At 37.5% G+C, this 57,671-nt stretch carries 56 protein-coding genes, 1 pseudogene and 1 riboswitch; of the genes and pseudogenes, 7 read left to right on the top strand and 50 right to left on the bottom strand.

What is annotated here, in order from left to right; translation table 11 throughout:
- Positions 1-887: 887 nt before the first annotated feature.
- Positions 888-1,232 (top strand): annotated as a pseudogene (locus ACEN36_RS03845) (transposase); the annotation flags it as partial.
- Positions 1,233-1,431: 199 nt separating this feature from the next.
- On the opposite strand, the gene ACEN36_RS03840 reads toward ACEN36_RS03845, so the two are convergent.
- From ACEN36_RS03840 to ACEN36_RS03785, 12 genes are all read right to left on the bottom strand, one after another.
- The gene (locus ACEN36_RS03840; RefSeq protein ID WP_407097685.1) at positions 1,432-2,166 is read right to left on the bottom strand and encodes a hypothetical protein; all 735 of its coding nucleotides are present in this window, start codon (positions 2,164-2,166) and stop codon (positions 1,432-1,434) included.
- A gap of 712 nt (positions 2,167-2,878) precedes the next feature.
- Complete coding sequence (locus ACEN36_RS03835; protein WP_407097686.1) at positions 2,879-3,463, bottom strand: hypothetical protein; 585 nt, start codon at positions 3,461-3,463, stop codon at positions 2,879-2,881.
- A gap of 455 nt (positions 3,464-3,918) precedes the next feature.
- Positions 3,919-4,059: a hypothetical protein gene (locus ACEN36_RS03830; RefSeq protein ID WP_407097687.1), complete on the bottom strand. Its 141-nt coding sequence runs from the start codon at positions 4,057-4,059 to the stop codon at positions 3,919-3,921.
- A gap of 429 nt (positions 4,060-4,488) precedes the next feature.
- Positions 4,489-5,898: an ISLre2 family transposase gene (locus ACEN36_RS03825; RefSeq protein ID WP_407125986.1), complete on the bottom strand. Its 1,410-nt coding sequence runs from the start codon at positions 5,896-5,898 to the stop codon at positions 4,489-4,491.
- Positions 5,899-6,139: 241 nt separating this feature from the next.
- On the bottom strand, positions 6,140-6,436 hold the full coding sequence (locus ACEN36_RS03820; protein WP_407097100.1) for a rhodanese-like domain-containing protein: 297 nt from the start codon (positions 6,434-6,436) through the stop codon (positions 6,140-6,142).
- Between the two features lie 70 nt (positions 6,437-6,506).
- On the bottom strand, positions 6,507-9,401 hold the full coding sequence (locus ACEN36_RS03815; protein WP_407125985.1) for an insulinase family protein: 2,895 nt from the start codon (positions 9,399-9,401) through the stop codon (positions 6,507-6,509).
- Between the two features lie 149 nt (positions 9,402-9,550).
- A complete protein-coding gene (locus ACEN36_RS03810; protein WP_407097098.1) occupies positions 9,551-10,297 on the bottom strand; it encodes a DUF3307 domain-containing protein in 747 nt (248 codons plus the stop codon).
- Complete coding sequence (locus tag ACEN36_RS03805) at positions 10,298-10,984, bottom strand: SatD family protein (protein WP_407097097.1); 687 nt, start codon at positions 10,982-10,984, stop codon at positions 10,298-10,300.
- A 141-nt stretch (positions 10,985-11,125) separates the two neighbouring features.
- Positions 11,126-11,599 (bottom strand): hypothetical protein, encoded by a 474-nt coding sequence (locus tag ACEN36_RS03800; protein WP_407097096.1) that lies wholly within the window; start codon positions 11,597-11,599, stop codon positions 11,126-11,128.
- A 237-nt stretch (positions 11,600-11,836) separates the two neighbouring features.
- A complete protein-coding gene (locus ACEN36_RS03795; RefSeq protein WP_407097095.1) occupies positions 11,837-13,318 on the bottom strand; it encodes a carbon starvation protein A in 1,482 nt (493 codons plus the stop codon).
- 136 nt (positions 13,319-13,454) lie between these two features.
- Positions 13,455-14,189, bottom strand: a complete 735-nt coding sequence (locus ACEN36_RS03790; RefSeq protein ID WP_407125984.1) for a LytTR family transcriptional regulator DNA-binding domain-containing protein — start codon at positions 14,187-14,189, stop codon at positions 13,455-13,457.
- A complete protein-coding gene (locus ACEN36_RS03785) occupies positions 14,170-15,942 on the bottom strand; it encodes a LytS/YhcK type 5TM receptor domain-containing protein (protein ID WP_407097093.1) in 1,773 nt (590 codons plus the stop codon). The genes ACEN36_RS03790 and ACEN36_RS03785 overlap by 20 nt, the downstream gene beginning before the upstream one ends.
- Before the next feature lie 186 nt (positions 15,943-16,128).
- Positions 16,129-16,275, top strand: a riboswitch (Lysine riboswitch).
- 153 nt (positions 16,276-16,428) lie between these two features.
- Between ACEN36_RS03785 and ACEN36_RS03780 the strand changes: the two genes are divergently transcribed.
- Entirely contained in the window at positions 16,429-17,829 is a 1,401-nt protein-coding gene (locus tag ACEN36_RS03780) for a YfcC family protein (protein ID WP_407125983.1), read from the top strand.
- A 57-nt stretch (positions 17,830-17,886) separates the two neighbouring features.
- Here ACEN36_RS03780 and ACEN36_RS03775 read toward each other — a convergent pair whose 3' ends face one another.
- The 11 genes from ACEN36_RS03775 to ACEN36_RS03725 form a co-directional block, all read right to left on the bottom strand.
- Positions 17,887-18,507: an NUDIX hydrolase gene (locus ACEN36_RS03775; RefSeq protein ID WP_407125982.1), complete on the bottom strand. Its 621-nt coding sequence runs from the start codon at positions 18,505-18,507 to the stop codon at positions 17,887-17,889.
- 38 nt (positions 18,508-18,545) lie between these two features.
- Complete coding sequence (gene thpR, locus ACEN36_RS03770) at positions 18,546-19,085, bottom strand: RNA 2',3'-cyclic phosphodiesterase (RefSeq protein WP_407097090.1); 540 nt, start codon at positions 19,083-19,085, stop codon at positions 18,546-18,548.
- A gap of 19 nt (positions 19,086-19,104) precedes the next feature.
- Positions 19,105-20,307, bottom strand: coding sequence for a YcjF family protein (locus ACEN36_RS03765; RefSeq protein ID WP_407125981.1), 1,203 nt, complete (start codon positions 20,305-20,307; stop codon positions 19,105-19,107).
- 213 nt (positions 20,308-20,520) lie between these two features.
- Positions 20,521-21,162 (bottom strand): YrrS family protein, encoded by a 642-nt coding sequence (locus ACEN36_RS03760; protein WP_407097088.1) that lies wholly within the window; start codon positions 21,160-21,162, stop codon positions 20,521-20,523.
- A 116-nt stretch (positions 21,163-21,278) separates the two neighbouring features.
- Positions 21,279-21,887, bottom strand: coding sequence for an ECF transporter S component (locus ACEN36_RS03755; protein ID WP_407097087.1), 609 nt, complete (start codon positions 21,885-21,887; stop codon positions 21,279-21,281).
- A gap of 99 nt (positions 21,888-21,986) precedes the next feature.
- Positions 21,987-22,301 carry a hypothetical protein gene (locus ACEN36_RS03750; RefSeq protein ID WP_407097086.1) on the bottom strand — a complete coding sequence of 105 codons (315 nt, stop codon included), beginning with the start codon at positions 22,299-22,301 and terminating at the stop codon, positions 21,987-21,989.
- 3 nt (positions 22,302-22,304) lie between these two features.
- Positions 22,305-22,766, bottom strand: coding sequence for a MarR family winged helix-turn-helix transcriptional regulator (locus ACEN36_RS03745; protein ID WP_407097085.1), 462 nt, complete (start codon positions 22,764-22,766; stop codon positions 22,305-22,307).
- A gap of 232 nt (positions 22,767-22,998) precedes the next feature.
- Complete coding sequence (locus tag ACEN36_RS03740; protein ID WP_407125980.1) at positions 22,999-23,808, bottom strand: ABC transporter ATP-binding protein; 810 nt, start codon at positions 23,806-23,808, stop codon at positions 22,999-23,001.
- The gene (locus ACEN36_RS03735; protein WP_407097083.1) at positions 23,808-24,701 is read right to left on the bottom strand and encodes an ABC transporter permease; all 894 of its coding nucleotides are present in this window, start codon (positions 24,699-24,701) and stop codon (positions 23,808-23,810) included. The genes ACEN36_RS03740 and ACEN36_RS03735 overlap by 1 nt, the downstream gene beginning before the upstream one ends.
- A 24-nt stretch (positions 24,702-24,725) precedes the next feature.
- Positions 24,726-25,715, bottom strand: coding sequence for a tryptophan ABC transporter substrate-binding protein (gene trpX, locus ACEN36_RS03730; RefSeq protein ID WP_407125979.1), 990 nt, complete (start codon positions 25,713-25,715; stop codon positions 24,726-24,728).
- A gap of 496 nt (positions 25,716-26,211) precedes the next feature.
- Positions 26,212-26,916: a carbonic anhydrase family protein gene (locus ACEN36_RS03725; protein ID WP_407125978.1), complete on the bottom strand. Its 705-nt coding sequence runs from the start codon at positions 26,914-26,916 to the stop codon at positions 26,212-26,214.
- A gap of 203 nt (positions 26,917-27,119) precedes the next feature.
- Here ACEN36_RS03725 and ACEN36_RS03720 point away from each other — a divergent pair, with 203 nt between their 5' ends.
- A complete protein-coding gene (locus ACEN36_RS03720) occupies positions 27,120-28,820 on the top strand; it encodes an NFACT RNA binding domain-containing protein (protein ID WP_407125977.1) in 1,701 nt (566 codons plus the stop codon).
- A 144-nt stretch (positions 28,821-28,964) separates the two neighbouring features.
- On the opposite strand, the gene pyrR is transcribed toward ACEN36_RS03720, so the two are convergent.
- The 3 genes from pyrR to lspA are packed head-to-tail and all read right to left on the bottom strand — an operon-like array spanning position 28,965 to position 30,970.
- A complete protein-coding gene (gene pyrR, locus ACEN36_RS03715; RefSeq protein WP_407125975.1) occupies positions 28,965-29,516 on the bottom strand; it encodes a bifunctional pyr operon transcriptional regulator/uracil phosphoribosyltransferase PyrR in 552 nt (183 codons plus the stop codon).
- A 52-nt stretch (positions 29,517-29,568) separates the two neighbouring features.
- Positions 29,569-30,480 carry an RluA family pseudouridine synthase gene (locus ACEN36_RS03710; RefSeq protein ID WP_407125974.1) on the bottom strand — a complete coding sequence of 304 codons (912 nt, stop codon included), beginning with the start codon at positions 30,478-30,480 and terminating at the stop codon, positions 29,569-29,571.
- A gap of 16 nt (positions 30,481-30,496) precedes the next feature.
- Entirely contained in the window at positions 30,497-30,970 is a 474-nt protein-coding gene (gene lspA, locus ACEN36_RS03705; protein WP_407097077.1) for a signal peptidase II, read from the bottom strand.
- 235 nt (positions 30,971-31,205) lie between these two features.
- Between lspA and ACEN36_RS03700 the strand changes: the two genes are divergently transcribed.
- From ACEN36_RS03700 to ACEN36_RS03690, 3 genes are read left to right on the top strand one after another with little or no spacing between them, the layout of a single operon-like run.
- Positions 31,206-31,841, top strand: a complete 636-nt coding sequence (locus ACEN36_RS03700; RefSeq protein ID WP_407097076.1) for a YkyA family protein — start codon at positions 31,206-31,208, stop codon at positions 31,839-31,841.
- A gap of 12 nt (positions 31,842-31,853) precedes the next feature.
- A complete protein-coding gene (locus tag ACEN36_RS03695) occupies positions 31,854-32,705 on the top strand; it encodes a polysaccharide deacetylase family protein (protein ID WP_407102749.1) in 852 nt (283 codons plus the stop codon).
- Position 32,706: 1 nt separating this feature from the next.
- Positions 32,707-33,918: a putative glycoside hydrolase gene (locus tag ACEN36_RS03690; RefSeq protein ID WP_407102750.1), complete on the top strand. Its 1,212-nt coding sequence runs from the start codon at positions 32,707-32,709 to the stop codon at positions 33,916-33,918.
- Between the two features lie 168 nt (positions 33,919-34,086).
- On the opposite strand, the gene addA is transcribed toward ACEN36_RS03690, so the two are convergent.
- The 12 genes from addA to ACEN36_RS03630 all read right to left on the bottom strand — a co-directional run bounded on the left by addA (position 34,087) and on the right by ACEN36_RS03630 (position 49,632).
- Positions 34,087-37,869, bottom strand: coding sequence for a helicase-exonuclease AddAB subunit AddA (addA, locus tag ACEN36_RS03685; RefSeq protein ID WP_407125973.1), 3,783 nt, complete (start codon positions 37,867-37,869; stop codon positions 34,087-34,089).
- A complete protein-coding gene (locus ACEN36_RS03680) occupies positions 37,866-41,486 on the bottom strand; it encodes a PD-(D/E)XK nuclease family protein (protein ID WP_407125972.1) in 3,621 nt (1,206 codons plus the stop codon). The genes addA and ACEN36_RS03680 overlap by 4 nt, the downstream gene beginning before the upstream one ends.
- A gap of 107 nt (positions 41,487-41,593) precedes the next feature.
- Positions 41,594-41,854, bottom strand: a complete 261-nt coding sequence (locus tag ACEN36_RS03675; RefSeq protein WP_407097071.1) for a DUF1294 domain-containing protein — start codon at positions 41,852-41,854, stop codon at positions 41,594-41,596.
- A 3-nt stretch (positions 41,855-41,857) separates the two neighbouring features.
- Entirely contained in the window at positions 41,858-43,093 is a 1,236-nt protein-coding gene (gene pepT, locus ACEN36_RS03670; RefSeq protein ID WP_407097070.1) for a peptidase T, read from the bottom strand.
- 90 nt (positions 43,094-43,183) lie between these two features.
- Positions 43,184-44,305: a Nif3-like dinuclear metal center hexameric protein gene (locus ACEN36_RS03665; RefSeq protein ID WP_407097069.1), complete on the bottom strand. Its 1,122-nt coding sequence runs from the start codon at positions 44,303-44,305 to the stop codon at positions 43,184-43,186.
- Positions 44,302-45,006 (bottom strand): tRNA (adenine(22)-N(1))-methyltransferase, encoded by a 705-nt coding sequence (locus ACEN36_RS03660; RefSeq protein WP_407097068.1) that lies wholly within the window; start codon positions 45,004-45,006, stop codon positions 44,302-44,304. Before ACEN36_RS03660 ends, ACEN36_RS03665 begins: the two co-directional genes overlap by 4 nt.
- A gap of 33 nt (positions 45,007-45,039) precedes the next feature.
- Entirely contained in the window at positions 45,040-45,501 is a 462-nt protein-coding gene (locus tag ACEN36_RS03655; protein ID WP_407102756.1) for a hypothetical protein, read from the bottom strand.
- 290 nt (positions 45,502-45,791) lie between these two features.
- Positions 45,792-46,106 (bottom strand): type II toxin-antitoxin system RelE family toxin, encoded by a 315-nt coding sequence (locus tag ACEN36_RS03650; protein WP_407097066.1) that lies wholly within the window; start codon positions 46,104-46,106, stop codon positions 45,792-45,794.
- Positions 46,106-46,429: a type II toxin-antitoxin system Phd/YefM family antitoxin gene (locus ACEN36_RS03645; RefSeq protein WP_407097065.1), complete on the bottom strand. Its 324-nt coding sequence runs from the start codon at positions 46,427-46,429 to the stop codon at positions 46,106-46,108. The genes ACEN36_RS03650 and ACEN36_RS03645 overlap by 1 nt, the downstream gene beginning before the upstream one ends.
- A 202-nt stretch (positions 46,430-46,631) precedes the next feature.
- Positions 46,632-47,756 (bottom strand): NADH-dependent flavin oxidoreductase, encoded by a 1,125-nt coding sequence (locus ACEN36_RS03640; protein ID WP_407097064.1) that lies wholly within the window; start codon positions 47,754-47,756, stop codon positions 46,632-46,634.
- A gap of 88 nt (positions 47,757-47,844) precedes the next feature.
- Positions 47,845-48,111 carry a hypothetical protein gene (locus ACEN36_RS03635; protein ID WP_407102757.1) on the bottom strand — a complete coding sequence of 89 codons (267 nt, stop codon included), beginning with the start codon at positions 48,109-48,111 and terminating at the stop codon, positions 47,845-47,847.
- 627 nt (positions 48,112-48,738) lie between these two features.
- Positions 48,739-49,632 (bottom strand): SDR family oxidoreductase, encoded by an 894-nt coding sequence (locus tag ACEN36_RS03630; protein WP_407125971.1) that lies wholly within the window; start codon positions 49,630-49,632, stop codon positions 48,739-48,741.
- 208 nt (positions 49,633-49,840) lie between these two features.
- Here ACEN36_RS03630 and ACEN36_RS03625 point away from each other — a divergent pair, with 208 nt between their 5' ends.
- Positions 49,841-50,020 carry a hypothetical protein gene (locus tag ACEN36_RS03625; RefSeq protein ID WP_407097061.1) on the top strand — a complete coding sequence of 60 codons (180 nt, stop codon included), beginning with the start codon at positions 49,841-49,843 and terminating at the stop codon, positions 50,018-50,020.
- Positions 50,021-50,640: 620 nt separating this feature from the next.
- On the opposite strand, the gene ACEN36_RS03620 is transcribed toward ACEN36_RS03625, so the two are convergent.
- The 12 genes from ACEN36_RS03620 to ACEN36_RS03565 all read right to left on the bottom strand — a co-directional run bounded on the left by ACEN36_RS03620 (position 50,641) and on the right by ACEN36_RS03565 (position 57,516).
- Positions 50,641-51,252, bottom strand: a complete 612-nt coding sequence (locus ACEN36_RS03620; protein ID WP_407097060.1) for a class I SAM-dependent methyltransferase — start codon at positions 51,250-51,252, stop codon at positions 50,641-50,643.
- 22 nt (positions 51,253-51,274) lie between these two features.
- Complete coding sequence (locus tag ACEN36_RS03615) at positions 51,275-52,177, bottom strand: NAD(P)/FAD-dependent oxidoreductase (protein WP_407097059.1); 903 nt, start codon at positions 52,175-52,177, stop codon at positions 51,275-51,277.
- Positions 52,178-52,257: 80 nt separating this feature from the next.
- On the bottom strand, positions 52,258-52,659 hold the full coding sequence (locus ACEN36_RS03610) for an RrF2 family transcriptional regulator (RefSeq protein ID WP_407097058.1): 402 nt from the start codon (positions 52,657-52,659) through the stop codon (positions 52,258-52,260).
- A 356-nt stretch (positions 52,660-53,015) separates the two neighbouring features.
- On the bottom strand, positions 53,016-53,351 hold the full coding sequence (locus tag ACEN36_RS03605) for a hypothetical protein (RefSeq protein ID WP_407097057.1): 336 nt from the start codon (positions 53,349-53,351) through the stop codon (positions 53,016-53,018).
- Between the two features lie 60 nt (positions 53,352-53,411).
- On the bottom strand, positions 53,412-53,807 hold the full coding sequence (locus ACEN36_RS03600; RefSeq protein ID WP_407097056.1) for a hypothetical protein: 396 nt from the start codon (positions 53,805-53,807) through the stop codon (positions 53,412-53,414).
- A 177-nt stretch (positions 53,808-53,984) separates the two neighbouring features.
- A complete protein-coding gene (locus ACEN36_RS03595; RefSeq protein ID WP_407097055.1) occupies positions 53,985-54,329 on the bottom strand; it encodes a hypothetical protein in 345 nt (114 codons plus the stop codon).
- A gap of 34 nt (positions 54,330-54,363) precedes the next feature.
- A complete protein-coding gene (locus ACEN36_RS03590) occupies positions 54,364-54,558 on the bottom strand; it encodes a hypothetical protein (protein WP_407097054.1) in 195 nt (64 codons plus the stop codon).
- A gap of 67 nt (positions 54,559-54,625) precedes the next feature.
- Positions 54,626-55,138, bottom strand: coding sequence for an NUDIX hydrolase (locus ACEN36_RS03585; protein WP_407097053.1), 513 nt, complete (start codon positions 55,136-55,138; stop codon positions 54,626-54,628).
- A gap of 105 nt (positions 55,139-55,243) precedes the next feature.
- A complete protein-coding gene (locus tag ACEN36_RS03580; protein WP_407097052.1) occupies positions 55,244-55,447 on the bottom strand; it encodes a hypothetical protein in 204 nt (67 codons plus the stop codon).
- A 56-nt stretch (positions 55,448-55,503) separates the two neighbouring features.
- Complete coding sequence (locus ACEN36_RS03575) at positions 55,504-55,839, bottom strand: hypothetical protein (RefSeq protein WP_407097051.1); 336 nt, start codon at positions 55,837-55,839, stop codon at positions 55,504-55,506.
- A 39-nt stretch (positions 55,840-55,878) separates the two neighbouring features.
- Positions 55,879-56,559 carry a hypothetical protein gene (locus ACEN36_RS03570; protein WP_407102763.1) on the bottom strand — a complete coding sequence of 227 codons (681 nt, stop codon included), beginning with the start codon at positions 56,557-56,559 and terminating at the stop codon, positions 55,879-55,881.
- A gap of 414 nt (positions 56,560-56,973) precedes the next feature.
- Positions 56,974-57,516 (bottom strand): hypothetical protein, encoded by a 543-nt coding sequence (locus tag ACEN36_RS03565; RefSeq protein WP_407097713.1) that lies wholly within the window; start codon positions 57,514-57,516, stop codon positions 56,974-56,976.
- Positions 57,517-57,671: the final 155 nt, after the last annotated feature.

Raw genomic sequence — 57,671 nt, 5'->3', positions numbered from 1 at the left:
ACTGAAATGAGCTTAGAAACGTGCTGAGAAACTAATATATGGATTAAAAGAGTTTTTAGTACAGCAAAATGAAATCATAACTATTTGAAGTAAATAGTTACAACATGTAATGAGTTGAAAGATAAATTTCTAAGAACTCAAACAAAAACAATCAGTGAGATAAAGTTCAGTCAACAAGTGAATCGAACTATAATAAAGAAAGAAAAAAAATTTTCTTAAGTTGGAATCAAAAAACAGCTCAAGAGAAAGAAAACAGGATAAAAGAGGATAATTTTTAAGTTTTAACCAGTTATTATCTCTGTCAACTACTTTGTATAATATATATTATGTAAACTAAAAAAATAAGAAACAAATCAATCCCATTCAATATAAAAGCTCTCTTCATCCGCTCTTCTAATTAATTTATTCTTAATTAAAAATCATGGCGTCTCACACTCGCGCTCCGTTATCAATTTTTTTTTGATAATGTCATTGCATGAGCATAGCTGATCTTATCAAGTTGCAACTTGACGATATACTTATCACAGCGTAGCAGCTAATTTCTATTAGCAATAGTCCGTAGGCTGATCTATGCATTTTGCAATGGGAAGCCGACCGACTAAGTTTTTTTAACAAGAACTATAAACTTGTAAACTATTTAATTCTCAAAGGACAAACAAAATATAATTTAATATAACTATAGTTTCGATTCCAAGTCAACGTACATTTAGGTTTCGCGTTATGGAAACTTATGAATTTGCTTAGAAAACCGCGTTTGATCTGATACATTTTTCTCATTAGAAATTTTAATGAGATTTTGAATTGATTTAAACTCCAATTTATTTATTTGGTTGTTCATTTCTCCTTTTATGGAATTGATATATTTTGTAGAATAATTAAAGTGTTTTTTTATCTTTGATGTCGAAAAATGTAAACAATGCCCATTAAAAGATACTTGCTATAACAACACTAAAACAAAAACATACTCTGTCACTATAAAAAATAGAGAACATACACAACAATTAGCCTTTGAAGAAAGCGACTATTTTAAAGAACGTTCAAAAAACAGATATAAAATAGAGGCAAAAAATAATGAATTAAAAAATAGACACGGTTATAAAAAAGCGCATTTAACCGGTTTATTTGGCATGAAATTACAAGGGGCCACCACGCTCTTTGTAGTGAATATGAAGCGAATTATAAAGCTGAAAGAAGAAAAAACAAGAAAAAATGAAGAAAATAGACAAAAATAATCAGTGATAACTGTTTACGTTTACGTAAAAATTCAGAAATCACTGATTATTTTTTTGTGTTTGTACATGATAATTTTAGACTGCTAGTTTTTCAGCAGCCTCTGTGCCAGCATTTGACTTTTTTTTAATATTAAACGAAAACGTCTTGTGATTTAATTAACAATACTGAAATTCGGTAAGGATATAGTTTTATGCAACACTAGTGAAATAGAATAATAAATAAATTGAAAAAAGCAATACCTAAGATGATTAACATTGGCTGTAAGAAGCTATCGTTTATAAGATTGAAAAATAAACTAGATTGTTTATCTAGTTCAGCATTTATTGCAATTTCATTCCCTTGCGCCACAAATTCACTAAATAGTGGACCAATACTTTCTTGATCCACTCCATATACTTCGTATTCACCAGCTGACAGATTTAATGGAGTAAACGTGTGAATGAGATTGACTTCTGAATCAACTTGCTGCGAAGAATCTTCTATAGTCGTTTCAAAAAGGCCAACAACATTAAATACTTCATTATTAATAGTTAGTGTACTGTTTTCATTATTAATACGGTAAACCCAATCAGAGTTTTTCTCTACCAATACGCTTGGTACGCCCTCTTCAAATCCTCGATTAAATTGTTGCAGAGCCTCATCTGATATTTTTTCATCAACAAGATAATCAGCTTCTAATTTACCATACACTCCTATACGGTCATCAAAATATGGAAAGAAAAGCATGGAGAATTCCTCTTCGTTATACCAATTATCCAACTCGGAAATAATTCTATTTCCACTTGTTGCTGCGTTCCACGACTGAAAGACAATTTCTTCATGTTCTGCTTTTTCTGCTTCGAATAGCACTTGATATCTAAGAATAAAAATTGAAGTGAAATGTTGAAGTAATAGAAAGAATAATAAAATAAAAGCAATATGTGGCTTTCTCATAAACCAACCAACTCTCTTTTTATTGATGAAACTTATTAGTTATTATTTTGAAATTACCCGAGCCATAGGCCATGGGTTACTTGTTGCAACGTAAGTATGTCCATAATTAAATACTACTTGTGGTGCAACAGGATTAAGTGTATCAAAGTATGAGTGTTGACGTTTTCGATAGGATTTGAGGCAGCCTTTACTTCTCCTTCAGATAGACCCAATAACCCAAAAGATAAAGCGGTTACATAAGAAAACCTCGAGCGTGAGCTCGAGGTTTTCTTATGCCATGGAAACAATAAAATTTTAATGCAACACTAGTGAAATTAAGTACAAAATTCCGTTCCCTTGGTAGCCAGAGTTGTTAAGTAGAGCACTGAATGAAACGCTTGTTCGAATCACTAATCACTTCTTAATGGTATAGGCTAAAAAGAAGTTATATACTTATTATTCTTCAAAGAGATTAGGGATAAAGACGCAAAAGTATTTACCAAAATTTCTTTCTAGATAATACGATAGATTTTTATGACAATTCATCAATTTACAAGTGATGAACATATAGCTTACTATGTTTGTTTCATTAAAGTGATTGCGATTATTTAATACATAAAAAAGTCTCTCCTTAAGAGATGATGAACCTTCTATAGAATGAAATTCATATATTACTTTGTAATTTTCTAAATTGATTATGACAACTAACGAATATGAGGCTTTATTGGATTAATTACCAAATCCCTCGCATGAATGCTCTAGCATGTCCATCTCCTCTTAATTGAAGATACAAGCACATATCATGTTGGCCAAACCCCGCAATATTATATTTTTCACGGTATCTTGCTTCAGCGTACCGACTATTTCCGGTTACATGTGGAGTAAGTACTTCATAATACTTTTCTCCAGTTGGACTAATTACCGATGCATTAAATTCTCCATTTGATACCCCAAGAATATTAGCATTATAGGGACTAAGGTTTACTCTAAATGTTGCAGTCATTGTTCCAAACCAGCTTGCTCCTTGCGTACCCGTAAAGTTAGCACTGACTTTTTTGCTATACGATCCATTTGGCCACGTAGCAAAAGGGGCTATTAATTGATCTTCTGTATCTTCAACTGTAATGGTTAATGTTCCTTTTTCTGTTTCGATAACTTCTGAATAAAAGTCGTCTCTAATATCGAATTCTTCTGTCCCCACTAATTCTTGAGACAGTTCTGGAGAATCAATCTCTGCGCCCATGACTGGTATTGGCGTGAGACTCATCGTGACTATAGAAAAAAATGAAATAATAATTAACTTTAACTTTGTTTTCATTACTGATATCTCCTTTTTCATTAGTTTTTTTTAACGACCACTAGCATTTTTGTATGACTCTCATAATAATGAGGTTCATCTCTTTAGGAGAAAGCTTTTATGAAGTAATCACACTATTAAAATCTAATAAATTCTTATAAAAGTCTGGGAGGCATAATTAGCGAGTAGGAATAATTAATATTGAACTAAGGGCTCTTCCTTTTTTGAACACGCTTTCATTTCCGAGTGCAATGATTTTGAAAAGCATAATTTATTTATAAAGAAGAGCATGATTCTTTACTAAAGTTTATTAGTTATGAATTCTTAATAGATGTCATTGGTATAATTTGAGTTAATCGTGGAAACTTGTTTACTATTGGTACATTTATCTTGGTTTATTAAGTAGAAAGAAAGTACGTAGTAATTCTCTCTTCTCAACATAAAAAAAGCACCCCAAAATAAAAGTTATCACTTTTTTAAAGATGATTTTCATTTCCTTCATTTTTCTCATACATTTTAATTAATATATCTCGAATCTCAGATAATCTTTTTAAAACAAAATAAGCAAAGAAAGGAAAAACAATCCAAGAAAGCAATTTAAAAATTGGCAAAATCATTTTCATTCTCCTTTTATTATAGATAATTACTGTTCGTTCTAATTTTACTTCTCTATAATTATTCTTATGACAAATTGTTCGTGATTACGCAAAGAGTTAGTAACTTATTAACCATTAAGGAACATTCAAAATACTCAGGCCTCCTTCCTAATGGGATAAAAACAAAAGCTTATTTTCCTTATGTCCATATGTGTTAATCAACTAAATTATAGAATAAAGAAGGTTCTTTGTCAAATAGTGTTGGTAAGAAGTATGTGTCATCGTTGGTAAGAAGTATGTGTCAAGTTTTTCTCGGGCGTCCCATTACTGTGCTAGTTTAGGCACTCTACTTTTGTACACTTGTCAGCTACCGCACGGCTCCGCCGCTTGCTGGCCCATCTTTTGAAAGAACGTTCCTAAAACCAGGAACCTTCTCCCAAAAGACAGGAATTAACGAAAACTTTTGATTAATTGTCCTATTGCCGATGAATGAGAGGCATATAATGGAATCGTCCCATTCTTTGCACCAACTGATTGCCGTATTTTCTCATGCAATAACGACGATAAACGAACCGTTTGTTTCAACTTGCGTTGTTGCCGGGTACTTCTATTTTGCTGATGAAGATAGGCTTCGCGTAAGGTGTGATTGAACATGCCTTGTTTTACTTTTACCATAGCTTCACAGCCTTCTGCGCTCCAATGCATCCCACGTTTTTTCATTCGAAAAGAAATATGCCGTTGATTCGACTCCATTGCGCCTAAACCTCTTGCGTCCTTCGGCACTTGTTCTGCTTTTTCACGCCAGTCGAAAATCCGATCCCAATTCCGTAATACGTATGTTCTAAACGTATTCAATTTTTCCACTGCCGGTGTCTCGTCTAATGTACTTTCATACGTATCCAACCAAATAGTTAATTCATCTAAATCATGCGTTTTTAATGCTTGACGGATAGGCTGTTTAAAAACGTTATTTTGCGATCCAAACGCGCGGTTTAAGCCTTGAAAGACATGATAAGAGTCTAGTTGATTTAAAACAGGGTAGTTCGATTGAGAAAAAGCTTCTTGGAATTTGTCTGCGGTATACCCTTGTCCACCGTCACTATTGGTAATGATTTGAGCTTGCTGTAAGGCATAATGATTCGCTGTAAAAGCTTGGACTTCTGCCCAAAAACCAGCGGTTTTTTTAGTCGTCATGATGGCTTTGGGTTCTTTTAAAGAGACGCGCTTTCCGTTTTTCTCCCAGCCTTCGTAAAGGATGGCATGACGAACTTCTAAGCTTTTTTTCTTTTCTGTCCCACGTACAAAAACCCCATCCGCTTCGGCGTAAAAATAGTCCACCTTTTTTCCTTCGGGCAACTCCGTGGCTTCTTCTAGTTCCAATACATTTTCTTCATCCTCGCGTGATTGTGCTGCTCCAACGCGTTTAAGAAGGCTGCCGACTGTTTGATGATTCAGCGTAACGGCCGTCCATTCGTTTAGAATAGCTGCGGTATCTCGATAAGTAGCTTTACTTGCTAACTCTGCCACTTTTACTTCTACTAGTGGGCTATGGCGTTGATATTTTCGAATGCCAAACCATTCATCTAGTGGATAATGGTTCTGATCATTAGTGTCTACCATTAGGGTACGACGGTACCGAACGGGACCGAAAATAAATTGAACCGTTTTCCAATCTGCTCGTTTTACTTTCCAACCTTCACGTTGTTTTTCCTCTTTGATCACTTCGTTGAAGTTCGACAAAATCTGACCCATTAACTGAGCGAACACATCATACATATAGCCTTGAATCGCTTCTTCTGTTTCTATTAAGTTGCTTGAATCCTTTATTATTTGATAAACCTTTGATATAATCTTATCCATAAGAAGGCCTCTTTCATTTATGTATTTGCCCTGCAAAGCATACATTTATGATAAAGTGCCTTCTTTCTTTTTTCCAGTAAAATTATTGGCTCTCGAGAACTATTTTACACATACATTTTATTCTTTTTAATATTGCTGCATTTTTAAGCGAGATTTATTGTACATGCACGCTTTTAAATAGAAAAAGCGTACTGAATAGTTGATTCAGCACTCTGCTTCACGGACCTTTTAAAACCCTCTTCTATTCTACTCTTCCGCCCCACTCGTTCATTCCGCCAGTCATATTTTTAACCGTGTACCCTTCAGCTGCTAATTGATTACAAGCTGCGGCACTACGTTTTCCAGACCGGCAAACAAGAATGTGTTCTTTTGTTTTATCGAGTTCTTCTTTGCGTTCGTCTAATTCTCCTAAAGGAATGTGTTTGATTCCTGGGATAGCTCCTGAAGCTACTTCATCAGCTTCACGTACATCTATGATAGATACTTCTTTTTCGTCTTCCATTAACGAGGCTACTTCTTTTGGTGTGATAACGTTCATTCTATGTCCTCCTTTCACCCATACATCTTAGCTTTTCTCATTATGAGTGATTGTGTATGTTTTCAGCAGTTTAATACAGCTCATACATTTTATCAAATAAGTCATTTTCAGTTTCAATTTGCGCTTTATTACCGATTACGACCATCGTGCTATCGTCCAGTACGCTCGCTACATCTTTGTGAAGACTTGCGAGTGCTTTTGAGTCAACCTCTAAGATCGCTTCTTTCAAATGCATCAATTCTTCGCGAGTAACCCCCGATTTTAAGCGATTAAAGGCAGTTAATCCTTTAGTGAAAGCAGATTTCGGTTGTTCCATTGGGCTGATCGTTCCGATAATGTATTTCAACAACTCGCTGTCAGACAAGTCTATTCGCGCTACATAATCTGGCAGGCCTTTATAAGCCTCTATCGTTTTACGAATATTCGGATCACGGTAAGAACTCAAGGCAAATTGACCATTTCTTTGGTGGTTGTACAGCGATCCATATGCCCCGCCTTTCACCCGTATCTCATTCCACAAATAACTGTAACGAATCGTCGTAGCCAAAACTTTTGCAGCACCGCTGTAATTCAATACATCACCAGCATTTGATGCTATAGCCACATAGTTCACATCTTGAGCTGTGACATAGGCTTCATTTTGTTTGGCCCCTGGTGTAATGACTGCCGGTTCACCTAATTCAGCACTTGGCAGCCCAGAGAAAGCTGTTTGCATTTTTTCTTTAACTAGGTTTTCGCGGTCTTGTTCCCCGACATATAGAATATTCAACCGATTTTTATTCAGCAGGCGACTAAAGGTTTGAGTGATGCGTTCTTTTACATCTTTCGCTTTATCCGATTGCAAATCAGCACGAATCTCTTTTAAGAACTGAAATTGGTCTATTCCACTGGTCAATTCATTTAATTTAGCTGATGGTTTTAGTTGACTCAACGCACGGTTTGCTGCCAATACGTGAGAACTGGAATTGATCCGGCGTTCAAATTGAGAAATCAATTGCTGTGTAGTTTTTAATATTTCGCCGTTATCTTCAGTCTGCGTATGGCACATGATCTCTTGCATCAATAAGACCAGCTCTTCCAGGGATGACTCTAACGCTTTTCCACGCAAAATAAAGTAAGGCTTTAATTCTCCTGTTTGATCTTCAAATACCGCGATAGTTCCGTAAATACCACCTGTATGCAAGTCTATTTGACGTTGCAATGTTGCTGCATTGTATGTTTTAGTCGCTAGTTTACCTACCAAATGGCTCACTAAACTCAACCATCGATATTCATCAGCAGAAACATCCTTCAAATCGATATACAAACTCACATAATCGATCCCTGAGGTAAATTGTTCCGCATGATAAAAACGGGTTTCTTTGTCAAAGGACGTTTCCGTCAGTGGATATTTTTCTACATGTGTACTGAGATCTTCCTTCATCAACGTTGGAATTTTAGCCAACTCTTCCGGTTTATCTGGTGTTTCTTGACGTTCAATCAACGCTTGAGTCTGTTCAATGAGAGCAGCAACTTCTTCATCCGACAACTCTTCTTTATACGCTTGCAACTGTGCATGAGCTTCTACTTCTAATCGATCACTCTTCCCAGGCTCAGCTTCTAACATTACCGCTGTCTTTAACGGATTGTTCAACAATTTATCTTTGATCAATTGTTCAAAATACCCTTTGCCGGCTAATTCTCCCAATTCTTTCAAATAGTCTGAAAATTGTAAGTTCACATAAGGGCTCTTATCATATAACCACGAACGATAGGCGTTGATAGCGTAAATAACACCGCGCGGGCTGTCTTCTGAAATAGCCGCTTCTTTAGTCTGAAAGGCAATTTTGTTTAATGCCGCATCAATCAGCTCTACATCAATTCCTTCAGTTGTCAGTGACTCTAATGTTTCTTGTACTACTTGTTTGAACTGATTCATTTTAGCAGTATCTGAATACTTAGCCGTGATCATAAATGCTGTCGGATAACCAAAATCGGCTAATCCGCCTACAATGTCTCCACCAATATCCGCATCTAATAACGCTTTTTTTAATGGCGATTGATTACTGCCCAATAAAATCTCTTCTACTACCTCTAATCCATACATATCCAATACATCACTCGGTTCAGCCACATGCCACCCTAAAGCCAGATAATCTTTTCCTTCAGGATCATCTCCTGCCGTTATAGAATAAGTAGCTTTAAATACAGCTTCATCAGGAACAGTCACTTCAAAAGACAAATCAACGGCTTTTGTTTGTTTCTCTAACCCACTGAAATACTCTTCCAGTGCACCAAAGACCTCTATTTCATCAATGTCTCCGTATAACACGGTAAGAGAATTGCTGGGATGATAATACTGTTGATGGAAAGCGGTAAATTCCTCTTGTGTCAAACTAGGTATCGCTTTGGGGTCTCCACCAGATTCATGACGGTATACACTGTTTGGATACAATTGTCGCGTTAAATGATGCTGTACTTGTCTTTCCGGAGAAGCAGTCGCTCCTTTCATTTCATTGTACACCACACCTTTATAGATCAACTCATCATCAGCAGCTTCTAAATGGTAATGCCAACCTTCTTGCGCTAATATTTGTGCATTTTCGTAAAAGTTTGGTTTAAAGACCGCATCTAAGTAAACGCTTATTAAATGCATGTAATCTTTTTGGTTGGTCGATGCCACTGGATAGATTGTCTTATCTGAAAAAGTCATGGCATTGACAAATGTATTTAGTGACCCCTTTATCAACTCAACAAACGGTTCTTTTGAAGGGTATTTTTTAGATCCATTCAATACGGAATGTTCGATAATGTGCGCAATTCCGTTATCGTTGTATGGAGGTGTTTTGAATCCGATTGTAAAAGCCTTGTTGGGATCGTCATTGGCTAAATAAAGAACTTTTGCTCCTGTTTCTGCATGTTCATAAATTGTTCCTACAGACTGAATATCCGGTAACTCTTGTGTATCGATTTTTTTGAATGCCATAAAATTCTCCTTTTCCCACAATAGGTGTTTTTGTTCTGTATGAATAGTATACCATTTAAATTTTTCTTGCTCAGTATTTTATCCTATCTAACTAAAAAAGATTCGCTAAAAAGCGAATCTTAGATAATGATTCATTAATATGCACATCTTTAGAAAATGAAAAAATAGCTGATGATGATCAATAAGGTACTCAATAACGTTCCCAATAAATAATACTCGGCAAATTGAGGATTCTCTGAAATTTTATTGTATCGTGCAATCGACTTCGCGGTCAAAACAAATCCTATAGCAGTAAACTGGTTGGCATACAACATCAATAGGATAAAGACCCGTTCAAAAACCCCTATCAGTGCACCAGCATTAGGGATACCTTCATCCACATGCTCTTCACTCGTCGGCCGGTAGTAATTCAATACTTTCTTAATGGTGGTAATGCATGGCTGCATCAAGACTAATAGAATCAACACCCAAGACAACAGACTTTCCAAGGTCCACCCTAGCTCTGCTATTACAGACTCTACTACTGAAAAAGGAAGGATCGTTATGGAAGAAAGGCTAAGATAGACACCGACCGTCAACAAGACCAGAATATGTAAGCCTTGGTCTATCAGATAAACGAATGTATCTTTACCTTTTTCAATTGGATATTTGCGATGAGCCAAAAATTTCGATCCATCAATCAAAAAATGCAGCGTGGAGACCCATAAGGCGATTTTAACTAAAGACCATCCAAAAAACGGAAGCGTTACGCCTACCATAGTGATCAAATATCCTAAACAATGTAGCCATAATTTTTTACCTGAATATTCTTTGTCTCTGGCCAACGTAGATGATTGAAAGTAAAAGTCGCCCAGAACATGTCCAATAAATAAAGTTAACAAAACTTCCTGATTCAACTAATCATCCTCCCGAGTATTTTGGCTTAGAAACAGACTGGTATCCGTCAATGCTGTTTTATAAGTATAATATTTTGCTGTATTCAGCGCTTTGTTGACGCTGGATTGACCAATACCTAATGCTTCAGCTGTTTTATATTGATTCTCACTATGTGTGAAATAAGTATACATCACTTCTTTTTGACGATCTGACCACTTTGATTTTAAAGCTGTGGCCAGAGATAGAATAGTATTCAACAATTGATCTGTTTGTAAAGAATCAGTACCAGAACAAATCATCATGTTGGTTTCACTTCGGGTATATTTATTTTCATTGGCTTCGATCGTTTCAATCATTTGCCGTGCCCGATGATAAGCTGGACCGTCCATCTCCATTGAATTTTCTCGTTGGATCGTGGTGCTGATGTCTCCAAGACCGATGCCGAAGCGCAATTCAATAGGAGACATGGCCAATTCAATTTCAAAAACAATACTCATAATCGTCTGTTTGTTTTTTAGCAGGCCTTGAAAGCTGTCTCCTAAAGTAATCATAAACTGAGAAGCAATGTCATCCGCATATTTCTGATTGATATGTTGCAAAGTAGACCGAAACTTTTCTTGAACTTCTTTTCGGTCGGCAATATTGCGGGAGTCTTTGATGTCGCCTATGATGGCTGCATACGGATTTTTTTCCAATTGTTTTGTCATCTGTTCACCTCTTTAATTGATTATATCATAAGATTCAACTTAAAAGGCATCATTTGCTAAGATGCCCTTTAAGTTGAATCTTATGACAGAGAGCAAAAAAACTCAAGAACAGTTTTTGTTCTTGAGCAAAGTTTTTTAGTTTTAAGGGAGTTGGGAGAAAACTTCTGTGACTGTTTTTTCGGGATCGATTAAGACATACAAGTGACCGTCTGCACCCATTTGCGTTGACTGATGTTTGTTGTCTAAGCCATCTGGATCTTGTGCTTCGTAAGGGAAATAAATGCGTTCTGACTGAATGACCTCTGAAGACGTATCGGTTGGATCTATATACAAAATATCCATTGTTTCAATGTCTGAGTATTTTTTAATGCGTTCAAACATTCCTGATTCCAAGCCGCCATAGTTGATATTTTCAGCATCTACACGGTCAGCTTCCGGCAACAATTCAATTTTAAACGACTGACAAGGATGAATTTCTTGAAAATCACTGCCGTTGATTCTGCCATAAGAAGTCGTTACCTGTTTGATCCATAAATCCCCAATCACTTCACGATTGACAACTAAAATATCTCCGTTACGGAAAAACAATTGTAAAGCAGTCATTTCTTTTTGCATGTTCAACACTCCTCTAAATTTTCATTTTTATATAGTTCATCGTTTCACAATTTTATTTTACCATTTTTAGAATATTTTAGCAACATTTTATCACATACACCCGAAAGTTAGTGAATAAATTAATTAATCGATTTATCAATTGATGATACTACAATGATGGTAACAGTAAAGGCAGAAAAAAAGAAGTTAAAGGTCTTAGTCCTCTAACTTCTTTTACAGTCCTTCTCTTTTTACTCGTTAAACACTTTCTGAAGAAAACGTTCCAATGGGCAATTGATCATTGATCAGTTCTCCATCTGGATCAACAGTAACTTTTTGTTTTTTACCTGAGGTCCAGAATAACACTAAAATTCCTATAGAGACCACTAAAGCAACAATGAAAGTCATAGTAGTCAGCCCCATTCGGAATCCAATCGGTTCGCTTAAGATATAAACGACTACTGCATATAACATAAAAGTTCCTGGCACCAAGGTGACAAAATAATTTTTTCCTTTTAAATATAAATAACGTGTAGAAACCAATAAGGAAATAACAGCTGTCACTTGGTTTGCCCAGTTAAAGTATCTCCACAACATATTAAAATCGACATTTGTCAAGATAAAAGAAATGAGATACAACGGGATAGTGACCATCAATATTTTTTTAATGGTATCTTGTTTAATATTGAGGTAATCAGCTAATATCGTACGCAAACTTCTAAATGCTGACAGACCGGATGATATCGGTAATACGATAACACCAATGATCGCAATGGTCCCAAAGAGATTTCCAAGCAGCATAATAGACACTTCATTAACGACTAGTGAAGCTGTACCGGCATCAATCATTTGGCTCAAAGTCTGACCGTCAAATAAACTCATAGAGGCTGCTGCCCAGATCATAGCAATGACTCCTTCAGCAATCATCATTCCGTAAAACGTAAAGCGCCCTTCTCTTTCATTTGTGCTGGTTCTAGAAACCATAGGAGCTTGTGTAGCATGGAAACCAGATAATGCTCCGCATGAGATCGTAAAGAAAATAGCTGGAAAAATAGCTAAACCGCCTGGATGGAAGTTTTGTAAGGTACTTGGAGTCAGATTTGGAATGGAATAACCGCTAAACAATAAGCTGATTCCAATCGCGATTGTACTGATGATCAAAATAGCTCCAAACCAAGGATAAACTTTCCCTAAGGCTTTATCGATCGGTAAGACAGTTGAAATAATGTAATAGACGAAGATCAGTATAACAATCACACTTAGACCTAGCCAGCTTGGTGTGATGCTATCAATCAAGTTGGCTGGCGAAGTGACAAAAACGGTCCCTACCAGCATCAATAACAACATAGTAAAAATATTGACCACATGTTTAACGGGTTTACCTAAGTATTTGCTGGCCAATTCCGGCAAATGAGCCCCGTTATTTCTTAGAGAGATCATCCCTAACATATAATCATGTACAGCTCCTGCAAAAATACACCCCACAATGATCCAGATATAAGCTACGGGTCCGTATAATGCTCCCATGATCGGTCCAAATATCGGTCCGGTTCCTGCGATGTTCAATAATTCAATAATAGCGTTTTTCCCTTTTGACATCGGTACAAAGTCATACCCGTCTTTTAGCACCTCTGCGGGTGTTTTACGATCCGGATCGATCGAGAAATTTTTCTCAATGTATTTCCCATACGTAAAATACCCTAAAACTAATAAGATGATCCCGCCAATTAACGTAACCATTTGTTCTCCTCCTTTTATGAATACCCTTTCAATTTACAAGATTATTTTACTTGTATTTTACGGAAATTGGTCTGTTTTTTACTGAAATGACAGAACTGCAGGCTGAGATGCACGCCTGCAGTTCTGAATTTCATATTTATAATCCGATTTTTTCCTTAAAGGGTTTCATATACGAACGACTTACGGGAACATTTAACTGATTCTCCATTGTCAATTGATACGTATGGTTAAACCAAGGTTGGATCTCTTTTATTTTCGATTGATTTACAATAAACGAACGATGTACTCGGATAAAAGATGAATCAGAAGATAACTTTTCTTCCCAGGCATTCAATGTTCCATGTAGAGTATAGGTTCCTTCTTCTGTATGAAGATTTAATTCCCTGTTGTTGATACTGATCGCGATGATCAATTGAACTTTCACTAAGATGATCCGTTCTTCTATCTGGACAGGTATCGTATCTTCTCTTGCTGCTTCTGGAGTATTAGATGAAATTTGAGCAGTAGTTGCTAAAAAACTTTGATGCGCTTTTTGGACGGCTTTTTGGATCCGGTCCAATGAAAAAGGTTTAAGAACATAATCCCTCGCATTCAACTCAAAGGCTTGCAAGGCATATTCATCATAAGCCGTCGCAAAAATAATGATCGGCGGATGTTGAAGCAGGTTTAATTTATTAGCTAACGTCAATCCGCTCTCTTCTGTTAAATGGATGTCCAAAAATATCAAGTCAATCCGCTGATCGATCAAAACACTGATCGCTTCTTCTATAGAATCCGCTTCTTTGATAGACGAGATTTCAGGAAGCGGTTTTAATAAATAAGCCAGCTCATTTCTGGCTAAAGGCTCATCATCAACGATTAAGGTATGCATTCTTTTCCTCCTCTAAGTCATTTCGACGTATAATACAAGATACAGTCGTCCCAGTCTCAGTAGAATCAAAACGTAAGTGAGCATTTTCTCCAAATAAACTGATCAATCGCTTATTCAGATTCTCGATGGCTGAACCCGAACCTTTATTTGAAGATACGATTTCGTTGCCTAATTTGTCCAAAACCTCTGGATCGATGCCCACTCCATTGTCTTGCACACTGATTTGAATAGCCTCTTCTTGGTTGCGAATGTCCACTGTCACTTGATTTCCTTTTTTTCGCCCTTTAAAAGCATGTCGATAGGCGTTTTCTACTAATACTTGAATCAAAAAAGGCGGCAGCAAGACTTGTTCCAATCCATTATCGTAATGGACCTCTAGTTGATAGCGCTCAGGAAAGCGGGCTTCTTCTAAGCGTTGGAAGGCTTCTACTTGTTGCAGTTCTTTCGTCAAAGGAATCAAATTGGTTCGAGCTCCCGTTAAATTAGAACGGAAAAATTGACTCAACTGAAGCAGCAGCGAGCGGGCTTTTTCGCTGTCTATACGGATCAACGCGGATATAGTATTGATCGTGTTAAAGAAAAAATGCGGATTGACTTGTGATTGAAGCGATTTGATCTCAGCATCTTGCAATAATTTGCTTTGCCATTCAACTTCTCCCAATTCGATTTGTTGGGAGAAAATATTGCCTAATCCCTCTGCCAATTGACGCTCGACAAAGGTAAGTTGTGTTTTATCTGTAAAGTACATTTTTAAGGTCCCGATGGTTTTCTGTTTGGATTTTAACGGGATCACGATTGCTGCTTCTAATGGACAGCCCATATGATTGCACCCGATCTCTTCTTGAGAATGGGCTTCACTGACCTTTCCGGTATGCAAAACTTTTTTCGACAAGTCGGTCAATATCTCAAGAGAAGGAATGTGATGGTCGCTAGCTGCTCCTACATGGGCCAAAATCCTTTCTTGATTGGTAATGCTCACAGCGTCCACTTTCATAAATTGTTGGATCGTTCGAGCAGCTTTTTCACACGATTCTTCATTCAATCCGGAACGAAAGTAAGGCATCGTTTGATTTGCCAGCTGCAGCACATCATGAGTCTGGACGGCTTTTGTCTGTTCTTCTTGGTGAAGAGTCGTTTCAATAATGGAGAGAAAAATACCTGTACCGATACTGTTCGTCAGCATCATGGGCAAAGCAATGAACCGAATCAAGCTCCACGATTCGGCGTAATCGCTTCCCAATAAGAAAATACACCCCATTTGGATCAGTTCCATCATAAATCCTAACACCAAGCCTTCATAAGCAGTTGGGTAAGTGTTCTTTTGGATGGATCGGCTACCGAAATAACCGGAAAACAATCCAATCAGTACTGAAGACAAGATATAAATGTGAACATCGCCTCCACCTTGGAAGAAGCGGACGACAGCTGAAACAAGACCGACAATAATACCGACGGATGAGCCGCCGATCAATCCAGATACACCAATCGTTAATACACGTGTATTAGCTAGAGCAGAATTTGCAGATAATTGTGTGACAAATTGATTGACGATCATTTCGTCTTGATTGATCTCCACACCCGTGTAATTAGAAATAAAAGCAAATACACTAAACATCACAATTAATTTGAGCTTCGAACTCATCCGAGAGCGATTTGTCAAAATATTTTTAAAATAAGGAATATTGATCAGCAAATAAGCCAGAATAATAATTAGACCGCCTCTTTCAAGCATGAGAATAAATAATGAAAACACCTTTCACGCCTCCTATTCATTTATTCTTAGTCTACACTAATCTTTTCAAAATAGTGAGATTTTATTCAAATAATTTTTTGCATTGAATTAAAAAATGCCCTTTTTCTTAGAATTTCCCCTAAAATATTGCAATTATAAAGTGAATCCTGTATAGTTTGTAGCGGTTAAGAAACTGAATATTATTCAATGTGATGTAGAGGCTGCGGTAATTAAGAGTAGGGTTTTCTGAAAGGAATTATCGCCGAAGTGCAGATGTACTGGGGTTACGCTAAATAAGCGTAACACTGCCTGAACAAATTGCCCAAATTTGTTTTTAGGAGAGCTCTTCATATTGCGGGCAGAAGGTATAGTATAACGGAAAAGACTATGGGCCCTTTTGCTCATAGTCTTTTTGCGTTTTTTAAGAGCTTACTCTGCTTCTGTACTCAAGGGAATACATTTTATTTAGTAGTATTTCGTTTCAAGAAATGATTAGGAGGATTTACCATGGAGAAACAAAAAAGGTCTAGAATCCCTCACACATTTGTAACGCTGATAGCTTTTACAATTGTGATGGCGATTCTAACGAATGTGTTGCCTGCAGGGCAATTTGAACGAACTGAGGTGAATGGACGGACAGTTGTTATTCCGAATTCCTATACAGTAGTGGATTCTAACCCACAAGGTTTATTTGATGTATTAAAGTCTATTCCAACGGGAATGACAGAGACAGCTGACATTATCTTTTTCTTATTTATTGTAGGTGGTGCTTTTCAACTGATTACCGATTCAGGAATGATCAGTTCGGGGATCAGCTTGCTGGTTAAAAAATTACAAGGAAAAGAAAAATGGGTCATCCCTATTTTGATTTTAGTGTTTGGTATTTTAGGATCTACAATGGGGCTTTCTGAAGAAACGATTGTATTTATTCCCATTGGAGTCGCACTTGCTTTAGCATTAGGGTACGATGCCTTAGTTGGTTTGGGGATGATTTCACTGGGAGCAGCCATTGGTTTCTTCGCTGGTTTTATGAACCCGTTTTCTGTCGGAGTCGCTCAGGAAATTGCCGAATTGCCTTTATTCTCGGGAGTCGGTTTCCGGTTAATTATTTTAGCGATCTTGTGGATCGTTACTTCTGCTTACTTGATGCGTTATGCAGAAAAAGTGAAAAAAAATCCAGAAAATAGTTTGTTGTACAACCGTAAAAAAGGCACTCATGTGACGGAAGGGACCATCAATTTCGACGACCTTCCTCCATTCACTAAGCGCCATTTAGCAACGTTGCTTGTATTTGTCGGCGGATTTGCCATCATCGGTTACGGTGTATTCCAATATGGCTGGTTTATTGTAGAGATTGGTTCAGTCTTCTTAGGAATGGGAATTTTAACGGGTTTCATCTCCAGAATGAGACCCAGTGAAATTGCGGAGTCTTTTGTTGTGGGAGCAAAAGAAATGGTCTTTGCCGGCCTAGTTGTTGGTGTTGCTCGCTCTATTTTAGTGGTCATGGAAAATGGGTTGATCATTGATACGTTAATCAATGGTTTGTCTAATGTAATCAGTTCGTTACCAGACTCATTAGCTGTTGTGGGGATGTACCTTACACAAATCGTCGTTAACTTCTTCATTCCTTCAGGCAGCGGACAAGCAGCTGCTACAATGCCAGTTATGATTCCGTTAGCTGATACTCTTGGTATCACTAGACAAACGGCTGTACTGGCCTTCCAATTCGGAGATGGCTTTATGGATTCAATCATTCCGACATCTGGTGTATTAATGGCACAATTATCGATTGCTAAAGTTTCTTATGATACTTGGTTGAAATTTATCGGTAAATTGATGGGAATCTGGCTGACTATCGGACTGATTTTCTTATTGATCGCAAACGCTATTCAATATGGTCCTTTTTAATCAACTGAAGACACAAAAAAAGTGAGGCTGCATCGTGCGCCTCACTTTTTTGTGTCTTTAGTTGTCTAGTAAATGGTGTTCTTTCACTAAACTGATCAATCGTTGTGTCAATGAAGCGGTGAACCCCCATAAGTAATGATCATCCAAATTGTAAAAAGCAATCTGATTTCGCGCATGACGGAATTTGTAGTTTTTCCCATTTGGAATACGATCATAAGGGAAATCTTTAGGGTAATTCATCATCATGTCCACCGAATAGTAATCAGGCTCATTTTTCATGAAGTACCGTAGTGGAACTGTATACACTTCAGCCACTTCTTCGTTCCAAACGATGTCTTTGATATCGATCCCTTTAATTTCTCCTATAAAAGAATGGATAATAGAATTGTTTTGGACGATATAATCCATTTCTCCGATAACTTGGATGGATTCACCTGGGATCTGCAATTCTTCTATCGTTTCTCGTACGGCAGCCTCTTGATAGCTTTCTCCTAGTTCTACTTTACCTCCTGGAAAAGACGTATCTCCTGGTTGAGAAATATGCTGACTGCGGACCTCATATAAGATATGCGGAAATCCTTTCACCATGATGATCGGGATCAGGACAGCATATTCTCTTTTGACGTGTAATGCTTTTGGTTGATATTCTGAAAAAAAATGTTGGATGTTTTCTAACAAATGATTCTCCCCTCTTTTCTGTCTTTTCGCACCCGCACCTAGAGACCTATTTGATATCTTGCAATTGGACGATAGACCAACTGGTCATGGATACGAGTACTTTCAAATAAAGTGATGTTGTCGATCGTTACAGGAACAGCTTTCCAATTCAATTCTTGTCTCATTTGCTCAAAAGAATCAAGGAGTACGATATTCCTGCCAAATGTAACGTGAGGAGCATATGACCTCTTTTCCATCTCTAAATGGTGGTGTAAAAAATGTTGATGGAGTTTTTCGTACAATTCATTTAACTGTTGATCAGAATCAGGACCAGCCCATAAGATGGATTTATTCTTTTTGAGAAATTGGCCTAGATGATCCAAGGAAAGGTCAAAAGGTTTTGAATCTCCTGCTACAGACGAAACAATTGACCTTAAGATATCGCTATGGGGTGTTTCTCCAATGAACTGCAGCGTCAAATGGAAGTTCATTAGAGAAGTGAAATGGCCTTTGACAACATATGGACGAATCTGCTGCTGCAATTCGAACAACTTTTCTTTGACAGGACAACTTAATTCAATACCGATAAATATCCGCATAATGTGGGTCACCCTTCTATTATTTCTTTCGTTGCCACCATTTTTTCTTTGATTTCGGTTGAGGATCTTCGGTTTGAATGTCGGAAAGAGAATCAATGGATTTTTCTTTACCGCCTTTTTTCAGTCGTTCTTCAAATTTTTCTCGCATCAACGTTTCAATGTTCTTCAAGTCTGGATATTTGCCATCTTTTTCCCCTTTAGCGATGACCGCCAATACTTCAATATAGCTCATAGCTAGAGCAGTAGTCATCATTGAAGCTGTGGTCCCGCTGATGATTCCACCAGCAATCGTTCCTGCACCAGGAATGAATTTGACGATATTGGATACGATGTATCGACCAGCAAATGTAGCGCCGCCTGTTCCGCCAATTGCAGCAACTAAACTAGTGATCGTGGCTTTATCCATGGAAATACCAAATATAGCTGTGATATGAGCCAGCAATCCTATTTGCATCGGAACGAGTAAAGAGGCATCTGAAAAAGGAATAGGTACAAAGCCGATACCGAATGACGAAACAATATACTTCACTGCCCAATTGCGAGCTGACTTGGCTTTCAACGCAATGTCAACTTGCTGGGCATTATTAAAAGCTTCCTTAGTTTCTTCCGGTATGATTTCAAAAGTCGTTTGAATCAATTCATTTAGCCCGAAAGCAGGAATGGACAATTCATCTGTGATGCGAAAGTCTTCAGCCATCACATTGATCACACTGACTACGTTCAAATTCAGGTTTTCAATATATGATTTGAACTCTTTTGCAGGTTCTCCCATAGATTGTGTCAGAACAATAATAACAGGCACATGAGCACTTAGTTCTCGAATCATGTCGATCTCCATTTGTTCAATCCTTGAAGAATTGGCATTGATGCAGTAATAAGCTACATGGATCGCTTCTTTAACGCCCAACTCTTTCCTTTTTTTGATCGTATCAAAGATCTCTTTTTTGACTGTCTGCTGAGTCTCTTCTTTGAGTTCGAGTCCTTTGGTATCATACAATACGATAGGAATATGTTCTTTGGAAATTCTTCTCAAATGTTGAGTTACCGGTTTTCCAACTCCTGTAGCAGCTAGGCGTTCTCTAAAGACGTTGTTGATCAACGTACTTTTTCCAACTCCGGTCTTTCCTGCTAAAAGGATGTTGATCGGATGCATATTGGCGACTTCTTCTTTTGTTTTGTGGAGTATTTCTTCCACTACACTAAAATCAGTTTGCTTTTTCATTTTTCCAGCCTCCAAGCAACTCTATTTTTTACGTTTGTAATTGGATTGTTTAGAACAAGTTTATCACACTGTGGTTTTAATCGGAAGAAATCAAGCATTTATCAGCACAGGAAGAACCTCTCAGATTTTGCTGTCAGTCTTGTGGGAAGGATAAAAATAAACCCTCAGATGAAGTTTATACTCCAAACTGAGGGGTTATTTGCTATGACTAATTTAGTTGTATGGATTATCCGCTAAGGGTTCTACTTGAACCGGTTGCCATCCTTGATTGTCTACCCAACGTAAAAGAACTTGGTACGTTTCCGTTTGAGCATTATTGGAAATAACTGTTTCGACCTGTTGATCTCCAGCATTTCCTACCCACCATTCAATCATGTCGCCCTCACTGATACCTGTGGCAACAGAGGAAGCACGTTTGATTTCAATACGGTCTTGCGAACCTTCAGAGTAATTGGTTGTGTGTTCTCCAGATTGTTCTGTCCCAACCGGATCCCAATCTCCAGAAGCTGCTTCGTCATCCGGTTCTTCAGATTCTGAATCTGATGATTCTTCTTCACTGCTTTCTGATGCTGAAGAACTTGATTCAGAAGATTGTGAGCTCTCACTTTCTGAACTGTTCTCACTATTTGTTTCTTCTTCGCTGCTTTCAGAAAGCATTGAGCTGGATTCACTAGAAGTATCTAAGAATGAATTTTCATCCTCTTCTCCACCACCGCCAAATATAGTATATGCAAGGAACAGCAAACTCAAAATAAGAATGATCACTAAACCAATGGTAATCTTTCGAGTTAAGCTCTGCTCTTTATTGTTTGTAGAACGATTATTCGTTCGTGTTGGTTTCTTAGGATCTTTCATGTAAATACCTCTCCATTTCTATCACACTGTTTAGGAAAAAAATGTCCTCTCCCACAAAAACTAGTATAACATTGAAGTCGATGACAAATCATTTCGAAATGATTACTATTAGATGACTAAAAGGATTTATTTTTCTTAGTTGGCGAGATTTTCAACAACGGTTTGGCAATAATCGGCCCTAAAATACCTGCAGCTAATGCTTCTGCGATTCCGTTTGTCAAAACAACTCCACCTAAGACATACATCAGATTTGAACTGTCCACATTAATAGCTGTCGCGTAATCATCCTTGTAAAAAAGATAAATAAAACCTAGTACCAAGATTGTATTCGTAAGAGAAGCTAAAACAGCTGCTAAGGCCATTCCAAAAGTTTGATTCTTTGTTTTTTTTCTAAACGTATAGAAAACCAGACCAGCAACAAGCCCGACTAGAATACGTGGCAACACTGAGATCAACGGGTTGGTAAAAATCAGCGGGTCTAATGGTGTCTGAGGTGCCGCAAATGCACGGACTAGGCGAATAATGCCCCAAACCCCTCCAACGATCATTCCTTCTTTAGTACCTAAAACCAATGAAGCGACAATAACCGTAATATGGATAATGGTAGGATTCAGTGGAGGAATCGGAATATATCCAAGAAAAGGAACAAAGCTTTGCAATAATATAATGGCTGTAAAAATACCTAAAATAGCCGTACGATACGCTTTGTTGTTTGAGTTTTTCATTTCTTTATTACCCTTCTTTCCAAATGGTGTTTTTCTTCCTTATTTTACCTGATGTGAGAAACAATTACATTAAAATAGTCCAAACTGATCTGAGACAAATTAAATGTGGTCATCCATGTATTGATCCAATAATTCTATGACCGACTCTCTCCCATAATCTTGAATAAAGTCATTGAACAAACCTAAAAATATACTGCCTTTTTTTGCGGTTCCTTCACTTTCATCTTCAAAAAAACGAATAAAATAGGATTGATAATTCTGGAACCCATCTACAAAACCCAGACTTTTAATAAATCGATTTTCTTCTACTTCCGCATCTAGTTGATTTTCCAGTCTTTTAGTTTCTTCAGACTGATCTATTACCAGCTGCACTAATTCTTCTTTTGATAAACTATTCAATGTTTTAAAATCCATTCTTTATCCCCTCAGTGCTTCTTTTTTATTTTGTGCTTCAAAATGAGCTATGCTTCGATTTGCTCTACCCAATAACACAAGTAAAAGCTGCTTTTCGTCAATAGGCCATCCTCTTAAAATGAACCCTAATTGTTGTTCAATTTCAAAGAGTAAAGTATTCGTTAACGTCAAAGCTTCTTCCGTAAGGTATAAATAAGCGTACCGTTTGTCTGTACCGGCTTCTTTTACTATCCAACCTTTTTTACTCAATGTATTGACTTGGCGGCTTAATGTTGATTTATCCAAGGCTGTAATAATGGTTAACTCTTTTAATGTTTTGTGCTCATCTTTAATCGTCTTCATGATCGTAAATGCTGATTGAGTAACATTATGATCAGCTAATATCGTGCTCAACAATTTACGGTAATGATTTTGGAACTCTTCCATTTTGACCAATAAGTCGTGACTTGAAACTTCGTAATCCACTGTTCTCGCTCCCCCTATAATATATGTCAACTTCTAATGTTTGTATGTAGCAACTATATAGTAAAAAGCTTGCAAATGCAATGGATATCAAAAGAGAAATCCATTTAAAAAAGTTTTTTTAAAGTCTCTATTTTTTACAAGATAAAAAGAACTTAGTCGATTGACCAAGTTCCTTTTACAATAAATGAATTAGTTGTATAACCAAATGAAATAAGTTTACAGTTGATTTATCTTAGCTAAATAGCGTTTCATTGGATAGTTGAGCTCCCGCCGTAGCTTTTTGGAAAAGTGCCATTACATCTGGAACCGTTAGTCGTGATTTTTCTTCTCCACTCACATCCACGACAACTTTTCCTCTGTTCATCATAATCATTCGATTCCCATAAGTTAAGGCATCTTGCATATTGTGTGTGATCATCAGTGTAGATAACTGCTTTTTTTCAACCAATTGCTGAGTCAAATCCAGTACAGTTTCAGCTGTTTTTGGATCTAAAGCTGCTGTATGCTCATCCAGCAACAGTAATTCAGGACGTTTCATCGTTGCCATCAATAAGGTGATCGATTGTCTTTGACCACCGGACAATAACCCCATTTCAGCATTTAACCGGTTTTCAAGTCCTAAGTTTAAGGGTTCCAATAATGATTTGAAGTAAGCCTGTTCTTTTGCGTTGGTACCGAATTTGAAGGTTCTTTTTTGACCTCTGCGTAAAGCGATGGCCAAATTTTCTCCAACTGTCATTCGAGGAGCTGTTCCCATCAGTGGATCTTGGAAGACTCGTCCGACTCTTCCAGCTCTACGTTCCTCTTTTAACTTAGTGACATCCTCTTCATTGATTTTAATGTGTCCACTATCGACTAGTACATTGCCAGCTATACTATTGAGTAAAGTTGATTTTCCAGATCCATTTCCGCCAATGATCGTAATAAAGTCTCCATTTTCAACTTCTAATGAAAGATCTTTTAAGACTGGATTTTCATTGGCTGTTCCTCGTTGAAACGTTTTTGAGATATGTTGTAAGGACAATACAGATGCAGGTTTCATTAGTCCATCCGCTCCTTTCTAGTGAAGAAATTCAAGTGCAAAGCATTTCTCAGACTTGGTAAAGCTAGGCAAATTGCCAATAAAATGGCTGATATCAATTTCAGATCATTTGGATTCAAGCCAAGCAGAATGACTAAAAGAATAATCAATCGGTAAATGATCGCTCCTAGAATCACACAAATCAATCGGTTGACGAAAGATAAGTTCCCGAAGACCACTTCCCCTATAATAACGGCAGCCAGACCGATAACAATTACTCCGATACCCATGCTGATATCTGCATAACCATTATCTTGGGCTACTAGTCCCCCTGACATCGCTATAATACCATTTGACAACATCAATCCTAAAATCTTCGTCCGGTTTGTAATGATTCCCATGGCGCGTGCCATTTTCTCATTGTCCCCTGTGGCGATAACAGCTTGCCCCAGTTCAGTTTTAAAGAAAAGAGCCAACACTAAAATGACTACAGCGACGATAATCAAACCTAGAAAGATCGAATCGAATTGATTCGGCAATTCGACTGACTGGAAGATATCAGTTACACGAGATTCCCCCAACAAACTGAGGTTGGCACGATTCATGATGCGTAAATTAATTGAATACAATCCTGTCATCGTCAAAATACCGGCCAATAAACCTGGAACTTTTCCTTTGGTGATTAAAATTCCGGTAATGGCTCCTGCTAACATTCCTGATACAAAACTAATAGCTGTTGCTAAAAAAGGATTCATACCATTAATGATCAATTGTGTAGTAACTGCTGCTCCTAACGGAAAAGAGCCCTCTGCTGTCATATCCGGTAAATTTAATATCCGATACGTGATAAAGATTCCTAAAGCCATGGTTCCCCATAAAAGACCTTGTGATGTCGCAGTAACGATTAAATCCATCTCTATTCTCCCTCATTTCTCCTGTTAATCAATGATTGTTGCTTGTTCCATCATTTGTTGCGGTAAGATAATGCCCAACTCTTCTGCTTTTTCAGGATTGACAAAAATATCTCCTTGTTCCAAATATTGAATCGGTGTCGTTGCTGGATCTATTTTTCCATCTAAAATAGCAGCAGTCATTTCTCCAGTCAGTTTTCCTAATTCATATTGATTCAAGCCAACTGTCGCTAATCCGCCTTGTTCCACCATTGTATCCACTGCTGGAATAATAGGGATTCCTTCAGCATCTGCTGCTTCGACTAAGGTGTTCATCGCGCTGGCAACAGTATTGTCTGTTGGCACCCAGATAGCATCTACTTGAGAAGCCAGTGCTGAACCAATCTGGGACACATCATTCGTGGATGAAACCGTCATAGTAATTGTTTCAAATCCCATTTCTTTCGCAATTTCAGCGGCTTTTTCCCCCTGAACGATCGAATTGTCTTCACTGGAAGAATAAAGGATTCCAATACTCTTTGCCTCAGGTAAAATTTCTTGAATCAGTTCGAATTGTTCTTGAATCGGTGTTTCATCACTCACTCCGGTGATGTTGCCGCCAGGTTCTTCATTACTGGCCACTAAATTAGAGGCTTCAGGGTCTGTAACAGCTCCTAAAACGATCGGAATCTGAGAAGAAGCATTTGCTAAAGATTGTGCAGATGGAGTAGCGATGCCTACCATCACGTCCGCATCTCTACTGACAAAACGTGTACTCATTGAATTGAGGTTACTTTGGTCACCTTGAGCATTTTGGAAATCCAGTATCATTGTTTCTCCATCTACATAACCTGCTTCGTTCAAGGCGTCAACAATACCTTCATAAATTAAGTCTAATGCAGGGTGACTCGTTAATTGTAAAACACCTACAACCGGTAATTCATTTTCGGATGGTTGAGCTGTTGTATCGGTATCCGAGAAAAAAGCAACCGTGAGTATAATGGTTAAAATAGCGATAAAACCAATCATTTTTTTCATATTCCTATTCCTCCTTGAAATATTGCTGAGTTATTTTTTCTACTAGGTATGCCATCGTTTAGTTTCTTTTTTCTTCATAACTAGTTCCTCTCCCATTTCATAAAAAAAAGAACAGTTACCTCGCGTAAACGCGGTAACTGTTCTTTACAAACAAAAACCGCATAGAATAAGTAGTATTCTATGCGGTCTGATTTTGATTGTAGACTCAAATAAACCAACATAGATACAAGTTCAGTTTCCTGAAGGTTGCATCTATGAAATTCTTCATAAACCAACCTATCTATTGCGGCTTTGCCAATCCATATGTAATTGTAGCTGTTGAATAGAATGCAGTTGGTCCATAAGGAGTCTCCTTTTCGTATAAAAGATATTAGAATCATAGTACGCTTTCCATTAAAGTCTGTCAAGCCTAATCTGCTCCATAAAACATAAGCTAGTTAAAAAGCTGGTTCAAATTTAACTATCCTAGGAGCTTTTAAGCATTTTGCGGATGTCCTTAGGATTCATACAGTGTAATTTCGCGATCATGAACAGCTTGTAATGGTCGATTGGTTTTTCCAATGGTTGTTTTGAAAGCCTGTATGAGCTCCAGGGGTAAAGAAACAGCATTTTTCATCACGATCCACTGCACTGGTCCTACAGTCGGAGGTGTGGTCAACGAGCCCGAGTAATAAAAAAAGGATCTGTTTTTTGGCTTTAATTGCTCCAAATCCAATTCTAAAATATGGTGCTGTTTTAATTCTTCCTCGGTCAACAATTCCTCAAAACCATTTAATAAATACTCTTGAATGTCTTCATTACGAGATTTACCCATCACTCCGACCGCTAACACTTCATCGTCAGCCGAACGATGGACAAAATGTACTTCTAAATCAAACGACTTTTCGTCAATCACATGTTCACTGGGTAAATGAGCATGGATATCTTCCAGCACATAACGTGTTTGTCTAAACTCGACACTGGCTGTCTCTTGATCCGCTGCTGGAGATAAATGGATCGTATGATTAAAAAAGTCTGTTTTAAATTTCTTTGGATCTCCAATAAAGATCAATTCTTCATCGCTCGCAACCATTTTTTTTGCAGCAGTTTGCGATAGTGGTATTGGAGATTGCCAGGTTGTTTCTGCTTCCGCTGTTTGAAAATCAGGGCATAAACCGCTCCAAAATTCTGGCCCTGCTTCTCCACTGTAACTCCATTCCATGTTTAACACCTCTTCTATATTTGCAACAGTATCTATTTTACACAATAAATAAAACAGATTTCAAGTATTCTCTCTTGTTTTTTGAAAGACTAAAACTACTCTGCTACTTTTGGCAAGTAAAAAATGCTATAATGACCAATAGGCAACTAATGTACTGTGTTGAGTACAAGTATATGAATAGCAATGAAAGAAGGGATACACATATGTCATTTGATGGTGTCTTTACCCATGCAATGGTCGATGAATTGGCAGATCTTCTTGCCAATGGCAGAGTTTCAAAAATACATCAGCCTTATCAAAACGAAATCATTCTTGTGATGAGAGCAAATGGAAAGAATCAAAAAGTATTGCTTTCTGCTCATTCGAGTTACGCTCGTATCCAAGTAACAGATATACCTTACGAGAACCCTGATTCTCCTCCACAATTTTGTATGATGATGCGCAAACATTTAGAAGGAGCAATTCTTGAAAATATAGAACAAGTTGAAAATGACCGAATCATTAGATTCTTGTTTAAAAGTCGCGACGAAATCGGAGATATCCAAAATGTCATGCTGGTAGTAGAATTAATGGGTCGCCACAGCAATATTTTCTTGATCGAACAAGACACGATGCGTATTTTAGACAGCATTAAACATATACCCAGCAGTCAAAACTCTTATCGTCTAATTATGCCGGGGGCAACCTATAAAACGCCACCTCATCAAGATAAAATAAATCCTTTTACCGTATCCAAAGATCAAGTATTGGAAATTATTCAAACTGAGAGCGATCTTCCTTCAGGGAAAAAACTGCAAGCCAGTTTCCAAGGGTTAGGATCGGATACTGTAAACGAATTACTGCAACGTAGTGAAGAAGATGAAATTCAGTTGCCGCATGTTTTTCAAACTTTTTTCAGTCGTATCCAAGAAAAAAATATCGAACCTACAAAAACTCAAGTCAATAATAAAGAAACATTCACACCTGTTCCATATGTCTCACTAGATGGCGTACAAACCACTTATACTTCATTAAGCCAATTGTTGGATGACATTTACCGGAATAAAGCTGAAAAAGATCGTGTCAAGCAGCAAGCAGCTAACTTATTCCACGTCCTGCAAACGGAACTATCACGGAACAAGAAAAAATTGACTAAACTACAGCGGACATTAGATGAAACAGAACACGCCGATGACTATCGTGTGAAAGGGGAAATTTTAACAGCCTATTTGCATGAACTGACAAAAGGCCAAGAATCTATTGAATTACAAAATTTTTATGATGATAATAACCCTATAACCATTCTATTAGACCCAAGAAAAACACCGTCTCAAAATGCACAAAAATACTTTTCGAAATACCAAAAATTAAAAAATGCCATTATCTATGTCAATGAGCAAATGAAACAGACTCGTGAAGAAATCGATTATTTAGATTCCATCATGACTCAATTGGAATTGGCTACCCCTAAAGATGTTACTGAAATCAAAGAAGAATTGATCCAAGAAGGCTATTTGAAGAAAAAAACGAAAAAGAAACAGAAAAAACTCAAAACCAGTAAACCAGATCAATACCAATCTTCTGACGGCACAACGATTTTAGTAGGGAAAAATAATTTGCAAAATGATCAGCTAACGCTAAAAACCGCTCGTAAATCAGAAATATGGCTGCACACTAAAGATATCCCTGGCTCGCACGTGATTATCCAAGACAGCGCTCCTTCTGAAACAACTTTATTGGAAGCGGCCAATATTGCGGCCTATTTTTCCAAATCCAGATTATCGGCTTCCGTGCCTGTCGATTATGTAGAAGTGAAAAAAATACGCAAACCAAATGGTGCCAAACCTGGTTTTGTGATTTATGAAGGTCAACAAACGATATTCGTCACACCCGATGAAGAGTTGGTCAATCAGCTAAAAGTATGATACAAATGTTCCATTAGCGGTCTTAGATGCATTCTTTGACTACTTTTCCATAAACAAACGACCCCCAAACCTTAGATGTTCCTCTAAGATTTGGGGGTCGTTGCTTTTTAAGGAAGTGCAGCATTTTTGCACGGTGAACTATTCTTATGCGTTGAGTTTTTGGATCAACACCTGATCTTTACCGTCTACTTCTTCTACAGCAACTTTAATTTGCTCATCTAGAGAGGTAGGAATGTTTTTTCCAACAAAATCTGCACGAATCGGTAATTCTCTGTGGCCTCTATCGATCAGTACAGCTAATAAGATCTTTTTTGGACGTCCTAGATCCATTAAAGCATCCAAAGCAGCTCTGACTGTTCGGCCTGTATACAGAACATCATCCACTAAAATCACTTGTTTGCCTTCAATCGAAACCGGCATAGAAGAACCTTTCACTTCAGGATCGGTGTCTCTGCTTGTATGAACGTCATCACGGTACAATGAAATATCCAACTCTCCAACAGGTACATCGACGCCTTCCAGTTGTTTCAACTTATCAGCGACCCGTTGAGCCACAAAGATCCCTCTTGTTTTGATGCCGACTAAAACCAGATTATCGATACCTTTGTTGCGTTCAATAATTTCATAAGAAATACGGGTCAAAGCACGTCTCATAGCTGCTTCGTCTACCACTTCAACTTCTGAATGAATGCTCATTCTTTTCCTCCATTCTGTCATCAAATAACTCTTCAACGATTCGTTTCGGAGATTATTCTGATACGTTGCGTAATTTGTCTAGTGTCTCTTTGAACAATTCTGGCAATTCAGATTCGAATACCATCATTTCATCTGTTTTAGGGTGTTTGAAACCTAATTTTTTAGCGTGTAGAAACTGACCTTTTCCTTCTAACGTTTTTCTGGGTCCATAGATTGGATCTCCAGCAAGCGGATAACCAATGTATTTCATGTGTACACGAATTTGGTGCGTACGACCTGTTTCGAGTTGCAATGAAACTAATGTAAAGTCTTTAAACCGTTCCAATACTCTAAAATGAGTCACAGCTGGTCTTCCGCCATCTACGATATCTTGTTTTTTCCGATCGATTTTTGAACGTCCCAGAGGAGCATCAATCGTTCCTTTTTCATGCGGGATAACACCATGAACTAAGGCTACGTATTCACGAATACTGGTTTTATCTTTCAATTGAGCGGCTAATTTTTCGTGCGCTACGTCATTTTTAGCGACCATCAGCAATCCTGAAGTGTCTTTATCAATGCGATGGACGATTCCTGGACGAATCTTGCCATTGATACCAGATAAATCTTTGATATGATACAGCAAGGCATTTACTAGTGTTCCATCAGGATGTCCAGCTGATGGGTGAACGACCATTCCTTGCTCTTTATTGATGACAACCACATCTTCATCTTGGTACACGATCTCTAAAGGGAGATTTTGTGCGACTACGTCCAACTCTTGCAGTTCAGGTTCTGTGATTTTAACTTCATCCCCTGATTGGACTTTATAGTTGGTCTTGACCGGTTCGTCATTCACTAATACATAGCCCTCTTTAATCCATAATTGGATAGCAGAACGTGTTTTGTTGGGAATCATCTCTGCCAATACTTTATCGATTCTTCCCTTTTGTTCTTTAATGATTACTTCGTATTCATTTGTCATGCATTCAAACTCCTTCTTATTTCACCTGTTTGTTTTTCTTTTTCTCTTTTCTTTCGTCTGCAAATACGTAAATGACTAGTAAGACGACACCGACTGACAGCAAGCTGTCTGCTAGGTTGAAGATGGGGAAATCAATGAATTCTAATTTGACCATATCCACAACGTATTGCAGTCTTAAACGGTCAATAAAATTTCCAATCGTACCGGCCAGAATAAAGGTTAACGACCAAGAAAACAAACGGTCTCCTTTTCCATATTTCTGCATATTGTACACTAATACTACAAGTACAACTGCAGTAATGATATAAAAGAACCACATTTGGCCTTCTAAGATACTCCAAGCCGCTCCATCATTTTGAATATAGGTCCAAGATAATAAACCAGGTATAAATTCGATTGTTTCGTATAAATCAATATTTGCTACAGTTAAATATTTTGTCCATTGGTCTACTCCGACCATTACGGCTGCAATGATATAATAAATAAACATTTCTAAACCTCACTTTATCCTCTAATCATAACACATTCCTATTTTACATGATTCTTCAGTTAAGCAACAGGTTTATTTTTAAAAGACTGTGGAGGTGAATCCATTTATTTAGTAGTAAATAGTACAAATAGTTAAAAAACAGGCTTTTTCATTGGGTAATGGGAACGGTTTTGTTATAATTACATTATGTTCATTTTTTGTGAACATACAGGACAAGTAAAAAGGGAGTTAAAACATGAAAAAGATAATAGGTGCCGTAAGTTTCCTTGGATTAAGTACCGTTCTTACTGGTTGTGATACAGGGGTTGCACAAGCTGTAGATGTGACCACAGAAATTGAAACGGTAGAAAATACCCTTATTGAAAAATTGAATGCCATTGCTTCACAAGAAGCGGACTTGCAAGCTGAATTTGAAACAACTTTAGCGGAGGATGCAGAGTTAAGTACTTTAAAAGACGGATCCGCGGCAGTCTTTGAAAACATTGAAACACGCCAAACAGATCTAGACAGCTTAAAAGAGGCTGCTGAAAATCTTAAGGGACAATCTGATGAGTTGGCGGATTTAGATAGCGAAGATTTGCCTTCAGAAGAAATTACCAACGTTACAGACGCATTAACTACTTTAAACGGTTCACTAGACCAGTTTACAGAACTATATGGCGCCACATTGACGGAACAAGAAAGTTATTTCCAATCTCTCGTTGAAGAAGATGCTACATATGAAACGCTTCAGACAGGGATCGAGCAGCTTAATGAACAACATACCGCAACAAATGATCTTTTCATTCAATTAGACAGCAACTTAGCTCAATTACAAACTTCACGTACTGAAGCTGCTGCTGCATTAGAGTCCCTTGAAAATAATAAATAGGAGGATGATTTTATGAAAAAAAGAATCACGGCACTTGCTTTATTTAGTACGGTACTTCTAGCAGGATGTGCCACCGGAACTACGGAAGAAACGACTGAAGAGTCTTCCTCTTCTATTGTTGAATCCGAATCCACAACTGAGGAAAGTCAAACTGAGTCTAGTACTGAATCAGAGGAATCTAACGATGAAGCCGCTGAAGAAACAGCTGTAGCGTATCAATATCAAGTGAACCCCTCAAATTATGCTATTGAACCAATCGAGGATGAAACCTCTGAAGAAAAGATCGCTTTATTGACTATTGATGATGCCCCTGATAAATACAGTGTAGAAATGGCCCACAAATTAAAAGAAATTGATGCTCCTGCTATATTCTTTGTAAATGGGATGTACATAGAATCAGATGAAGGAAAAGAAGCATTAAAAGAAATTCATGATTTAGGTTTTGAGATTGGGAACCATACTCAGACTCACCCTAATTTACAAACTATCTCAACTGAAGAACAAAAAGCTGAAATTTTAGAAACCAATGCATTGATCGAAGAAGTCATTGGTGAAAAACCACGCTTTTTCCGAGCACCTCATGGGGCTAATACCGATGTTTCTAGACAATTAGTGGCTGACGAAGATATGACCTTAATGAACTGGACGTTCGGCTATGACTTTCAACCGGACTATCAAGATGCCGATGCCTTATTGGATATCACGATGAATACAGAACTGCTTTATAACGGCGCAAACATTTTGATGCATGACCGTGAATGGACCAATCAAGCCATTGTGCCCATTGCTGAGGGATTGAGAGAACAAGAGTTTACACTGATCGATCCAAAATTAATTGTTTCACCTGAAAGCGAGGAAGAATAGTATGAAAAAAAATACATTTAAATGGTCCATTCCCCTATCCGCAACTCTCTTATTTGCTGCCTATTCACAAAATGTACATGCAGAAGAGAATGCTGAGACTCAAGTATTGACCATTCACAGTGCCGACCTTTTATCCATTCCAGAAAATTATCCTACTCAATTTACTTTTGATAGCGGCGTGGAAATTGCTTATCCTGAAGATGGTGTAAAAGGAGTTTACGTTACAGGACACTCAGCTGGTGGTTCTCGTTTAGCAGAATTGACTCAGTTGTTAAATGATACTGAATTAAATGCCATGGTCGTCGATATCAAGGATGATTTCGGAGATATGACGCTGGACCTGCAATCTGATAACCCAATCGTTCAAGAAAATACTCAAAATTATGTTGACGATCCATCCGCATTAATGACTCACTTTGAAGAAAATGAGATTTACCCTATCGCTCGTATCGTTGTCTTTAAAGACACACGTTTAGCGGAAGCTCGTCCAGAATTGAGCTTTACACATTCAGATGGATCCGTATGGAAAAACAACCGTGGAGAAAGTTTTGTCAATCCATTTTCTCAAGAAGTTTGGGAGTATAATGTGGAGATCGCCAAGCAAGCTGCTAAAATGGGTTTTAAAGAAATTCAGTTTGATTATGTTAGATTCCCTGAAGGATTCGAAACTCGTTCAGACGAACTTCAATACACCCGTGGCGGATACGATGAAATGGATCTGGATGATGTTCAACAACGTGTTGAATCGGTAACAGATTTCGTGAAATACGCTAAGAAAGAATTGGAACCTTATGGAGTCGACGTTTCCGTAGATATCTTCGGGTATTCTGCTACTGTTCCGGAAGCTCCTGGAATCGGTCAAAACTTCTCTAAAATTTCTGAAAATGTCGATGTGATTTCTTCTATGATCTATCCAAGCCACTGGGGACCTTACTTTGGGATCGCCAAGCCTGACTTAGAACCTTACAACATTATTTCAGAATACATGAAAGTAGAAAATGACGTACTAGGCAGCCTGGAAACACCGCCGCGATCTCGTCCATGGTTACAAGACTTCACTGCTTCTTACCTAGGTTCGGGAAATTATCTGCAATACGGACCAGCCGAAGTCGAAGCCCAAATCAGAGCCCTAAAAGAAGCCGGAGTCAATGAATTCCTGCTATGGGACGCTGGGAATACTTATACGGAAGGCGTTAATTATGACTTAGAATAGAGCGAAAAAAAGACGCTTAAGCCAAGAACGTGGAGAAAAGCGTGTGAGCTGACTTTCGCAGCGCGTTTACAAGGCGCCATCCCCTATTCACTTAATAAAATGACAAACAAAAAACGAGCTGGAAGTAAATCACCAGCTCGTTTTTTGCATTTCCATACAATTATTCTATTAATTCACTGCCAAAACTTCCCCACTATCCAACAAGCATAGATAGGTCTCTGTAACAGGTTTATTCAAAATAGACTGCAAAGCTGCTTTATACAATAGCAATTGTCCCTTGTATTTCTGGATCATCTCTTCATGAGCACGTTCTTTAAACCGGATCAATCGATCAGTTTTGTAATCAAATAGCACCACTTTATCTGGATATTCTATATATCCGTCCATGATTCCGTGAATCAAGATTTTATCCTCAGCACTGCCGTCCATGTCTGTAAAAATAGCTGCAGCATTCATCAACAAGGAAAATGGTCTTTCTCTTTCCACCAATGCAACATCATTAATCAGCTGCTCCCCTAACGAAGTTTCAAAGAAAGCGGCGATTTTTTCTATTTCAATTTGTTTGGCTGTTTCTGTTTGCAACAAGCCTTTTTCAACCAGTTCTTCTACCAATCGACTCAACGACTCAATGGTCGGTTGTTCATGCAAATCAATCGATTGCATCACCAGGTGGGTTCCTGTACCAATCTCAACACTGGTCGGTGCAATCGTCTCGGTTAAGAATGCAGGTCGTTTCAACTTGTCTTCTGTGTATCGGTTTTGATTTCGCGGTTCATTGACATCGATTTTGACCAACTGGCCTTCATGCGGTTCTTCAAACATCCGTTTGATTTCAGAAACTGATTGATAGCTGGTCGTATGTGTCGCGGCTTGGTGAGAATAACGATGCTCCAACAAGCGTTTCACTTCTTTAAAATCTTGCTGCAAGTGCCCTTCCAGCTCAACACTTGGAGCTTGCTCGATTTTGTCTAACCATTTTATGGCATCAAAATCAATTTCCAATTCTTCATTTTGTTCCAACAGTTCTTTTTCCGTTACAAAGTGAACACTAAATGACGCAGTATGTTGCTGTACTTCGCCATTCTTGGCAGTAATGTGCAGATGGTCATTTTGACTGTCTGGATGACGGACAATGGCTAAGCCAATCCATTTCATCAAGCTGCTCGCTGTTAAACGCAAGTCACTCGGCAGAACTGTTTGCTGATGAGAACTCACCACGCCCCAATCTTTCCAAGCGGCTTCTTCATTTTTATACGAGCCGACTAAGAATAGTTTTTCTTCTGCTCGCGTCAAAGCCACGTACAACTTCCGCATCTCTTCCGCCAATAGTTTTCGTTTCTTTTCTACTTTCAACGCAGTTTCAGGCAACGTAGTGTATCGGATTCTCTTGTCTAAATCTTTGAATTCTGTCCCGACACCCAAGTGTTCATTGAAGACATAACTGTTCATCGTGTCTTGCAAGTTAAATCGCTTGGTCAAGTCCAATACAAAGACGACGGGGAATTCCAATCCTTTACTGGCATGAATCGTCATGATCCGGACCGCATTCTCGTCTTCCGATAAAGCAGTCGGCTCTGCTAAGTCTTTGTCTTTTTGCTGCATTTTTTCAATGAAGCGGACAAATTGAAACAGCCCTTTGAAACTAGTTTGCTCATAATTCGCTGCTCGTTCATACAACGCATGCAAATTAGCTTTTCGTTGACGGCCAGAAGCCATTCCCCCTACATAATCCAAGAAGTTTGTCTCTTGATAGATACTCCAAATCAAAGTGACGATCGATTCTCTGCGCGCAATTTCTCTCCAACTCGTTAACCGTTCTAAAAATAGACGGATTTTTTCATATAAGTTGCCTGTAAAACGAGTCTCTTTATTGTTCCCTGGATACTCCCGATAAAAACTTGACACAGCATCGTAGTAATCACCCGTTTTTTTCGTGATGCGAATGTATGCCAACTCTCGTTCATTCAAGCCAACTAACGGAGAACGCAAGACACTCGCCAATGGAATATCTTGATAGGGATTATCAATGATTTTCAATAAAGACATCATGATCGTAACTTCTGTTGTCTGGAAATAATTCTGCGTATCATTGACTAATAAAGGAATATTCAATTGCTTAAACAAGGTCTGAATGGTCGCATTATTTTTCTTCGTCGGTGTTAACAGCACGATATCTGAATAGCGAATCGGACGATATGCTTTCTTCTTCTTATCGTAGATAGGAAACTCTTCATCGACCAAATCTTTGATTTTTTGCCCGACCATCGTCAATTCGCCTTCTGTTTTAGTTTCAATGGAGAATTCATCCAGTTCCGTCTCTTCTGCATCATCATCGGTTTCTTTTTCATAAATCAGAATCTCCGGCTGATGAACAGTAGAAACAGGGAAGTCTTTGAACCCTTGAACCAGTTTAGCGGCTTCATCGTATTCCATTTGTCCCACTGATTTATCCATCAATTGTATGAACAAGAGATTGATAAATTGCAGTACTTCTCCTCGGGAACGGAAATTATCGGCTAAGATAATCCGTTCGCCATCTTGCAACTTCCCATACGTTTCGTATTTTTTTAAAAATAAGCCTGGATCTGCTAAACGGAAAGAATAAATAGACTGCTTCACATCTCCCACCATAAAGAAATTGCCGTTTTCTGCATCATCTTTCGTCAGCCAATGCAGAATATTCTCTTGCAACTGGTTGACATCTTGGTACTCATCGACCATGACTTCACTGAATTTATCCCGGTAATGAGTGCTGGCTTCACTTGGCGTCCATTTACCCTCTTCAAAGTGAGCCAGAATATTCAGTGTTAAATGTTCCAAGTCATTGAAATCCAATAAGTTGCGTTCTCTTTTTTTCGCTGTATAAGCTTCAGAAAATAGTTGTGTCACCCGAGCCATCTCTTGAATCAACGGTACGGTTTGCTGCATCAAGCTAAGCTGTTTTTCTAGAGGCGCAGCAAAATAATCTTCTTTCATGGTCGTGTACCGTTTCTTATTCTGGTCACGAATGGCTTTCATATCTTGCCCAACTTCTTTTACCTCATCGTCCGCATTCTTTTTCGGACCTTTCCATCTGGCAAATTCAAAAGCTTGGATGGTGTTGTAAATAGCTTCGACGTTTCCTTCATCCAATAAGCGCAGCAATTCAGTGATATGGCTGCATTCATTTTCCACCAGTTCTTTACCAGCCATTAATTCATCACTATTTTCTCCCATGCTGTTCGCATAGCGGTATTGCTCTTCCAATCCGACTAAGATTTCTTTCACTTGCGGTTTCAGCAGATCCTGATACAATGTGCTTTCTGTAAAAGAGTTCTGTTCTACTTTGTACAGATCGCCTAAATGTTCCAACCACAATTCAGGATTCGGATTAGCCCGTGAGAATTCAAACAAAGAGAAGACCAAGTCTTGCAGACCGCTATCTGTACGGTCATTAGAATAAGTTGCCGTCAGTGTTTTAAACAAGCTGTCTTCTTCCCCATACAATTCTTCTCTCACATCATCCCAGACGTCTTCTTGCAGCAAAACGATTTCAGTCGCATCTGTCAGCAAACGGAACACTGGGTCTAAATCGATCAAATAGTAATAACGGCGAATGACTTGCAAACAAAATGAGTGGATCGTACTGATCGACGCTTGAGAAAGCAACGGAATCTGCTTTACCAGATGCCTTTTTTGATCCGTCAGACTTTCGCCAGTGACAGTTTCTTGTAAAGCGGACTGGATCCGTTCTTTCATTTCTCTGGCAGCAGCATCCGTATAGGTAACGATCAGCAATTCATCCACATTGGTCCCGGCTTTGATTTTTTCGATCACTCGTTCTACAAGTACGGTGGTTTTTCCTGACCCTGCAGAAGCGGACACCAGCAAATTGGTTCCTGAATCGTATACGGCCTGCCACTGATCATCTGTAAAACGGCTGTTTTCAGGTTTTAATGGTAATGGTTTCACTCTTCTGCATCTCCTTCACGTTTCATTCTGTCCAGAATATCTGGAATACCCAATTTTTCCATTCGACGGTATTTGTTTTCGGTGTACAATGCAGCATCGAAAAACGATACAGCTTTTAGCGGTCCGTTTACCGAAGAAATAAACGCACTTTTCTCTTTGATCGGACTCAAACGGGTATCGCCTTTAATGATATTGTTTCCGGCAGTAATGATTTTCTTTTTATTGAAACGCAATAAGGTTTCGATATCATCCAACGTGACGAACTTATCGGATTTCATCGTCCCTTTAGCCAATTGTTCAAATGGGTACACCAATGATTTCTTCTTCGGTTCAACCGTTAAATCTAGAGCATCCAACATATCCTCGTCATCCAACAAGAAACCATCCATTTTGTACATTTTTAACAACGTTTCCCGATATTGGTCCTCATCGACAAATGTTCCTTCTTTAAGAAACGGATTTTGCACTTGCAAGTAAAATGCCCCAGCCGGTAAAGCTTTTTTCCCAATCAATTCATCCGAATGAGCTAAAGCGATATCTAAATACGTCAACATCTGCATCGCTAATCCATAATAAGCATCAATAAAACTAAAGGAATGTTTACTGGATTTGTAATCGACTACAGATAAGTAATGCTTGTCATTGATCTCCATAGCATCGACCCGGTCTATTTTCCCTCTTAAATGCAATTCTCCGCCATTAGCTAGCGCAAAAGTATGTCCTTCGATTCCTTTTTGAGCCGCGATCCGTCCAAATAAAACTTCTGTTTGAGCATTGGCCATATTTGTCCGTCTGCTTTGGTTGCCGATAGCCCACGCCACACGCTGAATCGTATTGGCCAGCTGCTCACGAATGTACATCATTCGGTTTGAAGCAGATAAGATTTGGTATTTGCCTTTGCTGATCAAAGATTCCAGGACTTCATTGGTGATTTTTTCTAGAGCCTCTTTATCTAATTGGTCAAAAGAAAGATCACGATTGATTAATGTCTTGAATAATAAATCTAATGCTTCATGGAAATATTCACCCGTGCCGGCTGCTGATAATTCAAACACGTCTCGTTCTCTAAGCTTCAAGCCATAGGTCAAGAAATGCGTGAATGGATCTGCATAATACGACTCCAGTTGTGAAACCGACATGTATAAATCTTTTCCATATAACTGTTCAGCTAATTCTTCGGTTAACGGTAGCGGAATGTTTTTCCGGCGCAAACTTGCCAGCAGACGATTGAACATCAAAGAAGTCTTTTCGTTCAATTTGAAATACTGATACAGCATTTGCCAGAAAGGATGCAAGTCCGCTTGCTGATCTTGGGCTTTGCGTAAAATCATCAGCAATTGCCCCATAGTTGCTTCCCTCGAGCCGATAAAAGCTAATACATCTTCTTTCTTCAATTCAATCAGGGAGGTCACATCTGCCGGTTTGGCTTGTACAGAAATGTCGAAATAATCGGCTATTCGCTGGACATAGGGCGATAATTTAGGACTTTCTTTTGAATCATTGCTGGCTGGATACATCAAATACAATTTTTCTGAAGAATCTAAAAAGGCTTGGTACGCAATAAACGGTTCAGCAGCCATTTGCGATTCGACTGAAGGTTTTAAGAATTTTTCTTCTGTCGCTAAAAAGTCGCCGATCAACGTTCGGTCTTCTTCAGTCAAAATCGTTTTGTTCTCTGTTTTAACCGGCAGATTGGTATTGGTCAATCCTAAAATAAAGGTCACTTTGGCTGTGCCGATCCGTGCTCCTGCTAAACCAGAAAAAATCACTTGATCGATACTTGGCGGTACAATGCTGTAAGAAGCATTCTCAAATCCAGTAATCAGGATCATCCGGAAGCTTTCTTCATCAAATACCTCTTCGCCTAACACTTCAACGTACTCATCCAATAACTGAATAAATACCTGCCAGATCTGTTCATGTCTTCTAGCCATTTCCAAATCATTTTGCTGAATCAATTCATCACGCCAAAACAGCAATTGATCCGGAACGCCATTGGCTTCTAAAAACTGATAAACGATTTTTGCAGCATCCATACTAGTTTCGGCTTTATCCAAGCGTTTAAAGAAGGGCGACAATGTATGGTTGAGAAAATCTTTTACCTGATTCGCTGTCTGTTCAAAAACCACATCGGCATCAGACTGAAAATCGGCATCGTCGTATTGGAATCGCGTGTACTTCCACGGATCTTTTTTCGTCCAATGGTAGCCTTCATACCCATACGCTAAGACCACATTTTCTGTGATATCGACGGCATCTCTAAATTTGGCTGCATGATTCATATATTGTTTGACGCGCATCATGCGATCGGCAGATAGTTCCATCGTAACAGGCGGCATAAATAATTCTGTTCTCAATAAACGCATCACATCTGCATAACGCCAGTTGTTCTTTTTGATCGCAAATAGTGCATCCAGCAACTCACTCAACGGATGATGAGACATCACTTCCGCACTATCAAAGAACGTTTCAATGTGATGTTTATCAAATGTCGGCTGCAGCGATGTTCGGTAATCTTCCGGGTTCCGAGCCAATACTAAAATGTCTTTGTAGCGGTATTTTTCAGTAGCGATCAGTTTCAAAATTTCTGTGGCTACATGATTGACTTCTGCTTGTTTGTTTTCAGCTCCCCAAATCTCGATGCAATCGTCCATCGGGATCCGCTCTTGTTTCAAATGCAAGTTTGTCGGAGACAGCTCGTTGCTCTCCACCCAGTACTGTTCCAACTGATTCAATTCTTCACAGTAATGACTGTCTTTCTCAGTGATCACTTGATCGAGTTGGACTTTTACTTGATTGAGACGTGCCAATTGATACAGCTTGTAGTAGGTAGTCCCAGTTACTCGGAATAAATTCATTAAATCAGGCTTTTCAGTAGGATAGGCTTTATCCAACGTCAACGCCAAAGTTACTTTTTTCGTATGCTGCATCAACGTCAAAATCAGGTCCTGCTCTTGAGCAGTAAACTGATAAAATCCCTCGACATAAATATAAGCATCTGATAGATCCATACCTTGGATCTTTTCGATTAAAGCAGTGATCACATCTTCGGTTTCGATGTACTTCCCTTTCACTGCTTCCCCAAATGCTCTATAGATGAGCGAGATATCTTGCAGTTTTAATTTAAAATCGGCTTCCTTAGGTGTGTCGCCTAAATTCTGAATCATTTGCACTAAGTCTTGTTCCGCAATACGACCACTGCGCAATTCAAAAAAGAGATCACTCAATTTTTGCACAAATCCATTTTTACGAACTTCACCACGATAAATAGTGAGTTCATCCTCATATTGCAATAACAACTTCCGAATCAACATAGATAGACCGGTTTGAGTCAACTGTGGCTTGACATACAAATCAGTATCTTGTAAAAAATACCATGCCAAACGGCTGAAACTGAAAACTTGAACGTGCATCATACCAAGAAGTTCTTGCTGGTTGAACGGTTCTCTTTCACCCAGTTCTTTCAATACCGTCATTTCGGCATCGAACTTGATGTGTTCCGGCACCAAATAAAACACTGGTGTCTTTCTGTTTTCTTGTAAAATGTCTGAGATCTCGTTCAACATGACATCTCTTTTATCTGTATTGGCTCTTCCTAAAATAAACTGTAAACTCACTTACGTCACCGCCTTTTGCTAGACTATTCTGTTACCTATTTTAACATACACCTCCTAACTTCTCTCATTTAAAGACAAAAAAAGCAGAACTCGTCTGCTTTTTCCGGTTACATTAAGTTCGCTGCTGCTAATCCTGCTATCAACACACACGTTCCCAAAGCATACACCACTTTGAATTTGAATTCTCTGGTTTTATGACGGTATATTTTCATACCCAAGAGACCACCGATCCCTCCACCAACCAACCCAAGAAACAGCAAATTCTTCTCTGGAATGCGCCATTTGTGCTGAACAGCCTTTTTCTTATCTACACCCATCATAATGAACAACAGAATATTGACCAAGAGAAAATAAAGCATCAACCACATGCTCTATTCTCCTTTAGAAGCGTTCAATTTAGCGATAGCAACAATGACATCTGTCGCTTTTTGCATACTTTCAACGGCAACAAATTCATAACGGCCATGGAAGTTTTCTCCACCAGCAAAAATGTTCGGTGTTGGAAGACCCATGAAAGAAATTTTCGACCCATCTGTACCACCACGGATTGGTTCAATGATTGGTTTGATACCTAACGATTCCATGGCTTCTTGAGCAATGTCAATCGGTCGCATATCCTTTTCAATGATTTCACCCATATTGTAATATTGATCTTTCAAGACAACTTGTACACGATCACTGTCTAAAGAAGCATTCATATCGTCCGCCACTTTTTGAACAGCAGCTTTGCGTGCTTCAAATTTTTCTTTGTCGTGATCACGGATGATGTAAGACAATTGAGCATTTTCTTCTGTTCCGGCAATGCCAGATAAGTGATAAAAGCCTTCTCTGCCTTCCGTTTTTTCAGGTACTTCATCTTGAGGCAATTGAGCATCAAAAGTCATGGCTAATTTAATGGCATTGACCATTTTCCCTTTAGCCGTTCCTGGGTGCACGTTTTTTCCTTGGATAGTAACAATAGCGGAAGCCGCATTGAAACTTTCATATTCCAATTCACCAACAGGTCCCCCATCCAATGTATAAGCATAATCAGCAGCAAATTCTTCTACATCAAATCGATCTGCACCGATCCCGATTTCTTCATCTGGACCAAAACCAACACGGATTTTCCCATGTTTGATCGAATCATCATTGACTAAAATTTCCATCGCTGTCACGATCTCAGCAATCCCTGATTTGTCATCAGAGCCTAGCAAAGTCGTTCCATCAGTTGTAATCAATGTTTGACCAACGTAATTTTTTAAATTTGGAAAGTCTTCTGGAGAAAGAATGATGTTTTCCGCTTCGTTCAAGACAATAGCTTCTCCATTATAGTTTTCATGGAATTGAGGAGCAACGTTTTCAGCATTAAAATCAGCAGTATCCATGTGTGCAATAAATCCAATCGTTGGGACTTCTTTGTCGGTATTACTTGGTACTGTCGCCGTAACAAAGCCATTATTGGTATTGTAAGACACATCAGCCAATCCAATTTCTTTCAGTTCTTCCATCAAAGTTTTAGCAAACTCTACTTGTGTTTGTGTACTTGGAATCGTCGTGCTGTTTTCATCTGAACGTGTTTCTATTTTGACATAGCGAATAAAACGCGGGATTAAATTTTCATACATGTGACTTAAACTTCCTTCCGATTTTAAAATGGTGAGTTGTTGCTTGTTTTTTATTATCTCGCAACTTATAAGGATTGCGCAAGAGCGAATTTATAGAAATTGATAAGGATCCGTATTTAATGCAGACGAAAGAATCTCCACGTCCCAGTTTTCTTCCGCTTTCCACTCCGTAAATAACTCTTCTAGTTTCGTTTTACAAATTTCTTCGATGTGGTGGCCTGGATCGATTACTGAAAGACCATCTGCCAACATATCGTGTCCAACATGATAGTAAACATCTCCAGTAATGTACACATCGGCTTGCTTTTTAAGCGCATCTGAGTAAAACTTGCCCCCATCGCCACCGCAAATCGCCACTCGTTTCACGAGTTTAGTGTCATCCGGTGTAATGTAGCGCAACCCAGAAACGTTAAAAACCTCTTTGACTTTTTGAGCAAACTCTTTTACGGTCATCGGCTGAACTAAGTTTCCTACTCGGCCCAAACCATAGTTATCGTGCAGACTTTCAATGGTATACACATCAAAAGCCGGTTCTTCATAAGGATGAGCTTTAATCAAAGCTTGGATTACTTTATCTACAAGGCGGTTTGGTACGACCACTTCCACTTTGACTTCTGTCAGCTGCTCTTCTTCGCCTACTTCACCAATGGCCGGGTCTGCTCCTTTGACCGGTGTAAAACGACCTGTCCCTGCAAGAGTGTAACTACACTTCACATAATTGGTTCCAATTTGTCCTGCGCCAACTGAAGTTAAGGCTTCTCTGACTTCAGACGCATTTTCAGGCGGCACCATAACAGCTAGTTTTTTGTAATAAATGCGTTGGGTTTCAGTCAGGATTTCTGTGTCTTCGATTCCCACAGCTTCAGCCAACCAATCGTTCATGCCGTTTTCTGTAATGTCCAGATTCGTATGAGCAGCATAAACGGTAATGTCGTGTTTAATCAAATCATGGAACATTTGGTTTTGCGGACTGTCACTGGCCAAGTTTTTCAACGGACGAAAAATTGGCGGATGATGCGCAAAAATAAAATCGACGTGTTTTTCAATCGCTTCTTGGACGACTTCCGGACGCACATCCAGTGTGGTCATGATTTTAGAAATGGGTCTGTCTAATGTCCCTACAGCTAACCCAATTGGGTCGCCTTCCTCTGCTAAAAACGGCGGCGCGAAAGCTTCAAATTTTTGTACCAGTTCTCTTCCAGTTATACTCATTTCTCTAACAACTCCTCTATTTGTTGAATTGTCTCTTTCACAGTTTTGAGTTTTTCTGTTTGGTCTGATTTTGATTGTTCTAAGCTGGCTTGGATGTACTTGTATTTCTTCAGCTCCACTTGCCATTTTTTTCTAAACATTGGCGTAGGATCATTTTTCAACAAGAAACCATATTGCAAATCAGCTTCAGTGGCTTCAACAGGTTGATCGCTTTTTTCTGCAATCATGATTTCATACATTTTATGGTTTTCTTCCAATAGGTCTTCAGCAACGATTTGGTAATCGTGCTCGACCAGCCATTTGCGCAACGTGTATTCTCCAACATTCGGCTGCAGCAACAACCGTTCTTGACCGCTCAACTTATCGGCGTTAAAACCTTTATCTAAAATAGACGCAATCAAACTGCCGCCCATTCCGCAAATAGAAATCGCTGAGATGTTATCTTTCAAATCCACTACATCAAGGCCATCTCCAAAACGAACGTCGATTTGTTTTTCAAAACCTAATTCAGCTACATGTGATTTAGCAGATTGATAAGGACCATCCACTACTTCTCCAGCAATCGCGTATTCAATCATACCGTTTAATACTAAAGCACTTGGCAAATAAGCGTGATCCGATCCAATATCTGCTAAGCGGTCATTTTTTCTGATATAGTTTGCTACTCGTTCTAAGCGAAGCGACAAATTTTTTTCATCCATATTAACAACTTTCCTCCACGTACATTTCTATAATTAATCTTCTAAGAATCCTTCGTCCATCAAATAGCCTTCAGCAGCTTCTTTAGACTTGAATACTCCTTCAATTTGGCCATTTTCCACTAACACAGCCCACATTGGGTGATCATATTGTAAAATCAGTTTTTCACCGTACTGATCCATCCAAAGTTCTTGGTAGCCAACTGCATAACCATTTTCTTTTTTGTTCAAATATTCAAGGGCTTTGTCTATTAAGTCTCTAATTTCTTCTTCAGAAGCTTCTAAAACAGAAATATAGCCTTCTTTGGCGATTTCTTCTTTAGGCAAATAACCTGCATAAATCAAGGCATTTCCATTCGGATGCAAGAAACGAACCACCATTGTTTTAGCAACAGCACTTTCTTCGTAATGGTAATTCACACGATTCATTGATACTGGTGTTGCTGTCAATTCAGGGTAGCTATCAAAAATAGCCTTTTTTTCTTCAAATGTTAACATGTAATTGCTCCTCATTCAGACTTACGTTCTTTTTTAGTATAGCAGTTTTTTAGTGAAATTACTTAGATAAGTGCAGCTTTTTAAACAAAAAAGATCTTGCTAAATAAACTTTTTAATTTAAAATTTAAAAATAAAACAATTTCCTTGTGCGTTGGATAACCCAAAAAAGTTATGATTTTTAAATAGTGTTACAATAAGTGAAAACATACTTGTACAATCTACAAACCCTCACTCTTATCTTAAATAAGCGTGAGGGTTTGTAGTATTTTAAAGTCAGTTTTTAGTTAAAATTATTGTCTTTTTATCCTTCTCTTCTCAGCAATAACAAAAACTTTTTCTTCATCTCTTTTTCCAATCGTGACAATCTCAATAATTTCTATTTGTCCATTTACTGAAGGTTTAAAAATAAGGCGAATGCCTAATTTTTGATTTTTTAATTCTTTAAACCCTGCTAATTTTGCATAGTTTATATTTCCAAGTACTTTGCCAATCTCTGAACCTCTATCTTCTAAACGTTCTACAGCTTCATTTACCCATTGTTTTAACATACCATCTAATTTCTTATAGTCTTTTTCTGCCTCTTCCCAAAAGTATACTTGAGCCATTAGTCAAATAACTCCTCATCAGATAGAGAAGCAAAAGCGTTTAATTCCTGCTCTGTCTCAAGAACCTTTTCAGCAGAGATAAGGTTACCCGGTCCTTTGTAAACTCGTTCTTGCAACTGACTATAGAACAATTTATTTTCCAATTCTCTATAATTTCTAACTAGTTTTTCATATACATCATTACTTAGAATTACTGCTTCAGGTTTGTTATGGTTGAAAATAAAAGTTGGTTCTCCTGATTCATTTGTTTCTTTCACAATTTTTGAGAATTCTTTTTTGGCTTCTGTAATGGACTTTGTTTTCACATCTAAAGTTTTTAACATTCAAATTGCCCCATTTCTTATATCGTTTAGTTTAAATATATTATACCAAAAAAAGCACTTTATTCAAATCTTAATATAGAACTTTTATCAAAACTTTTTAACGGAAACTGCTAAAAAGTTTTGCCATCTCACAAAACAAAAAAACGACAGGTTTAAATTTGGTAAAATACCAACCTCAAACCTGTCAATTCAAATCATTAGTCTATTTTACAATCGGCAACCAACCTGGTCTTGACGCTACATATTCCCACATAGCATCCGGTAAAGCTAGGTCTGCTCTATCTTCCGAATGAATCTCTGTACGGATGGTATCTTCTTTTCCAGTTTTTACTTTCTCGACCCAATCAGGTTCTACAATCAACTCTCGACCAATCGCTACGAATGGAAGATGATGCTCTTCCATAGCTTTGACTGCATCATCCGGTGTGACTACTTGTCCTACACCGATAAGCGGAATATCAGTGCCGAATTTTTCAGTGATGATGTCAATTATAGGTGTGCTGTTTTCTTTATCGCGCATAGACGTTTGAGCGACACTTCCTAAAGAGATATGAATGTAATCCAGACCAGTTGTTTTCAATTGATTCATCAAAGCTAACGTGTCATCCAAAGTGATCCCTGGTTCTTCCATTTCTTCCGGAGAAATGCGGTAACCAAAAATGAATGGTTTGTCTGCGTATTTGTCAATCGCATCTTTAGCAGCTTTGACAACAGCCAACGGAAAGTTCATTCGTTTCTCAAGCGTGCTGCCCCAATGATCGTCTCTTCTATTGGAATGAGGAGAGAAAAATTGTTGAATCAAGTACGTATTGGCGCCATGAATCTCTACTCCGTCAAATCCGGCTTGAATGGCTCTTCTTGTTGCTTCACCAAAAGCTTCAATAAGCTCACGCACTTCGTAATCAGGTAATTCTCTTGGTATTTCTGCGTTATCTCGAAGAGCTGGAACAGCACTGGCGCTTACCGGTTGAATTCCCCTAAGAGTATCTGCAGATCCCATTCTGCCGACGTGGAAAATTTGCAAGATTGCTTTTGTACCGGTACTTTGAATCGTTTTGGCTAATTTGGACAAACTTTCAATGCGATTATCTGACGCCGCGCTTAATGATCCAGCAAACTTACCGTCTTCTCTTACCTGTGCGCAAGATGTAATAACAGCTCCCAGACCAGCTGATCGGCGCTTGTAATAGAGGTGTTCATCAGTAGTGACCATCCCATTCTCAAATGCTGAATTTGTTGTCATCGGCGGCAAGATGATACGATTATCAATCGTTGCTCCTGAAGAAAATGTAAATGGTTCAAATAATTTTTCGTACTTTTTATTCATACTGTTTATAGCCTCCTATGCTTTATTTTCTGTTCGAGTATATCACTAAAAACCTACTTAAAGTAAGTATAGTGTTCTAAGTATTATTTTAGAAAACAAAAAAAGCCCAGTAGAAAGCAGTTCCCAATAGAACAACGGACATTACACTATTGAGCCAAACAGCTATTTTAGCTCCTTGAACCGAACTATTCCGGTATCGCAAAGCAATCAAAGCAAAGTTTCCTGCTAACAATACATAGACTGAAACTTGGCAAGTGGCAAAAGTTATCATGTTCATAAAATAAAGAGCAATTAAGAATAAAACTGCAACAACTATTGCAATTCGTAGACTAACATATCGTTTAGTAGATTTCATCTAGACTTAGACCTCCTTTTTTGGGTTGAGTTAGAAACAGAACGTCTTTTTTTGAAAAACTCCCACGCTCTTATAAGCAGCACCGCTATTGTAGAAGTTATAATAATGTGAGTAGTGTCTTCCAAAGATTTATCCAGCCAATATTCATACGCTAAAAAATAAAAAACTGCCATTAACAATACACGTAATACGAAACTGGTTACCTTGTTTTCCACTAAAATCCTCTTCTCTCTTCAGTAGTTTTTGCACAAAAAAGTTATGTAAAAGGAGTGTTCTTAAAGCAAATAAATATGATTTCATGTAGAAATGAACAAGTTCATTTACTCAATAAAAGCGTAACCGTATTTGCATTAGGATTAAAAAGAATATTGAGTGCAAAGAAATTTAGCACTGTTTGAATGGTTGTTTTATAGTCATTTTTGAAGTTTCCATTTATCAACTATCATCCGTTTTGTTCTAAAAAATATCTACCTTTATTTTACTCTTATTGAAGACCATTTTCTATACTTATCTATAAAATGAATTTAAGTTTTCAGCTAACGCTTAACGCCACATTATCTATTTTTTCGCACACAAAAAAAAACCCGAAACATTTAAATTTCGGACTTCTAATAATACTATTCTAATTTATAAATCGATTGGTTGTCCGCCTGTGACACCATAAATCTGCCCGGTGATATAACTTCCTTCATCTGATGCTAGCAAAACATAAACTGCAGCTAATTCAACAGGCTGTCCAGCACGTCCAAGTGGACTATTTTGCCCAAATTCAGTGATTTGACCATCTAGTTTTCCATTATCCAATTGAAGTGGTGTCCAAATTGGACCTGGTGCTATACCATTGACACGCACGCCTTTTGATGCAAAGTAAGATGATAAGGATACCGTAAAGTTGCTTATGGCTCCTTTTGTAGCTGCATAATCCATTAAGGGTTCGCTTGGATTAAAAGATTGAACAGATGTTGTGGTTATGATCGCACTGCCTGGTTTCAAATGTTCTTCTGCAGCTTTAACTGTTTCGAACATACTAATAATGTTTACTTTGAAAGTATCGTGTACTTGTTTCATCGGCAAATCACTTAAAGAAGGTCGAGCAATTTGCTGTGCAGCATTTAATACTAGAATGTCTAATGCACCAAAAGCTTCAATGGCTTTTTCAACGATTTCAGTCGCTGCACCATCTTCACGCAAATCATAAGGCAGCAACAATGCTTTTCTGCCTTCCTTTTCAATCAATTCTTTTACTTCGTTAGCATCCTCTTCTTCGCCTGGGAAAAAATGGATAGCTACATTAGCACCTTCTCGCGCATAGGCTATCGCAGCTGCTCGTCCCATACCTGAGTCGCCACCTGTAATTAAAGCGTTACGCCCTTCCAGACGGTTATAACCTTTATACGATTCTTCACCGCAATCGGGTCTAGGTTCCATTTTGCTTTGTAATGCCGGAGTATTTTGTTCTTGTTCCGGAAACTTCTCTGCATAATACTTCTTACGTGGATCTATTAAATGTGAGTTTTCCATCAAAAGTCATCTCCTATTAGGTTTATTGATTACAATATTAAGGATAACAAGATAATCATGAAAAAACTATTGATACGCATTCTATTATTAGATTTGTACATAAAAAGACTTGTCTCAGTATAGATTATTTTTCTAAAACTCTATTTTTCATTAATAACATAAGGTATAAAAAATCAAATGTAATAACATTTCACTAAGGAGGCAGCAGATGAAATTTTTAAGTGGTGAAAACGTTATTTGTAGTGCTTTTTGGATGCACATTTATCTTTATGGTTTGGAAGCAACTTTTTCTTTAGGATTTAAAGCTTCATTTTACTTGTATGCTATCATTTTATTCTTATTAGGAGTTTATGTTATAGTGATGCATTTTAAAGAAAACGAGCATTAAACAATAAAGAGTCGAGTTTTCCACTAACAACAGTAGAAAAACCGACTCTTTTTTTATTATTTTTTTGTTTCAACGGATAGTTTCTGCATTCTCATAGTGAATAAAAAGTAATACCTAACAATATTAGCTTTATACAAACTTAACAGAGGTGTCACCTGACATATCCCATTCCAAACCAAGTAGATATGGTAGTAAAATGACTCTCAACCACCATATCTACCGACAAAGAGAACAGATATAGTTCATAAACCATTCTCAACTACCATATAGGGCAGAGTAATTGAAAGTTTTGGTCAGTGAGAGGTGAATTGAGAGAGTTACTGTCCAATTAGAAAGCATTTTTTTAGTTCGCTAAACAATAAAGAACAAAGACAGTTCAAAGTAAAAAACAGGAAACGAAATTATTGGAGCCTGTAAGTATATTGGCAAGTTCAATCTGAATGCAGTTAAATTTTAACACTTAAATAGTGAGTTCCTTTCTGATTACATCTATAGCTTAATACTTCTAGTTTAGCCCGATTACTTTTAAAAATTATATTAACAAAAAAACATGTTTTCTAAAGAATCAATTCTTTTAGGAAACATGTTTTAGACTATTCTATTTAATAATGGATTCTATATTATTTTTTTCTAGCACTTAGAATAAATCTGGATGCTTCTTGTCCAGCGTTCTCTTTTTTTGCATCATAGAAAATGTTTGACTGGATATGCTGGTAGCCTATTTCTGATAAAGCAGCTGTTAATGCTGAGCTGTCCATTCCATGTCCATGGCCGCTTGAAACTTTTTTTGGTTTTTCCATTTCAATAATCAGCAATTGTCCATCTTTGTTTAAGGCCTCATAAAGTTTAGAGAGTAGTTTATGGCTGTCTGAAATATGATGCAATACTAGAGAAAGTATGATGGTATCCGCCTTATAGAGAAGTTGATCATCTTTTTCAATATCCAGACAAAGTACAGATGCTTTTTTAGTGTCTATATCTGCTAATTTCTTCTCGACCTGTTCGATCATTGCTGGAGATGCATCTACAAACAACATAGATTCAAAATCTTCTAACAAGTCTAGACCCACATTTCCTGTACCGCAACCAAAATCTATCGCTGTCTTTGTGTGGTTTTTGTCTAACAAATTGCGTATAGCTTCAGTAGAACGTTTTGCCATATCCTTATTTTTTGTTGTGTCGTATTTTGCTGCTAACTGATTGAATTGATTTATATGTCCGATTACTTTCACTCCGTTCTTTTTTTGAATCCTTTTATATTCCTTGAAATGTGGCCTCACTAGAGTCGGCTATGATCCCTGCACCTGCCATATGACCTTGACTGGCAGAAACAATCAATTGAGAAGGACCGGTTATTTCTCCTGCGGCATAGATGCCTTTTATGTTCGTATGACCCATGATATCCGTCATAATAAACCCTGCTTCATTGACCTCGATGCCTAATTGTTCAATGAATGGAAGTTTATTATCCAATACTGTAGTACAGAAGCCACCTGATCTATTGATTTCTTCTCCGCTTTCGAAAACAACGCCCTGAAGTTCCCCACTTGTACCTATTAGTTCAACAATTCTTTCTTCTATCAGACGAATATGATTTATTTCCAGAACTTTCTTCTGCTCACCATCAAAAACGGTCTTTCCGTTAGTCGCCACAATCAAATCATCTGTCCAATTTTTCAATAATTTAGTAACATGGAGAGCCTGAATGGATTCTGCTATGAGTACCAGAGGTTTGTCTTTCATTTCCCAACCATCACAGAAAGGGCAAGAGAAAATACTGCTTCCATAATAGTTTTCAATTCCTTTCACATTTGGAAGCGTCTCTTTCACGCCTGTAGCTAAAACGATATTTTTAGTGTGGAAGGTTTCTCCTGACTCGGTAGTCAATTCAAAAGAGTCTTTCAGCGTTTTTTTAATGGATAGAATTTTGCCTTTTTTGATCGAAATGGTTGGATATTGCAGTAAATCTCTTCTTCCTTTTGCTCTGAAATCTTCTGGCTTAATATTATCTCTCGTTAAAAAAGCATGGGTTTCATGCGTTACAGCATTTCTTGGTTTTTCTTCATCAATCAGAAGCACTTGTTTTTTCCCTCTTCCGGCTACTAAAGCAGCACTCATGCCTGCTGGTCCTCCACCGATTACAACAACATCCATCATCTTTTCTCCTCCTATAAATTCTATTACAGACCTTTAATATCTATAATTAAAATAAAAATTAGCTAATCACTAATTTTATTTTACCTTTGATTCAAAATATCCGCAATTGTCTTACGTGCAAGTTCATCTTTCATCTTATCTTCTGCATCTGCTACTGCACGCTCGATCAAACATTCTCTATTCCACTTACCATCATGAGACATCGTACAGTTCAGTAATGATTCATATCCTTCTATCGCTTGAATGATATCAAGAAACGTACATTCTTCTGGCGAACGCAATAAACGATAGCCGCCTTTTACTCCGGGAGTTGATGTAATCAAACCAGCTTTTGATAATTTTGTCAGTATTTTTGACAAATAAGTAGGCGATAATTTTTGGCGTTTAGCTAAGTCTTCTACCCTGACTGCTTCGTTGGTAGATTCCATTGCCAAATGAACCATAGAATGTAAAGCATAATTTGTCGCTTTTGAATATTTCATACTGCTCTTCCTTTTAATTACAGATTCGTTTTATCTTTAATTGAATATAAAGTAGATGTGGCCTAAAGTCAATACGTTTTTTTATAATTTTTGTTTCAACGGATAGTTTCTGCATTCTCATGGTGAATAAAAAGAATACCTGACGATATTAGCTTTAGACAAACTTAACAAAGGTGTCACCTGACATATCCCATTCCGCGCCAAGTAGATATGGTAGTAAAATGACTCTCAACTACCATATTTACCGACAAAGAGAACAGATATAGTTCATAAACCATTCTCACTTACCATATAGGACTGAGCAAATGAAAGATTTGGTCAGTGAGAAAGTTCCAACCCCATTAGAAAGCGGATTTTTAGTAGTCAAGCTGTCTCAAGTACAGAACGATTCTTTTCTCTTCATCTAATTTTACATTATACTGTCTGATGGCATCTTCTAGTTTTTTCTTTGTTTTTGGTTCATCGCTGAATGCATTCAACACTTTATAAACTAGTTCTGAAAATACATAAACCAGTCCTGAAGAACCTAGTTCAACTCCCAATAATTCCTCATCAGATAATTTGGTCTCCGTTAGTTTTTTCACTTCATGATTGTATTCACCTTGAATCAATATGTATTCCTCTTTACGTTGAAATCCTTCCAGTAAATTTTCCTCGTTCCATACTTCAAAATACGTTACTTCTTTTGTCAAATTAATCCCTCCATATAACTAGTAAACTGTTGAAAATAAATTAAGTATCTCTAGTCAGCCTTATTTTTTGTGAAATATAGAATATATGAGAATTCCACCATAAAACCCTGCATATTTAGGGAAATCTTGTAATAGATAAGTTATTCCAGGAACACGTTCTATAAGGACAGTTGAAAATAGCTGAGAGATAGATAATGCCAAATAGGCTGCGAAACAAACTAAAGCAATCAAACGAAAATTCATTTCTTTCATAAACTTTGTTGAATATAAAGCCATAGACACCAGTATTATGATTAGAAATGTCGGCAACAATATATAAAGCACCTGAGCCCATATTTCTGAAATAAGCTCACCTCGTAAAAAAGCTTGCTCTGCCACAGTTAAAAAGTATCGGTAACCGATCATAAAAATTGCTGGAACAAACATAAATAAACCATAAAAAGTCGTTTTTTTCATATACATCCTCATTCCTATATTTTAGTTTAAAACCTGGCGTAATTATATTTAAATCCTAATCGTCCGTTGTTGATTTCCTTTTGTTTACTTGTACAGGCATATGGCAAGCTTGACTTTTTGTGTTTGAGTGCTCTTTATTGCTAGTGTATTTGCAGAACAGTTTTAAAATCCATAAGTTTAAACTCTACCGCTTTCTGCAATAGATTGAGTATATTTTTCAAGAAATACGCTATTTAAATAGAAACCTATAGATAAAAGTAAAGTTAGGGTAGATTCATCTTTGGGTAAGGTGATTATCATTACTGTTACAATTCCGATATCTAGCATAAGACTTAGACAGATTATTATTGTCATTTTTTGCTGGTTTTCTTTTGAAACATCCCGTAAAACTTCAAGTTTATCTGTAGGAATCCAAAAATGCAGAATCTTTGAAGATCTTTTTTTCATTAAAAATTGAATAAGTGCCATTATTTTAGTTGCAATAACAACGCTAAGAACTATAGTTACTATGTAATTTGCCATAAACAGCCTCCGATGATTTTAAAAACAACCTTTTTTATTTACGATTGTACATAAATTGTTGGATTGAAAACTTTATGATACGGTACAAAAACCAAAAGATTCCAAAAAATAAAGCAAAGGAACTGATTTGCATCAAAAATGCGCCAATGGTTGTTTCTAGTACATTATGGAGGACAAAAACAACTGCGGAATATCCGATAGCTATCATCCAAAATACTCTTCTACTCATCCAATACCTCCTTACTCTTTAGGCTCCTTTTTATCGTAACATAAATGATTTAGAAAACGTTTTTATATTATTTTTCTCCTTTTGTATACAAAGCTTCTTTTACTTCCCATGATAAAAAGGACGTTTTTTCTAACACATTTTTGCTTTTATTCATCTCTTCTAATATTTTTAATATTAGAGGTGACGGATTATTGATGTTCAATTCTTTCACCGCGACCCAGTCAATACCATCAGAGTCATTTTTTCCATCTGCTACTGTTTCAGGAATAGCTTCTTCATCCTCAAACAATTCAACATCATAAAGAATAAAAATATGATGGACTGTATGGTCAGCTTCACTTTTTACAAAACTATCATAGACTCTGCAGTTTTTATATTCAGACACTCGATGGCCAGTTTCTTCTAGGACTTCTCTGATCAAGGTCTCCGTTAATCCTTCACCATCCTCTTGACTTCCTCCTGGCAAGTCGTATCGATTCTGATATGGTCCTGCATTTTTTTGAATACATAAGAGTTTATCTTCTTTTAAATTCACTCCGTAGACTCCAAAATGTTGATGATACTTCTCACCGTTGTTCATTCATATAACGACCTTTCTTGCTATATATTTAAGCTCAGCCTCTTGAATACATGTATTTGACGTTGAAAGTTGATGACTCCATTACTAATAATTAGGTCTGTTGCATCAAAAAAATTGAATCGTGCAGTTATCAGTTCCGACCAGAGCAACCTCATTTTTGACAAAAATTCTTTCCCCTATGTGAAACTCAAGAAGCTTCTCATCTCTAACTTCTTTATTAGCAATTCTAAATTCTTCACGATTTATTTTGTACGTCTCCCTAAAATTGTCTTTGTATACTATGGAAACCTCAATCAGTTCTTCTTCCATCATTGTCTCTCCTTTTTAATTGGATTGTATTCCACCAATTTGTCAAAGCCTAAACATTATTGAGCGTGCAATTTATTTAGGATGTTTTTAATTAACCTTCCAGGTACTAAATGGATTAAAGTAAGGACAATGGTATAACCTAATGCAGAAGTGGGCAAAGAGATCATCAACAGTGAAACAGCAATTGTACTTAGAACTATACCTGCGCTCAGCACAACTTTTATTTTTATCATTTTCTGATCAGGAATGTTAACTAAATTATAGTTTTCACTTAAGGGCGTCCACCCTTTCACAAACCAAGAAGAAAAGTTCCCCTGAAGTACGCGTATCAAACTCATGATTCTACACGAAAAATCTATTATGAAAATAACCAGCAAGATATAATAAAACATTTCACTACCTCCCTTAGTTATATGTTACTAATCGTCGATTTAAAACTGTTCTATATTTTCAAGTTTTTCTACTATCAATATACTTAGATCAATAGCTTCCCTGTAATCAACGGGTACAGCTGTATCTTGAAGAGTTGTTAATATAATTATATTTTTGTAAGTCATAATAAGTGGAACACAATAAACGTCATCTTGACTGAAATATAACCAATCTGATCCTTGAAAATCATTGGTGATATTTTCTTCATTACGCATAAAAGAAATAGTGAAATATTTAGTGCCATTTACATAAGTAATAGTTTTTTGAGTTGATTTATCTGAGAGTTCACCATCAGAAGTCAAGAATTCTCTTTTATTAAATGATAATTCTTTATCTATAACTGTAACCGAGTCTCCTAAATTACTCAAATCTGGATCTAATTGATAGTCTGGTATTTGAATTTTTGAAATTTGGCGAACCCAGGCATCAAAACCCGGTTCAGTAATTAAAGTAACTTTTTCTTGAGATGCAGTATTGGCAACAATGTCTGTGTCCGCGCTATTAGATTCACTTACTGAAACTTTATCTTCTACTGTTATCTCATGCTGTTCGGGACTTTCGGTTGTATCCAATGACATTAAAAAATATGTAATGATGCTTCCAAGTACAAAACTCACTAATATACAAAAAATAAAACCAAACACTTTTTTATACTTTTTCTTAGTGTAGTTTTTCTTCATAACTTCCCCCCTATTTGATTTATTAAGGATAATCAATAGAATACTTGTTGGCTATAGTTTGAACAATGAAATTCCATTATTAGACAAAATAGCCAATGATATAAAAAGGCAATAGATAGAGAATTCCATGAAAGTATCATTAAGAGATTACTGACTTCGTATAAAGTCGAAAAATTATTACCCATAGCAGCGAAAATTCTTGATAAAAATCATTGAATACGATGACTTGCACTTATTATTCTTTTAAGTAATTTGTTGGATAAGAGTCCACGAGAAACTCTACTGATCGTTCTATTAATCTAATGAAATTGTCGCTGATACCGACATCTTCTATTGTCGCAAAAGAAAAGATGGTCGAAGACTTACTAATATGGTCTTTTAATTGCTTATATTTGTTTCCTTTTATATTTCTATTTAGATTTTTTTGCACATATTCTCTAACCCTTCTGCTTCACAACGTAAATGATAAAAATATTGGACGATTTCTTTTTCTTGTTCAATAGACTTAGCCATCTTTTTTAAACTTCTCTTCCCAACTCTTCGATCAATCAAAGAAAGAATTTTAATGATTATATGATTGGACTTTAAGGACACTTCAATAGAAGAACTAAGATATTCTTCAACAGCGTCAAAAAAATCAGATTGAGAAAAAACACCTTCAGCCATAATCATTTCATGAGCTTGTGATTGAATATCAACATTTTGTGGTCCATTGTAGACATCATAATCAATATTTTGCTGAGTCATTATCTCTTGTTCAACTTCATACATTGCATTGTCAGCAGCTAAAGTACTCATACTGAAGACTTCTTTTTTATCCACTGTAATAAAAACTCTTCCTGTTTGATCATGAGCTTTACGGTAATTGGTTACCCTAAACTGGACTTTGTCTTTTAAAGAATCGCAGATAAAACTTTCTATCTTCTTTTTTACTTTGCTCCACTTTTTTTCAGGCAATATTTTATCCTCCGTAATTTAAATCTTTTCACTAGTGTTGCATGAAACATAATATGTTTCACAATGTTATGTATCCTATTCCAATATGCAAAAAAGTCCTTTATACTGAACTTGGATGACTTATCCAAGACCAATAAAAAGGACCCAACTTATGG

Origin of the sequence: Desemzia sp. FAM 23989 (genome assembly GCF_045528345.1) — a bacterium.
In the GTDB taxonomy this organism is placed as follows: Bacteria; Bacillota; Bacilli; order Lactobacillales; family Carnobacteriaceae; genus Desemzia.
Note: the sequence above shows the minus strand (reverse complement) of the source record. Positions and strands in the feature narration are given on the sequence as shown.

Coding starts and splice junctions, on each gene's coding strand:
- ACEN36_RS03695 (WP_407102749.1), top strand. CDS start 31,854: ATGAAAAAAAGAATCACGGCACTTGCTTTATTTAGTACGGTACTTCTA.
- ACEN36_RS03830 (WP_407097687.1), bottom strand. CDS start 4,059: ATGATTTTGCCAATTTTTAAATTGCTTTCTTGGATTGTTTTTCCTTTC.
- ACEN36_RS03725 (WP_407125978.1), bottom strand. CDS start 26,916: ATGGAATGGAGTTACAGTGGAGAAGCAGGGCCAGAATTTTGGAGCGGT.
- lspA (WP_407097077.1), bottom strand. CDS start 30,970: ATGTTTATTTATTATATCATTGCAGCCGTAATGGTCGGAGTAGACCAA.
- ACEN36_RS03710 (WP_407125974.1), bottom strand. CDS start 30,480: ATGACAAATGAATACGAAGTAATCATTAAAGAACAAAAGGGAAGAATC.
- ACEN36_RS03635 (WP_407102757.1), bottom strand. CDS start 48,111: ATGAAATCTACTAAACGATATGTTAGTCTACGAATTGCAATAGTTGTT.
- ACEN36_RS03585 (WP_407097053.1), bottom strand. CDS start 55,138: ATGAACAACGGTGAGAAGTATCATCAACATTTTGGAGTCTACGGAGTG.
- ACEN36_RS03795 (WP_407097095.1), bottom strand. CDS start 13,318: ATGGTTACGTTAATTGGCGGGATCATCTTATTAGTTTTAGGGTATTTT.
- ACEN36_RS03595 (WP_407097055.1), bottom strand. CDS start 54,329: ATGGCAAATTACATAGTAACTATAGTTCTTAGCGTTGTTATTGCAACT.
- ACEN36_RS03700 (WP_407097076.1), top strand. CDS start 31,206: ATGAAAAAGATAATAGGTGCCGTAAGTTTCCTTGGATTAAGTACCGTT.
- ACEN36_RS03640 (WP_407097064.1), bottom strand. CDS start 47,756: ATGAATAAAAAGTACGAAAAATTATTTGAACCATTTACATTTTCTTCA.
- ACEN36_RS03625 (WP_407097061.1), top strand. CDS start 49,841: ATGAAATTTTTAAGTGGTGAAAACGTTATTTGTAGTGCTTTTTGGATG.
- ACEN36_RS03580 (WP_407097052.1), bottom strand. CDS start 55,447: ATGGAAGAAGAACTGATTGAGGTTTCCATAGTATACAAAGACAATTTT.
- ACEN36_RS03800 (WP_407097096.1), bottom strand. CDS start 11,599: ATGCAAAAAGAAATGACTGCTTTACAATTGTTTTTCCGTAACGGAGAT.
- ACEN36_RS03590 (WP_407097054.1), bottom strand. CDS start 54,558: ATGAGTAGAAGAGTATTTTGGATGATAGCTATCGGATATTCCGCAGTT.
- ACEN36_RS03600 (WP_407097056.1), bottom strand. CDS start 53,807: ATGAAAAAAACGACTTTTTATGGTTTATTTATGTTTGTTCCAGCAATT.
- ACEN36_RS03840 (WP_407097685.1), bottom strand. CDS start 2,166: ATGAGAAAGCCACATATTGCTTTTATTTTATTATTCTTTCTATTACTT.
- ACEN36_RS03720 (WP_407125977.1), top strand. CDS start 27,120: ATGTCATTTGATGGTGTCTTTACCCATGCAATGGTCGATGAATTGGCA.
- ACEN36_RS03655 (WP_407102756.1), bottom strand. CDS start 45,501: ATGTTAACATTTGAAGAAAAAAAGGCTATTTTTGATAGCTACCCTGAA.
- ACEN36_RS03765 (WP_407125981.1), bottom strand. CDS start 20,307: ATGAAAAAGCAAACTGATTTTAGTGTAGTGGAAGAAATACTCCACAAA.
- ACEN36_RS03675 (WP_407097071.1), bottom strand. CDS start 41,854: ATGTGGTTGATGCTTTATTTTCTCTTGGTCAATATTCTGTTGTTCATT.
- trpX (WP_407125979.1), bottom strand. CDS start 25,715: ATGAAAAAAATGATTGGTTTTATCGCTATTTTAACCATTATACTCACG.
- ACEN36_RS03630 (WP_407125971.1), bottom strand. CDS start 49,632: ATGGAAAACTCACATTTAATAGATCCACGTAAGAAGTATTATGCAGAG.
- ACEN36_RS03690 (WP_407102750.1), top strand. CDS start 32,707: ATGAAAAAAAATACATTTAAATGGTCCATTCCCCTATCCGCAACTCTC.
- ACEN36_RS03780 (WP_407125983.1), top strand. CDS start 16,429: ATGGAGAAACAAAAAAGGTCTAGAATCCCTCACACATTTGTAACGCTG.
- ACEN36_RS03645 (WP_407097065.1), bottom strand. CDS start 46,429: ATGTTAAAAACTTTAGATGTGAAAACAAAGTCCATTACAGAAGCCAAA.
- ACEN36_RS03790 (WP_407125984.1), bottom strand. CDS start 14,189: ATGCATACCTTAATCGTTGATGATGAGCCTTTAGCCAGAAATGAGCTG.
- ACEN36_RS03665 (WP_407097069.1), bottom strand. CDS start 44,305: ATGAGTATAACTGGAAGAGAACTGGTACAAAAATTTGAAGCTTTCGCG.
- ACEN36_RS03755 (WP_407097087.1), bottom strand. CDS start 21,887: ATGAAAAACTCAAACAACAAAGCGTATCGTACGGCTATTTTAGGTATT.
- ACEN36_RS03735 (WP_407097083.1), bottom strand. CDS start 24,701: ATGGATTTAATCGTTACTGCGACATCACAAGGTCTTTTATGGGGAACC.
- ACEN36_RS03750 (WP_407097086.1), bottom strand. CDS start 22,301: ATGGATTTTAAAACATTGAATAGTTTATCAAAAGAAGAATTAGTGCAG.
- ACEN36_RS03760 (WP_407097088.1), bottom strand. CDS start 21,162: ATGAAAGATCCTAAGAAACCAACACGAACGAATAATCGTTCTACAAAC.
- ACEN36_RS03740 (WP_407125980.1), bottom strand. CDS start 23,808: ATGAAACCTGCATCTGTATTGTCCTTACAACATATCTCAAAAACGTTT.
- ACEN36_RS03660 (WP_407097068.1), bottom strand. CDS start 45,006: ATGGATGAAAAAAATTTGTCGCTTCGCTTAGAACGAGTAGCAAACTAT.
- ACEN36_RS03610 (WP_407097058.1), bottom strand. CDS start 52,659: ATGAAATATTCAAAAGCGACAAATTATGCTTTACATTCTATGGTTCAT.
- ACEN36_RS03835 (WP_407097686.1), bottom strand. CDS start 3,463: ATGAAAACAAAGTTAAAGTTAATTATTATTTCATTTTTTTCTATAGTC.
- ACEN36_RS03650 (WP_407097066.1), bottom strand. CDS start 46,106: ATGGCTCAAGTATACTTTTGGGAAGAGGCAGAAAAAGACTATAAGAAA.
- pepT (WP_407097070.1), bottom strand. CDS start 43,093: ATGTATGAAAATTTAATCCCGCGTTTTATTCGCTATGTCAAAATAGAA.
- pyrR (WP_407125975.1), bottom strand. CDS start 29,516: ATGAGCATTCATTCAGAAGTTGAAGTGGTAGACGAAGCAGCTATGAGA.
- ACEN36_RS03570 (WP_407102763.1), bottom strand. CDS start 56,559: ATGAAGAAAAACTACACTAAGAAAAAGTATAAAAAAGTGTTTGGTTTT.
- ACEN36_RS03575 (WP_407097051.1), bottom strand. CDS start 55,839: ATGTTTTATTATATCTTGCTGGTTATTTTCATAATAGATTTTTCGTGT.
- ACEN36_RS03820 (WP_407097100.1), bottom strand. CDS start 6,436: ATGAACGTTATCACACCAAAAGAAGTAGCCTCGTTAATGGAAGACGAA.
- ACEN36_RS03815 (WP_407125985.1), bottom strand. CDS start 9,401: ATGGCATTCAAAAAAATCGATACACAAGAGTTACCGGATATTCAGTCT.
- ACEN36_RS03825 (WP_407125986.1), bottom strand. CDS start 5,898: ATGGATAAGATTATATCAAAGGTTTATCAAATAATAAAGGATTCAAGC.
- ACEN36_RS03615 (WP_407097059.1), bottom strand. CDS start 52,177: ATGATGGATGTTGTTGTAATCGGTGGAGGACCAGCAGGCATGAGTGCT.
- ACEN36_RS03805 (WP_407097097.1), bottom strand. CDS start 10,984: ATGACAAAACAATTGGAAAAAAATCCGTATGCAGCCATCATAGGCGAC.
- thpR (WP_407097090.1), bottom strand. CDS start 19,085: ATGCGGATATTTATCGGTATTGAATTAAGTTGTCCTGTCAAAGAAAAG.